Annotated in this window: 43 protein-coding genes and 1 pseudogene (1 of these 44 cut by a window edge); 13 read left to right on the forward strand and 31 right to left on the reverse strand. The window is 57.5% G+C overall.

The features are described from left to right. From soxR to SK53_RS20995, 4 genes and pseudogenes are all read left to right on the forward strand, one after another. Nucleotides 1-388, forward strand: a pseudogene (soxR, locus tag SK53_RS20980) (redox-sensitive transcriptional activator SoxR) (it extends 71 nt beyond the left edge of the window). A gap of 353 nt (nt 389-741) precedes the next feature. Further along, nucleotides 742-1,413 (forward strand): glutathione S-transferase family protein, encoded by a 672-nt coding sequence (locus tag SK53_RS20985; protein WP_023324014.1) that lies wholly within the window; start codon nt 742-744, stop codon nt 1,411-1,413. Between the two features lie 294 nt (nt 1,414-1,707). Then, on the forward strand, nt 1,708-3,057 hold the full coding sequence (gene ghxP / locus SK53_RS20990; protein ID WP_008503390.1) for a guanine/hypoxanthine transporter GhxP: 1,350 nt from the start codon (nt 1,708-1,710) through the stop codon (nt 3,055-3,057). Between the two features lie 150 nt (nt 3,058-3,207). Then, nucleotides 3,208-4,854 (forward strand): Na+/H+ antiporter, encoded by a 1,647-nt coding sequence (locus tag SK53_RS20995; RefSeq protein ID WP_048209959.1) that lies wholly within the window; start codon nt 3,208-3,210, stop codon nt 4,852-4,854. Nucleotides 4,855-4,913: 59 nt separating this feature from the next. On the opposite strand, the gene SK53_RS21000 is transcribed toward SK53_RS20995, so the two are convergent. Continuing rightward, nucleotides 4,914-5,795: a LysR family transcriptional regulator gene (locus tag SK53_RS21000; protein WP_003860268.1), complete on the reverse strand. Its 882-nt coding sequence runs from the start codon at nt 5,793-5,795 to the stop codon at nt 4,914-4,916. Nucleotides 5,796-5,897: 102 nt separating this feature from the next. On the opposite strand from SK53_RS21000, the gene SK53_RS21005 reads away from it, so the two are divergent. Beyond that, entirely contained in the window at nt 5,898-6,308 is a 411-nt protein-coding gene (locus tag SK53_RS21005; RefSeq protein WP_021242769.1) for a CidA/LrgA family protein, read from the forward strand. Then, entirely contained in the window at nt 6,301-6,990 is a 690-nt protein-coding gene (locus SK53_RS21010; protein WP_008503394.1) for an LrgB family protein, read from the forward strand. Before SK53_RS21005 ends, SK53_RS21010 begins: the two co-directional genes overlap by 8 nt. Nucleotides 6,991-7,022: 32 nt before the next feature. Here SK53_RS21010 and actP read toward each other — a convergent pair whose 3' ends face one another. The 3 genes from actP to acs all read right to left on the reverse strand — a co-directional run bounded on the left by actP (nt 7,023) and on the right by acs (nt 11,024). Then, nucleotides 7,023-8,672 (reverse strand): cation/acetate symporter ActP, encoded by a 1,650-nt coding sequence (gene actP, locus SK53_RS21015; RefSeq protein ID WP_008503395.1) that lies wholly within the window; start codon nt 8,670-8,672, stop codon nt 7,023-7,025. After that, the gene (locus SK53_RS21020; protein ID WP_008503396.1) at nt 8,669-8,983 is read right to left on the reverse strand and encodes a DUF485 domain-containing protein; all 315 of its coding nucleotides are present in this window, start codon (nt 8,981-8,983) and stop codon (nt 8,669-8,671) included. Before SK53_RS21020 ends, actP begins: the two co-directional genes overlap by 4 nt. A gap of 82 nt (nt 8,984-9,065) precedes the next feature. Further along, nucleotides 9,066-11,024 carry an acetate--CoA ligase gene (gene acs, locus SK53_RS21025; RefSeq protein WP_048209960.1) on the reverse strand — a complete coding sequence of 653 codons (1,959 nt, stop codon included), beginning with the start codon at nt 11,022-11,024 and terminating at the stop codon, nt 9,066-9,068. 423 nt (nt 11,025-11,447) lie between these two features. On the opposite strand from acs, the gene gltP reads away from it, so the two are divergent. Further along, entirely contained in the window at nt 11,448-12,761 is a 1,314-nt protein-coding gene (gene gltP / locus SK53_RS21030) for a glutamate/aspartate:proton symporter GltP (RefSeq protein ID WP_003860256.1), read from the forward strand. A gap of 83 nt (nt 12,762-12,844) precedes the next feature. Here gltP and SK53_RS21035 read toward each other — a convergent pair whose 3' ends face one another. The 3 genes from SK53_RS21035 to fdhF all read right to left on the reverse strand — a co-directional run bounded on the left by SK53_RS21035 (nt 12,845) and on the right by fdhF (nt 16,262). Continuing rightward, on the reverse strand, nt 12,845-13,519 hold the full coding sequence (locus tag SK53_RS21035; RefSeq protein ID WP_003860254.1) for a tetratricopeptide repeat protein: 675 nt from the start codon (nt 13,517-13,519) through the stop codon (nt 12,845-12,847). A gap of 121 nt (nt 13,520-13,640) precedes the next feature. Beyond that, entirely contained in the window at nt 13,641-13,793 is a 153-nt protein-coding gene (locus tag SK53_RS21040; protein ID WP_003860252.1) for a Hok/Gef family protein, read from the reverse strand. 321 nt (nt 13,794-14,114) lie between these two features. Then, nucleotides 14,115-16,262 (reverse strand): formate dehydrogenase subunit alpha, encoded by a 2,148-nt coding sequence (gene fdhF / locus SK53_RS21045; protein ID WP_080394424.1) that lies wholly within the window; start codon nt 16,260-16,262, stop codon nt 14,115-14,117. A gap of 256 nt (nt 16,263-16,518) precedes the next feature. On the opposite strand from fdhF, the gene SK53_RS21055 reads away from it, so the two are divergent. Beyond that, entirely contained in the window at nt 16,519-17,250 is a 732-nt protein-coding gene (locus SK53_RS21055) for a response regulator (RefSeq protein WP_048209962.1), read from the forward strand. Here SK53_RS21055 and SK53_RS21060 read toward each other — a convergent pair. Genes SK53_RS21060 through SK53_RS21085 form a run of 6 tightly spaced genes read right to left on the reverse strand, consistent with a single transcriptional unit; the run spans nt 17,232 to nt 23,340 of the window. Next, complete coding sequence (locus SK53_RS21060; protein WP_023315232.1) at nt 17,232-18,251, reverse strand: carbohydrate kinase family protein; 1,020 nt, start codon at nt 18,249-18,251, stop codon at nt 17,232-17,234. The genes SK53_RS21055 and SK53_RS21060 overlap by 19 nt on opposite strands. Continuing rightward, nucleotides 18,251-19,111: a ketose 1,6-bisphosphate aldolase gene (locus SK53_RS21065; protein WP_003860242.1), complete on the reverse strand. Its 861-nt coding sequence runs from the start codon at nt 19,109-19,111 to the stop codon at nt 18,251-18,253. Before SK53_RS21065 ends, SK53_RS21060 begins: the two co-directional genes overlap by 1 nt. Before the next feature lie 10 nt (nt 19,112-19,121). Further along, nucleotides 19,122-19,808 carry a D-lyxose/D-mannose isomerase gene (locus tag SK53_RS21070; RefSeq protein ID WP_048209963.1) on the reverse strand — a complete coding sequence of 229 codons (687 nt, stop codon included), beginning with the start codon at nt 19,806-19,808 and terminating at the stop codon, nt 19,122-19,124. Nucleotides 19,809-19,857: 49 nt separating this feature from the next. Continuing rightward, a complete protein-coding gene (locus tag SK53_RS21075) occupies nt 19,858-20,799 on the reverse strand; it encodes an ABC transporter substrate-binding protein (protein ID WP_003860240.1) in 942 nt (313 codons plus the stop codon). A 28-nt stretch (nt 20,800-20,827) separates the two neighbouring features. Next, entirely contained in the window at nt 20,828-21,823 is a 996-nt protein-coding gene (locus tag SK53_RS21080; protein ID WP_003860239.1) for an ABC transporter permease subunit, read from the reverse strand. Between the two features lie 2 nt (nt 21,824-21,825). Further along, nucleotides 21,826-23,340 (reverse strand): sugar ABC transporter ATP-binding protein, encoded by a 1,515-nt coding sequence (locus SK53_RS21085; protein WP_048209964.1) that lies wholly within the window; start codon nt 23,338-23,340, stop codon nt 21,826-21,828. Nucleotides 23,341-23,521: 181 nt separating this feature from the next. Between SK53_RS21085 and SK53_RS21090 the strand changes: the two genes are divergently transcribed. Next, the gene (locus tag SK53_RS21090) at nt 23,522-25,801 is read left to right on the forward strand and encodes a hybrid sensor histidine kinase/response regulator (protein ID WP_032608257.1); all 2,280 of its coding nucleotides are present in this window, start codon (nt 23,522-23,524) and stop codon (nt 25,799-25,801) included. A 69-nt stretch (nt 25,802-25,870) separates the two neighbouring features. Continuing rightward, nucleotides 25,871-26,194 carry a DDRRRQL repeat protein YjdP gene (gene yjdP, locus SK53_RS21095; RefSeq protein WP_003860236.1) on the forward strand — a complete coding sequence of 108 codons (324 nt, stop codon included), beginning with the start codon at nt 25,871-25,873 and terminating at the stop codon, nt 26,192-26,194. Nucleotides 26,195-26,246: 52 nt separating this feature from the next. Here the strand turns inward: yjdP and phnP are convergent, their stop codons facing one another. The 16 genes from phnP to SK53_RS21175 form a co-directional block, all read right to left on the reverse strand. Further along, nucleotides 26,247-27,005 carry a phosphonate metabolism protein PhnP gene (gene phnP / locus SK53_RS21100; RefSeq protein ID WP_003860235.1) on the reverse strand — a complete coding sequence of 253 codons (759 nt, stop codon included), beginning with the start codon at nt 27,003-27,005 and terminating at the stop codon, nt 26,247-26,249. A 9-nt stretch (nt 27,006-27,014) separates the two neighbouring features. Beyond that, the gene (gene phnO, locus SK53_RS21105) at nt 27,015-27,449 is read right to left on the reverse strand and encodes an aminoalkylphosphonate N-acetyltransferase (RefSeq protein WP_003860233.1); all 435 of its coding nucleotides are present in this window, start codon (nt 27,447-27,449) and stop codon (nt 27,015-27,017) included. Continuing rightward, the gene (phnN, locus tag SK53_RS21110) at nt 27,442-27,993 is read right to left on the reverse strand and encodes a ribose 1,5-bisphosphokinase (protein WP_086531977.1); all 552 of its coding nucleotides are present in this window, start codon (nt 27,991-27,993) and stop codon (nt 27,442-27,444) included. The genes phnO and phnN overlap by 8 nt, the downstream gene beginning before the upstream one ends. Next, entirely contained in the window at nt 27,990-29,126 is a 1,137-nt protein-coding gene (phnM, locus tag SK53_RS21115) for an alpha-D-ribose 1-methylphosphonate 5-triphosphate diphosphatase (protein ID WP_003860229.1), read from the reverse strand. The genes phnN and phnM overlap by 4 nt, the downstream gene beginning before the upstream one ends. Next, on the reverse strand, nt 29,123-29,803 hold the full coding sequence (gene phnL, locus SK53_RS21120; RefSeq protein WP_003860227.1) for a phosphonate C-P lyase system protein PhnL: 681 nt from the start codon (nt 29,801-29,803) through the stop codon (nt 29,123-29,125). The genes phnM and phnL overlap by 4 nt, the downstream gene beginning before the upstream one ends. Nucleotides 29,804-29,812: 9 nt before the next feature. Continuing rightward, nucleotides 29,813-30,568 carry a phosphonate C-P lyase system protein PhnK gene (gene phnK, locus SK53_RS21125; RefSeq protein WP_003860225.1) on the reverse strand — a complete coding sequence of 252 codons (756 nt, stop codon included), beginning with the start codon at nt 30,566-30,568 and terminating at the stop codon, nt 29,813-29,815. Continuing rightward, the gene (phnJ, locus tag SK53_RS21130) at nt 30,565-31,410 is read right to left on the reverse strand and encodes an alpha-D-ribose 1-methylphosphonate 5-phosphate C-P-lyase PhnJ (RefSeq protein WP_006810438.1); all 846 of its coding nucleotides are present in this window, start codon (nt 31,408-31,410) and stop codon (nt 30,565-30,567) included. Before phnJ ends, phnK begins: the two co-directional genes overlap by 4 nt. After that, nucleotides 31,403-32,467, reverse strand: coding sequence for a carbon-phosphorus lyase complex subunit (locus SK53_RS21135; protein ID WP_045894777.1), 1,065 nt, complete (start codon nt 32,465-32,467; stop codon nt 31,403-31,405). Before SK53_RS21135 ends, phnJ begins: the two co-directional genes overlap by 8 nt. Further along, nucleotides 32,467-33,051, reverse strand: coding sequence for a phosphonate C-P lyase system protein PhnH (gene phnH, locus SK53_RS21140; protein ID WP_048209965.1), 585 nt, complete (start codon nt 33,049-33,051; stop codon nt 32,467-32,469). Before phnH ends, SK53_RS21135 begins: the two co-directional genes overlap by 1 nt. Next, nucleotides 33,048-33,500, reverse strand: a complete 453-nt coding sequence (gene phnG / locus SK53_RS21145; RefSeq protein ID WP_003860217.1) for a phosphonate C-P lyase system protein PhnG — start codon at nt 33,498-33,500, stop codon at nt 33,048-33,050. The genes phnH and phnG overlap by 4 nt, the downstream gene beginning before the upstream one ends. After that, nucleotides 33,501-34,226 carry a phosphonate metabolism transcriptional regulator PhnF gene (phnF, locus tag SK53_RS21150; RefSeq protein ID WP_003860215.1) on the reverse strand — a complete coding sequence of 242 codons (726 nt, stop codon included), beginning with the start codon at nt 34,224-34,226 and terminating at the stop codon, nt 33,501-33,503. A 20-nt stretch (nt 34,227-34,246) separates the two neighbouring features. Further along, nucleotides 34,247-35,026 (reverse strand): phosphonate ABC transporter, permease protein PhnE, encoded by a 780-nt coding sequence (gene phnE, locus SK53_RS21155; protein ID WP_023302942.1) that lies wholly within the window; start codon nt 35,024-35,026, stop codon nt 34,247-34,249. A gap of 53 nt (nt 35,027-35,079) precedes the next feature. Continuing rightward, a complete protein-coding gene (gene phnD, locus SK53_RS21160; protein ID WP_048209966.1) occupies nt 35,080-36,096 on the reverse strand; it encodes a phosphonate ABC transporter substrate-binding protein in 1,017 nt (338 codons plus the stop codon). A gap of 22 nt (nt 36,097-36,118) precedes the next feature. Beyond that, the gene (phnC, locus tag SK53_RS21165; protein WP_032608263.1) at nt 36,119-36,907 is read right to left on the reverse strand and encodes a phosphonate ABC transporter ATP-binding protein; all 789 of its coding nucleotides are present in this window, start codon (nt 36,905-36,907) and stop codon (nt 36,119-36,121) included. A 173-nt stretch (nt 36,908-37,080) separates the two neighbouring features. Next, a complete protein-coding gene (gene yjdN, locus SK53_RS21170; RefSeq protein ID WP_003860208.1) occupies nt 37,081-37,512 on the reverse strand; it encodes a VOC family metalloprotein YjdN in 432 nt (143 codons plus the stop codon). 80 nt (nt 37,513-37,592) lie between these two features. After that, on the reverse strand, nt 37,593-37,928 hold the full coding sequence (locus SK53_RS21175) for a zinc ribbon domain-containing protein YjdM (RefSeq protein ID WP_003860206.1): 336 nt from the start codon (nt 37,926-37,928) through the stop codon (nt 37,593-37,595). A gap of 591 nt (nt 37,929-38,519) precedes the next feature. On the opposite strand from SK53_RS21175, the gene crfC reads away from it, so the two are divergent. Both crfC and SK53_RS21185 read left to right on the forward strand, forming a co-directional pair. Next, a complete protein-coding gene (crfC, locus tag SK53_RS21180; protein WP_032608264.1) occupies nt 38,520-40,874 on the forward strand; it encodes a clamp-binding protein CrfC in 2,355 nt (784 codons plus the stop codon). After that, entirely contained in the window at nt 40,871-41,749 is an 879-nt protein-coding gene (locus tag SK53_RS21185) for a diguanylate cyclase regulator RdcB family protein (protein WP_048209967.1), read from the forward strand. Before crfC ends, SK53_RS21185 begins: the two co-directional genes overlap by 4 nt. 35 nt (nt 41,750-41,784) lie before the next feature. Here SK53_RS21185 and kdgT read toward each other — a convergent pair whose 3' ends face one another. Beyond that, the gene (gene kdgT / locus SK53_RS21190; RefSeq protein ID WP_003860201.1) at nt 41,785-42,777 is read right to left on the reverse strand and encodes a 2-keto-3-deoxygluconate transporter; all 993 of its coding nucleotides are present in this window, start codon (nt 42,775-42,777) and stop codon (nt 41,785-41,787) included. A 645-nt stretch (nt 42,778-43,422) separates the two neighbouring features. Between kdgT and proP the strand changes: the two genes are divergently transcribed. Then, complete coding sequence (gene proP, locus SK53_RS21195; protein ID WP_003860199.1) at nt 43,423-44,925, forward strand: glycine betaine/L-proline transporter ProP; 1,503 nt, start codon at nt 43,423-43,425, stop codon at nt 44,923-44,925. A 33-nt stretch (nt 44,926-44,958) separates the two neighbouring features. Here the strand turns inward: proP and SK53_RS21200 are convergent, their stop codons facing one another. After that, a complete protein-coding gene (locus SK53_RS21200) occupies nt 44,959-45,912 on the reverse strand; it encodes a nickel/cobalt transporter (RefSeq protein WP_048209968.1) in 954 nt (317 codons plus the stop codon). Nucleotides 45,913-46,224: the final 312 nt, after the last annotated feature.

Genomic DNA, 46,224 nt, shown 5'->3' on the forward strand with positions numbered 1-46,224 from the left:
GGTGTCGGCGCTCCACTTCTATGAAAGCAAAGGGTTAATAAAAAGTATCCGTAACGCCGGAAACCAGCGGCGCTATACGCGCGATGTGCTCCGCTACGTGGCGATTATCAAAATTGCACAACGTATCGGCATTCCTCTGGCCACCATTGGTGACGCGTTCGGCGTATTGCCGGAAGGGCACTCACTGAGCGCGAAAGAGTGAAAGCAGCTGTCGTCCCAGTGGCGAGAAGAACTGGATCGTCGTATTCACACGCTGGTGGCCCTGCGCGATGAACTGGATGGCTGCATTGGTTGCGGGTGTTTATCACGTAGCGATTGCCCGCTGCGTAACCCGGGTGACAGGCTGGGCGAGCAGGGAACAGGGGCACGGTTGCTGGAGGAGGATTGAGAGGTGTTTGCCGGGTGCTTCGCTTACCCGGCCTACGCTCTCGGTTTTGTAGGCCGGGTAAGGCGCAGCCGCCACCCGGCAACAAACATAAAGAACTAAAGCGCCACTAAGGGCGCTTTAGTTTTTTCCGGTCTTTGTCTTTCTCTCTATCCCGCTGGCTCACGGGAGGGTTTCCCCCGACATCAGTACCCCTCGTGTCGAGCTTGTGAAGGAGGTTCCGGTTTGTACTGACACTTTAATTTTATGCCCGGCCGCCGTTTTTGCCACCGGAGACGGTGAGATTTTAGCCGAATTTTTTTCGTGAAGTTGTTCAGTTTTCTATAGTTAAAAAGTATGAATCATCGGAGAACATCATGCTAACGGTCCACCACCTTAATCAGTCTCGTTCACATCGTGTCCTCTGGGCGCTGGAAGAGCTGGATCTGACGTACGACATCGTGCGCTACCAGCGCGAAAAAACCATGCTCGCGCCAGACTCGCTCAAAAAAGTGCATCCGCTGGGAAAATCCCCGGTACTCGAAGATAACGGACTGGTTCTGGCCGAATCAGGTGCAATTCTGGAATATCTTCAGGAAACGTACGATTCGGCGTCACGATTCAAACCGTTAGATCCCGCCCATAAAGTGCAGTATCGCTTCTGGCTGCATTACGCCGAAGGGTCTTTGATGCCGCTACTGTTAATGAAGCTGGTGTTTAACAGCCTCGGCAAACCACCCGTCCCGTTTGGCCTGCGCACGCTGGGTAAGGCGCTGGGGCAGGGGGTGCAAAAAGCGTATCTCAACCGCCAGCTGGAAACGCATGCGCGCTTTATTAACGATCATCTTGCCGAAAACAGCTGGTTTGCCGGCGACACGCTGACCATGGCTGATATCCAGATGAGTTTTCCCCTCTTCGCCCTGCTGGCGAGAGGCGGCATCGACAATCTCGACCACATAGCGGCGTGGAAACAGAGAGTGGAGGCACGTCCGGGCTGGCAGACAACGCTTGCGAAAGGCGGCCCGCTGACGATCCCCGGCGAGGGATGAAATTTAACGAAATTGCGCATGGACGATAACGTTTGCGCATCCTCTGCTTAATTCTTCATCGTCATGAGGCAATTTTAGCGAAAAACGAGAAAGTTCAGTTGAAAAGGGCGGGTATTAGGCTAGATAATCGTTTGCCTTAATTTGACCACCCGTTTGTAAGCGCGGAGCTAAACGTTTGCTTTTTCTGTGACGCCCTTTCGTCGCAAACGCAACACAAGGATTTGACGTTTAGCTGGCAGTGGCGTCTCCACCTCGCTTACGGACTTCCTAAAAAACTCTCAGGGGATGTTTTCTATGTCTACGCCATCTGCGCGTACTGGCGGTTCACTTGACGCCATGTTTAAAATTTCGGCCCGCGGCAGCACCGTGCGCCAGGAAATCGTTGCCGGTTTGACAACGTTTCTGGCGATGGTTTATTCCGTCATCGTTGTGCCGGGTATGCTGGGCAAAGCGGGCTTCCCGCCAGCGGCTGTCTTTGTGGCGACCTGCCTTGTGGCCGGCGTGGGCTCTATCGTGATGGGCCTGTGGGCGAACCTGCCGCTGGCGATTGGTTGCGCCATCTCTCTGACCGCGTTTACCGCGTTCAGCCTGGTACTGGGCCAGCACATCAGCGTACCGGTTGCGCTGGGCGCCGTGTTCCTGATGGGTGTGCTGTTTACCGTTATTTCAGCGACCGGCATCCGTAGCTGGATCTTGCGCAACCTGCCGCAGGGCGTGGCGCACGGTACCGGCATCGGCATCGGCCTTTTCCTGCTGCTGATCGCCGCCAATGGCGTCGGTCTGGTTATCAAGAACCCGCTGGACGGCCTGCCGGTTGCGCTGGGCCACTTCGCCAGCTTCCCGGTGATCATGTCGCTGATCGGCCTGGCGGTGATTATCGGTCTGGAAAAACTGAAAGTCCCGGGCGGCATTCTGCTGACTATTATCGGCGTGTCCATTGTGGGCCTGATTTTCGATCCGAACGTCCACTTCTCCGGTATTTTCGCCATGCCGTCGCTGAGCGATGACAAAGGCAACTCCCTGATTGGCAGCCTCGATATCGTTGGCGCGCTCAACCCGGTGATCCTGCCAAGCGTGCTGGCGCTGGTGATGACCGCCGTGTTTGACGCGACCGGTACCATTCGTGCGGTGGCCGGTCAGGCGAACCTGCTGGATAAAGACGGTCAGATTATTGACGGCGGCAAAGCGCTGACTACGGACTCCCTGAGCAGCGTCTTCTCGGGCCTGGTGGGCGCAGCGCCTGCGGCGGTGTACATCGAGTCCGCAGCGGGTACGGCGGCGGGCGGTAAAACCGGCCTGACGGCGATCACCGTGGGCGTGCTGTTCATGCTGATCCTGTTCCTCTCCCCGCTCTCCTATCTGGTTCCGGCGTACGCGACCGCGCCAGCGCTGATGTACGTTGGCCTGCTGATGCTGAGCAACGTGGCGAAAATCGACTTTGCGGATTTCGTTGACGCGATGTCTGGCCTGATTACCGCGGTCTTCATCGTACTGACCTGTAACATCGTGACCGGCATTATGATCGGCTTCGCGTCGCTGGTGATTGGTCGTCTGGTCTCCGGTGAATGGCGCAAGCTGAACGTTGGCACCGTTGTGATTGCCGTTGCGCTGGTGGCGTTTTACGCGGGCGGCTGGGCAATCTGAGTTGTCCTTTGATGCGAAAACGGGTGGCTCAGGCCGCCCGTTTTTATTTTCAGGACTCATCCTGTTGCCTTTTGCGTTACTCTGGGGAAGATAGAATAAAAGGCACGACGCCTTCCGGAGTACATAAGCAACACAGCAAACAGGGAACGCATGGAAATCTTCTTCACAATACTCATCATGACCCTTGTGGTCTCGCTATCCGGGGTGGTTACACGCGTACTGCCCTTTCAGGTCCCCCTGCCATTAATGCAAATTGCCATCGGCGCGCTGCTGGCGTGGCCGACGTTTGGCCTGCACGTGGAATTTGACCCCGAACTGTTCCTCGTGCTGTTCATCCCGCCACTGCTGTTTGCCGATGGCTGGAAAACGCCCACGCGCGAGTTCCTTGAGCACGGGCGAGAGATCTTCGGCCTGGCGCTTGCGCTGGTGGTGGTCACCGTCGTCGGGATTGGTTTCCTGATCTACTGGACGGTACCGGGTATCCCGTTAATTCCTGCCTTTGCGCTGGCCGCCGTGCTGTCGCCAACCGATGCCGTGGCGCTGTCCGGCATTGTGGGCGAAGGCCGCATTCCGAAGAAAATCATGGGGATTTTACAGGGTGAGGCGCTGATGAATGACGCCTCCGGCCTGGTTGCCCTGAAGTTTGCCGTGGCCGTTGCGATGGGCACGATGGTCTTTACCGTCGGCGGCGCGACGCTGGAGTTCTTTAAGGTAGCCATCGGCGGTATTCTCGCGGGCTTCGTAGTGAGCTGGCTGTACGGACGCTCGCTGCGCTTCCTTAGCCGCTGGGGTGGTGATGAACCGGCGACGCAGATCGTCCTGCTGTTCCTGCTGCCGTTCGCCTCTTACCTGATTGCCGAACATATCGGCGTGTCGGGCATTCTGGCGGCGGTAGCTGCGGGGATGACCATCACCCGCTCCGGCGTGATGCGCCGCGCACCGCTGGCGATGCGCCTGCGTGCAAACAGTACCTGGGCGATGCTCGAGTTTGTCTTTAACGGCATGGTGTTCCTGCTGTTGGGCCTGCAACTGCCGGGCATTATGGAATCCTCGCTGATTGCGGCCGAAGCGGATCCAAACGTTGAAGTCTGGATGCTATTTACCGATATCGTACTCATCTACCTTGCGCTGATGCTGGTACGTTTCGGCTGGCTGTGGACGATGAAGAAATTCAGCGTTCGCTTCCTGACCAAAAAGCCGATGGAGTTTGGCTCGTGGACCACGCGCGAGCTGCTGATTGCCTCTTTCGCGGGCGTTCGCGGGGCGATCACCCTTGCTGGTGTACTCTCCATTCCCCTGCTTCTGCCGACGGGCGACGTCTTCCCGGCGCGCTACGAGCTGGTGTTCCTGGCGGCGGGCGTGATCCTCTTCTCGCTGTTTGTCGGCGTGATTATGCTGCCGATTCTGCTGCAACATATTGACGCGGGTGACTCCTCGCAGCAGCACAAAGAAGAGCGGATTGCCCGTGCGGCGACGGCGGAAGTGGCGATTGTCGCCATCGAGAAAATGGAGGAGCGTCTGGCCGCCGATGCCGAAGAGAACATTGATAACCAGCTGCTGAAGGAAGTCAGTTCACGCGTGATTGGTAATTTGCGTCGCCGTGCTGACGGACGTAACGACGTGGAAAGTTCGTTGCAGGAAGAGAACCTCGAACGCCGTTTCCGCCTGGCGGCGCTGCGCTCCGAGCGTGCCGAGCTGTATCACCTGCGCGCGACGCGGCAGATCAGTAACGAGACGCTGCAAAAGCTGCTGCACGATCTGGACCTGCTGGAAGCGTTGTTGATAGAGAATCAGTAGCGCGCTTTGCCCCCTCACCCTAGCCCTCGCCCTATGGGGAGAGGGGTTGGGGTGAGGGGTCAGGGCACCCAAAACCCCTCACAGCATTGCAACCACGCCTGCGCGCTGTGCGACAGATAGACCCCTTCACGCCAGATCATCCCCAGCTGCCAGTGCAGGTCGCTCTCCAGCGGGATCCAGCGCAGCGTGTTTTTATCCAGCCGCTCGCAGATCGGCTGCGGCAGAATGGCAATCCCCACGCCCGCCTGTACCATCGCCGCCAGAAAATCCCACTGGCCGCTGCGCACCGCAATGCGCGGCTTTACGTTGTGCTGGTTAAACAGCGCCATCAGCTGGCGGCTTAAGGCAAAATCTTCGTTGTAAATCAGCAGAGGGTGTTCGCCGAGCAGCTCGGGTTTTACTGAGTCTATCTTCAGCCAGTCGCCGGAGCGCGGCACCAGCACGCACAGCGGGTGGCTGAACAGCGGCAGCGTCGCCAGGCCGCTTTCCTCCTCTACGGGAAGGGCCGTCATGGCCACGTCCAGTTCACCGTTCATCACCGCCTGCTGCACGGTCAGGCCGCCAAATTCAGAAATTTTTAGCTCAACGCCGGGATAGCGCTGACGAAACAGGCTTATCGGCCCGGCCATCATCATGCCGACCATCGGCGGAATACCGAGCCGCAGCAGCCCTTTTGTCAGGTGGTTGATGTCCCCAAGCTCGGCCTCCAGCTGGCGGAACTCTGCCAGAATGGCCAGCCCGCGCTCGAACACTACGCGACCGGTATCGGTCAGCAGTAGCTTGCGCCCGTCGCGGATCAGCAGCGTACAGTTCAGCTCATCTTCGAGGTTTTTCAGCATCTTGCTGATGGTCGGCTGGGTTACGAATAACTTCTCCGCTGCGCGAGTAAAACTTTGCTGGCGAACCACCTCGACAAAATAGCGCAGCGTTCTTATGTCCATGATTATTCCTCGAAACTATACCTGTGATGATTTTAATTCATTTCAGTCCATACCGTGCGCTCACTATACTGGCGCCTCGTCTCATTTTTGAGGAAAACCCCCATGGCCGTGGCGTTAAGCCGTGTTACGCCTGCCGTTGTGCAACGACTCCAGGTCCCGGTTCAGGTACTGCTCTACGCGGGACTGTTTGTTTTCGCCGAATATCTTGTCGGCTGGCTCCACCTGCCGCTGCCTGCCAACCTGGTGGGGATGCTGCTGATGTTGACGCTCATCCTCTGTCGCGTGATCCCCCTTAACTGGGTGCGTGCCGGGGCGCGCTGGCTGCTGGCGGAGATGCTGCTGTTCTTTGTGCCTGCCGTGGTGGCGGTGGTGAACTATGCGCAGCTGCTGATGGTGGACGGCTGGCGCATCTTCGCGGTGATTGCGCTGAGTACGCTGATGGTGCTGGGAGCGACCGCCTGGGTGGTGGATAAAGTGTATCGCTTTGAAATCAGCAGGCACAAACATGACTAACTTTCAGATCAGCGTCTTGTGCCTGATCGCGACGCTGGCGATCTACTTTGCCAACAAGCGGCTGTATCGCCGGTTTCATGCGCTGCCGCTGATGCCGCTGGTCTTCACGCCGATCCTGCTGGTGCTGATGCTGGTCTTCGGCCATATCTCCTGGCAGAACTACATTGGTGAATCCCACTGGCTGCTGTGGCTGCTCGGCCCGGCGACCATCGCCTTTGCCGTGCCCGTTTATGACAACCTGGCGATTATCAGGCGCCACTGGATGTCGCTCAGCGCAGGCGTGATCACCGCTACGGTGGTCGCGGTCTGTAGCTCCGTCTGGCTGGCGAGACTGTTTACGCTGCCCGATGAAATTCAGCGCAGCCTGGCCGTGCGCTCGGTGACCACGCCGTTTGCGCTCGCGGCGGCGAAACCCCTCGGCGGACAGCCGGACCTGGTGGCGCTGTTTGTGGTGGTGACGGGCGTCTTTGGGATGGCGGTGGGCGATATGCTCTTTCTGCGGCTTTCTATTCGGGAAGGAATGGCCAAAGGCGCGGGGTTTGGCGCGGCGTCGCACGGCGCGGGCACGGCACGCTCCTATGAGCTGGGCCAGCAGGAGGGGGTTGTCGCGAGCCTGGTGATGATGCTGTCAGGCGTGGTGATGGTGCTGATTGCGCCGCTGGTGGCGTGGGTGATGTTTTAAGCTCCCCGGCCAGAATGGCCGGGGAGAAAGGTTTAGTGCGCGCGGCCCTGCTCAACGCCAAGACCGGTTTGTGAACGAATAAACTGGGCGCGGAATTTCTCGCGCTCCAGGTTACCTTCCGGCGAATTGTCGGTAGCCGAGAAGACCCAGATACCGATAAACGCCACGGCAATCGAGAACAGCGCCGGATATTCATACGGGAAGATGGCGCTGGCGTGACCGAGGATCTGCACCCAGATCGTCGGGCCCAGAATCATCAGGATCACCGCCGTCAGCAGCCCCAGCCAGCCGCCAATCATCGCGCCACGGGTGGTCAGCTTCGACCAGTACATGGAGAGCAGGATGATCGGGAAGTTACAGCTTGCCGCGATGGAGAAGGCCAGCCCCACCATAAAGGCGATGTTTTGCTTCTCGAACAGAATGCCCAGCAGGATCGCCACGACGCCCAGCACCAGCACGGTGATTTTAGAAACCTTCAGCTCATCGCGCTCGCTCGCGCCTTTGCGGAAGACGTTGGCGTAGAGGTCATGCGAAACCGCCGACGCCCCGGCCAGCGTTAAACCCGCAACCACCGCAAGAATGGTGGCGAAGGCCACGGCGGAGATAAAGCCGAGGAACAGGTTGCCGCCCACCGCGTCGGCCAGATGCACCGCCGCCATGTTGTTACCGCCAATCAGCGCGCCCGCGGCGTCTTTAAACGCCGGGTTTGCCCCCACCAGCATGATCGCGCCAAAGCCGATGATAAAGGTCAGGATATAGAAGTAGCCCATGAAGCCGGTCGCGTAGAAGACGCTCTTCCGCGCTTCACGCGCGTCGCTCACGGTGAAGAAGCGCATCAGGATATGCGGCAGACCCGCCGTGCCAAACATCAGGCCCAGACCGAGCGACAGGGCCGATATCGGGTCTTTCACCAGCCCGCCCGGGCTCATGATGGCTTCCCCTTTCGGGTGGACCGCCATGGCTTCAGTGAACAGGTTATTGAAGCTGAACCCGACGTGCTTCATCACCATAAAGGCCATAAAGCTGGCGCCAAACAGCAGCAGCACGGCTTTGATGATCTGCACCCAGGTCGTCGCCAGCATGCCGCCGAACAGCACGTACATCACCATCAGTACGCCCACCAGCACCACCGCAATGTGGTAGTTCAGGCCGAACAGCAGTTGGATCAATTTACCCGCGCCCACCATCTGCGCAATCAGATACAGCGCCACCACCACCAGCGAACCGCAGGCGGAGAGGGTGCGAATCGGTCCCTGCTTCAGGCGATAGGAGGCCACGTCGGCGAAGGTATAGCGGCCGAGATTGCGCAGGCGCTCGGCAATCAGGAACAGAATGATCGGCCAGCCGACGAGAAAGCCGAGGGAGTAAATCAGGCCGTCATAGCCGGAGGTGTAGACCAGGGCGGAGATCCCGAGGAACGAGGCGGCGGACATAAAGTCACCCGCAATCGCCAGCCCGTTCTGGAAGCCGGTAATGTTGCCGCCTGCGGTGTAGTAATCGTTACGGGAGCGCACGCGTTTCGACGCCCAGTAAGTGATATACAGCGTCAGCACCACGAAAATCAGGAACATCACAATCGCCTGCCAGTTGGTTGGCTGGCGCTGTACCTCGCCGGTAATCGCATCTGCCGCGTGGGCGGCAAAGGGAAGCGTGGCGGCGAGCGCCGTCAGAATTCTCTTCATGATGCTTTTACCTCTTGCAGTACCGCTTTATTAAGGCGATCGAATTCACCGTTCGCGCGCCAGACGTAAACGCCGGTCAGCACAAATGAAATCACGATGACGCCAATGCCAATGGGAATACCGCGCGTCACGCTGGTGCCCTCGTGCAGCGGGGTGCCCAGCCAGTGCGGCGCAAAGGCGATCAGCAGAATAAAGCCGACATAGATAATCAGCATGATGATGGAAAGGGTGAAGGCAAACCGTTGCCGCTTATCGACGAGCTCCCTGTAGTGCGCACTATTCTCTATCTGCTGACAAATATGGTCATTCATCACAGAGTCTCCAAAGGTAAGGTTGGTTTGTTTTTATCCCCTCTCCCCTATGGGGAGAGGGTGAGGGGAGAGGGAGAAAACACTAGGAAGGCATTGCGATGGCCTGCTTCTCTTCGAGCAGTTTTTCCACCACGCCAGGATCCGCGAGCGTTGAGGTATCACCGAGGTTGCTGGTGTCCCCTGCCGCGATTTTGCGCAAGATACGGCGCATGATTTTGCCGGAGCGGGTTTTCGGCAGCGAGTCGGTCCAGTGCAGCACGTCCGGCGTCGCCAGCGGGCCAATCTCTTTACGCACCCAGTTGCGCACCTCAGCATAGAGCTCTGGCGACGGCTCTTCCCCGTGGTTCAGGGTGACGTAAGCGTAAATTGCCTGGCCCTTGATGTTGTGCGGAATGCCGACAACGGCGGCTTCGGCAATCTTCGGATGCGACACCAGCGCCGATTCAATCTCCGCGGTGCCCAGACGGTGGCCAGAGACGTTCAGCACGTCGTCCACGCGTCCGGTGATCCAGTAATAACCGTCTTCATCCCGGCGCGCGCCGTCGCCGCTGAAGTACATGTTTTTGAAGGTCGAGAAGTAGGTCTGCTCGAACCGCTCGTGGTCGCCGAACAGGGTACGCGCCTGGCCAGGCCAGGAATCGACGATCACCAGATTGCCCTCGGTGGCGCCTTCCTGCGGATTGCCTTCGTTATCCACTAGTGCAGGCTGTACCCCGAAGAACGGACGGGTGGCCGAACCGGCTTTCAGCTGCGTGGCGCCCGGCATCGGGGTGATCATAAAGCCGCCGGTTTCGGTCTGCCACCAGGTGTCCATCACCGGGCACTTCTCGTTGCCGATCTTCTTCCAGTACCACTCCCAGGCTTCCGGGTTGATCGGCTCGCCCACGGAGCCGAGGATGCGCAGGGAAGAGCGGTCCGTGCCTTCGATGGCTTTATCGCCTTCCGCCATTAATGCGCGGATCGCCGTTGGCGCGGTGTAGAGAATGTTGACCTGATGCTTATCAACCACCTGGCACATACGCGCCGGCGTTGGCCAGTTCGGTACGCCTTCAAACATCAGCGTCGTTGCGCCGCAGGCCAGCGGGCCGTACAGCAGGTAGCTGTGGCCGGTGACCCAGCCCACGTCGGCGGTACACCAGTAGATGTCGCCCGGATGGTAGTCGAAAACGTATTTAAAGGTGGTGGCCGCGTAAACCAGATAGCCGCCGGTAGTATGCAGCACGCCTTTCGGCTTGCCGGTGGAGCCGGAGGTATAAAGAATAAACAGCGGATCTTCCGCGTTCATCTCTTCCGGCTGATGCTGGTCGCTCGCTTTTTCAATCAGATCGCTCCACCACAGGTCACGCCCCTCGTGCCAGTCGATTTTGCCGCCCGTGCGTTTGAAGACAATGACGTTACTGATGGATTTCACGTTCGGGTTTTTCAGCGCTTCATCAACGTTTTTCTTCAGCGGAATACCGCGCCCGGCGCGCACGCCCTCGTCAGCGGTGATCACCAGCTTCGAATTTGAGTCGACAATACGCCCGGCAACCGCCTCCGGCGAGAAGCCGCCGAAGATAACGGAGTGGATCGCGCCGATGCGCGCGCAGGCCAGCATCGCCACCGCCGCTTCCGGCACCATTGGCATATAGATCGCCACTACATCGCCTTTTTTAATGCCCTGGGCCAGCAGCACGTTGGCAAAGCGGCACACGTCGCGATGCAGTTCTTTATACGAGATGTGTTTACTCTGAGAGGCATCGTCGCCTTCCCAGATGATAGCCGTTTCGTTGCCGCGTTCGGCAAGATGGCGGTCCAGGCAGTTCGCCGCCAGGTTCAGCGTGCCGTCTTCATACCATTTAATGGAGACGTTGCCCGGCGCGAAAGAGGTGTTCTTTACCTTCTGATAAGGTTTGATCCAGTCGAGGATGTGACCCTGCTCACCCCAGAACGCGTCAGGGCTGGAAACGGACTGCTGGTATTTCTGCTGGTACTGCTCCGGACTTATCAGGCAACGGTCCGCAATGTTTGCGGGAATGTCGTGTTTGTGTATTTGGCTCATGGCTTTTTTTCTCCTTGTAAGATGTTAATAATATGTCGCAAAAACGTTAATAGTAGGGGCTTTACAAGCTTTGTTTAGTATTTGGGCGACAGATCACGCAATGTCTGAAGAGTATGAAAATTGAGCGAATGAAACTTTGAAGGGAAATAATTCATCTGAAGAATTATTCACTTTTTTGAAGTGAAAATATTTTGTATAACAAACGGTTATTTATGCGAATTGCTATAAATTACCGACAATGACACTTTTTGCAGTGAAATGCCTTGTTCTTTAAGGCTTGCGCAGCATGCCGTGCAAATGATACTCATACGGCGCGTTAAAAAATCCCATAAACCAACGCAACACAATTCATACCCTTTCAGTATGTCTCCATATTCATGCAGTTTTGATGGTGCGGAGATTTCATTGAGGAAGTCAGTTTCTATGAAAAATTTGAAAGTCAGCCTGGCCTGGCAGATCCTGCTGGCCCTTGTGCTGGGCATCTTGCTGGGCAGTTACCTCCATTATCATAGCGACAGTCGCGAGTGGCTGATTGCGAACCTTCTCTCCCCTGCGGGCGATATCTTTATTCATCTGATCAAGATGATTGTTGTGCCGATTGTGATCTCGACGCTGGTGGTCGGTATCGCGGGTGTTGGTGATGCGAAACAGTTAGGCCGCATCGGCGTTAAAACCATTCTCTATTTCGAAGTGATCACTACGGTTGCCATCGTACTTGGCATCACCCTGGCGAACGTGTTCCAGCCTGGTGCCGGGATCGATATGTCGCAGCTGGCGACGGTGGATATTTCGAAATACCAAAGCACAACCGCCGATGTGCAGAGCCATTCGCATGGGTTGATGGGGACTATTCTCTCGCTGGTACCGACCAACATTATCGCGTCCATGGCGAAGGGCGAGATGCTGCCGATCATCTTCTTCTCGGTACTCTTTGGCCTGGGGCTTTCTTCCCTGCCCGCGACGCACCGTGAACCGCTGGTGACCGTGTTCCGCTCTATCTCCGAAACCATGTTCAAAGTCACCCACATGGTGATGCGTTATGCGCCAGTCGGGGTATTCGCGCTGATTGCGGTGACCGTAGCGAACTTCGGCTTTGCCTCCCTGTGGCCGCTGGCGAAGCTGGTGATTCTGGTGCACTTCGCGATTCTGTTCTTCGCGCTGGTGGTGCTGGGCATTGTGGCGCGCCTGTGCGGGCTCAGCATCTGGATCCTGATCCGCATCCTGAAGGATGAGCTGATTCTGGCGTACTCCACGGCAAGCTCCGAGAGCGTACTGCCGCGTATCATTGAGAAGATGGAGGCCTACGGTGCGCCGGCGTCCATTACCAGCTTCGTTGTACCGACCGGTTACTCCTTCAATCTGGATGGTTCAACGCTGTATCAGAGTATTGCAGCGATCTTTATCGCGCAGCTGTACGGCATTGACTTGTCGCTGTGGCAGGAAATCGTACTGGTTCTGACGCTGATGGTGACTTCAAAAGGGATCGCAGGCGTGCCGGGCGTCTCCTTCGTGGTGCTGCTGGCGACGCTGGGCAGCGTCGGTATTCCGCTGGAAGGCCTGGCGTTTATTGCCGGTGTGGACCGTATCCTCGACATGGCGCGTACCGCGCTGAACGTGGTGGGTAATGCCCTGGCGGTACTGGTAATCGCTAAGTGGGAACACAAGTTCGACCGTAAAAAAGCGCTGGCGTATGAACGCGAGGTACTGGGTCGTTTTGATAAAACGGCTGACCAGTGATGTAAAAAGCCGGGTGGCGGCTTCGCCTTACCCGGCCTGCATAAGCCGTAGGCCCGGTAAGCGCAGCGCCACCGGGCAACAATTTACTCCCCGCTCAACGCATCAAACTCTTCACACCCGGTATCAAACCCTTCGGTACAGCTCAGGTTTAACCAGTAAAGCGCTTTCTGCTTATTCGGTGTGATAAAGCCTTTTTCACCCTGCCTGAACAGCATTCCTGCCCAGTACTCCGCATAGCCCGTCCGGGACAGAGCCGAACTCCGCTTGAACCACGATGCGGCCTGCACGTCATCCTGAGGAACTTCAACGCCGTTGGCATAGATCAGCCCCAGCAGCTGTTGCGCGTCTACCGCCGAGTCGCTATCGATGTCTTCGGTCGCCGATTGCAGCAGTGCGATGGCCTGCGGGTAGTCGGTTTTGCCCGCCTGCGTGTTCACCAGCACACGCGCCAGCATGATCGCGCCGCGTTTGCTGCCCGCAATGTTTGCCTGTTGGGCCAGGGCTTTAGCCTGCGCATAGTCACCCTGCGAAAAGTGGATTTGCGACAGCAGCGCCATGGCGTCGACATCACCGCCTTTTGCCGCTTTTTCCGCCCACAGCGCCGCCTGCGCGCTGTCGCCGGAACTGAACCAGGTATCGGCGAGATAATACTGCGCGCGCGCATCGCCCGCTTCAGCCTGCTTTTTATACTGGCTGCCTATCTCATCGGCATGGGCAAACGCGGTTAAAAATAACAACATCAGAAAAAGGATTTTCATGGATTCTTATCATCTGGGTACACGCCGCGCAGTATAATCGCGGCGACAGAAGAAAAAAACGGGTGCGTTAAGACCTCAGCATCCCACAAGCCGGGCGGAACACGCGTTCCGCCCGAAGAGGTTAGCCTGCGTTACAGGCTAATTTCGCCGCCACCTCCTGATGTTCACTCTTTATTGAAAACTCGCAGAGCCTGCCGCGAGTAATAAAGGTAAAGATCACTATCGTCAGGCAAACAATAAAGACGATGCCTAACGCAGTTTTTAATGGCGTCATGCCTTTTACTCCTTGTCAAAAAAAGAATAAGAGGCTACTCTCAACTTGTTGGAGTTGAGGGAGTAGCCTCGGGTAAATGAAAATTTCCCGGGGCTTTCTACTTTCTGTCCCTCAACAATGCTCAAGACAGAAAGTCTTAAGCACCCGCCGCACATCTTATCCCTCTGAATTAAAATGCAAAGATGTAATTCTATTCTGCGTAAATTACATTATTTCTGCGAGCCGCTTTCCAGAATAATAATTTCTATTTCTTATGAATTAATCGGAAATAAAAAGGGAGTGAATATATCACTCCCTTTATTCAACGATAAATTAACGGCTTCAACCCATTGCGCTTTCGCGCAGTCGGGCTTTCAGCTTGTTATATTCGTCGATCACATACTGTTCCGCAGCGTGTTGATCCGCAATGGGCTCCACGTTTACGGCGCAGTATTTATACTCCGGCGTTTTGGTTATCGGGCTTAAGTTCTCGGTCACCAGCTCGTTGCAGGCGCCAATCCACCACTGGTAGGTCATATAGACTGCCCCTTTGTTCGGACGGTCGCTGACCTGCGCGCGGGTAATGATGCGGCCTTTACGCGAATTCACCCACACCAGCGCTTCATCTTCAATACCGAGCCGTTCGGCATCGGCGGTGTTGATCTGCGCGTAACCCGGTTCATCCGCCAGCGCCGCCAGCGCGGCGCAGTTGCCGGTCATGGAACGGCAGGAGTAGTGGCCCACTTCACGCACGGTGGAGAGCACCATCGGATACTCGTCGGTGAGCTTATCGATCGGCGCGACCCAGTCGCAGGTGAAGAACTGCGCCAGCCCGTTCGGGGTGTCGAACTTCTCTTTAAAGAGGAATGACGTCCCCTGATCGGATTCTGACTCATCCCGGCACGGCCACTGGATGTAGCCCAGCTCACCCATTTTTTCATAGGTTGCCCCATAAAAGTCCGGGCACAGATGCCGCAACTCGTCCCAGATCTCCTGGGTGTTGTTGTAGTGCATCGGGTAGCCCATGCGGGTGGCGATTTCGCTGATGATCTGCCAGTCCGTTTTCAGATCCCATTTCGGCTCGACGGCCTTGAAGAAGCGCTGGAAACCGCGGTCTGCCGCCGTATAGACACCTTCATGCTCGCCCCAGGAGGTCGACGGCAAAATCACATCCGCCGCTGCCGCGGTTTTGGTCATAAAGATATCCTGAACAATCACCAGCTCCAGATCCTCAAAGCCTTTGCGCACTGCGGACAGTTCGGCGTCGGTCTGGAGCGGATCTTCACCCATGATGTAGGCCGCACGCACTTCACCGTGCGCCGCGCGGTGCGGCAGCTCGCTGATGCGGTATCCGGTGTGTGCCGGCAGACTTTCCACGCCCCAGGCCTTCGCAAACTTCTCGCGGTTTTCCGGGAATTTGACGTACTGGTAGCCCGGATAGGTATCCGGTAGCGCGCCCATATCACACGCACCCTGCACGTTATTCTGACCACGCACCGGGTTCACGCCCACATGCGCTTTACCCAGATTGCCGGTCAGCATGGCGAGGCTGGTGAGCGAGCGCACGGTTTCCACGCCCTGGTAGAACTGGGTCACACCCATGCCCCACAGAATAGCGGCGGTTTTCGCCCCGGCGTACATCCGCGCCGCCTGGCGGATCTCCTGTGCGCTGACGCCGGTTATCGCCTCTACTGACTCCGGCGTATAGCCTTCGACAATCTTGCGATACTCTTCAAACCCTTCCGTACGGCTCGCGACAAACGCCTGGTCGTAGAGATTCTCCTCAATAATGACGTGCCCCATCGCATTCAACAGCGCGATGTTCGAGCCGTTTTTCAGTGCGATATGCATATCCGCAATGCGCGCGGTTTCAATTTTACGCGGATCGCAGACGATGATTTTCGCCCCGTTCTGTTTGGCGCGAATAACGTGATTCGCGACGATAGGGTGAGAATCCGCCGGGTTATAGCCGAAGATGAACACCAGATCGGTGTTATCTATCTCATTGATGGCATTACTCATTGCGCCGTTACCGACCGACTGGTGCAGACCTGCAACCGATGGGCCGTGTCAGACGCGAGCGCAGCAGTCGACGTTATTGGTACCAATAACGGCGCGCGCGAATTTTTGCATCACATAGTTGGTTTCATTCCCGGTTCCGCGTGAGGAGCCGGTGGTCTGAATCGCATCCGGGCCATACTTGGCCTTGATGGCGCTGAGGCGCGTGGCGACGTAATCCAGCGCTTCATTCCAGGAGACGGCTTCCAGCTTGCCGCCGCGCTCGCGGCGGATCATAGGGGTTTTCAGGCGCGGGGTGAGGATTTGGGTATCGTTAATAAAATCCCAGCCGTAATATCCTTTCAGGCACAGCGTGCCCTGATTGGTTTTACCCTGCGCCGCTTCCGCCCGGACGATTTTGCCGTTATCGACCACCAGGTGGATCTTGCAACCTGAGGCACAATAAGGGCAAACCGTGACGACTTTTTTCATCACTTTGCTCCAGTTAAACAGTTCTTACCTGCCCAATATGCAGCTTCTATGCCATGTTTTTATTATGGGTATTTCCTGACTTTACGACCCTTTGCGGGGCAAAACCCTGACGAAAAACAGCCAATCGTCAAAATTGACGTGTCGAAAGGGCAGGGGATGTGACATGGATTGAATTTCCGTCACGTAAAAAACAATTCGGCTGGAGCCGGCGGCAGAATGGTTCAGACTTAACATAATTCCCTGACGGAAGCATGCGATGAAACCGGCGATTCTGGTGGTTGACGATGATGTCGCAGTCTGCGAACTGCTACAGGATGTGCTCAGCGAGCACGTCTTTACCGTACTGACGTGTCACTCTGGGCAGGACGCGGTGAACCGTGTCCAGCAGGACTCCGGCATTGCGCTGGTTCTGCTGGACATGATACTGCCGGATATCAACGGATTACAGGTTTTACTGCAACTGCAAAAGCAGCGACCATCGCTACCGGTGGTAATGCTGACGGGGCTGGGAAGTGAATCAGATGTGGTCGTCGGGCTGGAAATGGGCGCTGATGATTACATCGGAAAACCGTTCAATCCGCGCGTGGTGGTCGCCCGCGTTAAGGCGGTGCTGCGTCGTACCGGCGCGCTGGACGCGGAGCCTGCCGCGCCGCGCGTTGAAGGTATTGCCTTTAACGGCTGGACGCTGGACACCACCCGCTGCGAGCTGAGCGATCCGCAGCGTAATACCGTGCCGTTAACCCAGGGCGAATATGGCCTGCTGCTGGCATTAACGCAAAACGCCCGCCGGGTACTGAGTCGTGAACAGCTGCTGAAGCTGACCCACAGCGAAAGCGCCGAGGTCTTTGACCGCACTATCGACGTGTTGATCATGCGGCTACGGCGAAAAATTGAGGTCAATCCGCACCAGCCTCTGCTGATCAAAACCATTCGCGGTCTGGGCTATGTTTTTGCCACGGACGTTTCCCATCATGAGAAAGCCGCCTGACCGTTCTCCTGAATAAACGTCTGAAGCTCGGCCAGTGTTTTCGCGCCGTCAATTGCATTAGCCGCCAGCAGGCTGGCCCGCGCGCAGGCGTGCGCCAGATAAATACTCTCCGTCAGCGGCAGGGATTCATGGCAGCCGTATAAAAAGCCCGCGCAAAACGCGTCGCCCGCGCCGACGCTGCCGATAATCTCGTCCTGCGTCAGCTTCCACGACGGAACCCATTGCCCTTTTTCACCCGGCGCTTCACCCCATGCCCCTTCCGGACAGTGGATCACCACCCGCTGTCGCACGCCTGCCGCCAGCAGTTGTGTGGCAGCGTCGGCGATATGAGCCATGTTCAGCGCATCATGGCCGTCACGGATCTCAAGCCCGCTAAACTCACCGGCTTCCAGCTCGTTAATCACCAGATAATCAAGATGGCGCAGGGCAGGGAGCACCAGCGGCTGATAGCGCGGATCGCCCTTGCGGGACACCAGATCGAGCGAGGTTTCATACCCCTGATCGCGCATCTGTGCCAGTAACCGCGCGCTGCGGGTGCCAAATTCCTCGTCCGGCATGTCCAGGCTGTCGAGCAGCAGCAGGTAGCCGAGATGGAAGATCTTCAGCGATCCGTCTAAACGATCGAAGGCGGGAAGATCCAGCAGGCGGTTGGCGCCCGGCGAGTGGAAAAAAGTGCGCTGTCCGCTGGGGTCGGTCATCACCTGCGACATCGACGTTGGGGCGAACGTTGTACGCTGCACGCGCTGGCGATTGACGTGATACTGGTCGAGCATCGCCAGAATATAGTCTCCGTCGCTGTCTTCCCCAATCAGCCCCACCGCCTGTAACGGCAGGCCGACGTGCATTTTCGCCAGCGTCAGCAGAACGTTGAGCGGCGCACCGCCGGTTGAGCGCTCACTGTGGGTGATTTCCGCCAGCCAGCCGCGCTCCGGCCACTGTACGATCTGGTGGACGTGATCCACCAGCATGTTGCCTGCGGCGATAATCCCTTTGCGTTCCATTATGCCTGCCCCGCGCTGCCGAAGATGCGCATCTGTTCCGCAACCGTATCGGTAATGGCCTCTTCAATGCCCAGCAGCAGTTCGGCAAACTCATCGTACAGCGGCTGGCGGTTTGCCATGCGCTGCTCAACGGCGGCGAGCGCGGCCTGCGACATGCCGGTATAAAAGTTGATTTTATGAATGCCCAGCTCGATGGCGCGGCGGAAATCAGTATCGCTTATGCCAGAGCCGCCGTGTAAAACCAGCGGCAGGCCCGTCTGCTGTCGAATGGCGTCCAGACGCGGGAAATCAAGCTTCGGCTCGCCCTTGTATTTGCCGTGCGCGTTGCCAATGGCGACCGCCAGCGCGTCGATACCGGTTAAATCGACAAACTCGCGCGCCAGCTGCGGATCGGTGAAGAAGGCTTCATCCGCATGCCCGTAAAGCGCACCCCCTTCATCACCCCCGACCGCGCCCAGCTCCGCCTCTACCGAGACGCCCACCGCATGGCACATCTTCACCACTTCCCGCGTCTGGCGGATATTTTCCTCATAGCTCAGCGTCGAGCCGTCGAACATCACCGAGCTGAACCCTAAGCGCAGGGCGCGCACGACGGCCTCAAAATGCAGCCCGTGGTCGAGGTTAAGCACCACGGGAATATCGTGACGGGCGGCTTCGAACTTCACTGCTTCGACAAGCGACTCCAGAGACACGTACTTAAAATGCACTTCGGCGATGTTGATGATGAACGGCGAGCGTTCCTGTTTCGCGGCGGCAAACAGCGCGCGCAGGAAGTGGGAGTCGAGCACGTTGAACGCGCCCAGGGCGTAGCGGTGTTCCCTGGCGTGGGCCAGACCATCGGCAAGAGAAATCAATGGCATCATTCACTCCTTATATCCGAAACAGGTTGTACTCGTTGCACAGCACCAGCACCGCCGGTTCGTCTTCTTCGATGGTGTTGTAGCGATCGATGGGCTGTAAAAAGTGGTTGTCGTGTTCATCGTCATTGACCGACGACACTTCGCCCACCAGCACGTCGCCAAAGCCGCGTTCACCCCAGAAACTGTGGTACAGGCCGGGCGTCAGGCAGATGCTCTCCCCTGGTGTGAGGCGCAGCTGGCTGCCGGGCGCGTGCGTCTGCCGACAGCCGTCGACGGTAACGGTCACGTCGGTGTTTTCGGTCTCTTCATGCGCGCCCGCATTCCATAACTCAATAATCAGATTCCCGCCGCCGCGGTTAATGATGTCCTCCCGCTTGCGCCAGTGAAAATGCATCGGCGTCACCTGGCCGTCGCGGACGTGCAGGATTTTTTCGGCATAGCACTTTTCATAGGGCACGCCGTTGGGGGAGCCGTTGCGCAGGGTGAACAGCGTTAACCCCTGTGCAGCGAAGTTGTTGCCACCAAATGCCGTCACGTCCCAGCCGAGCCTGAGGTCAAACACCTCCTGCCATGCAGCCTGGTCAAGCTGCTGCCATTTTGTCGGCGGAAAGCTGGCAAAAGGCGGGAGATGCACGTCGTGCATGGAGAAGAACTGCCGAGTATGGCCGAGGATTTCATTGATGTCGGAGCGTTTCATGGTGACTCCTTTAAAACAGTTCCCTCTCCCTGCGGGAGAGGGAAAAGGATCATTTAACCGTCCACCCCTTATACGTGCCGACGTTCTTTTTATCGATCATCGTCACCGGGATCAGCACGGGCTCTTTCGGCGCAGGTTTGCCCTGAAGAATGTCATAGCCGATCTCCACCGCCTTCGCCGCCATCACCTGCGGATCCTGCGCTGGCGTCGCCACAAACAGGGAATTTTCGCGCTTCAGGGCTTCTTCACCGTCCGGGCTGCCATCCACACCAACGATAAAGAACTCGTTGCGCTGCGCCTGCTTCGCGGCCAGATCGGCGCCGATCGCGGTAGGATCGTTAATCGCGAATACGCCGTCGATCTTCGGATTAGCCGCCAGCAGGGAGGTCATGACCTCCAGCCCGCCTTCACGGCTGCCTTTGGCGTTCTGGTTATCCGAGAGCACTTTGATATCCGGGTGGCGCCTGAACTCGGTCTGGCAGCCCTCCACGCGGTTTTGTACCGCAGAAACCGGCGGTCCGTTAATGATCACCACGTTGCCTTTACCTTTCAGGCGGTCGGTAATGTACTTACAGGCCATTTCCCCCGCCTGGGTGTTATCGGAGGTGATGGTCGCATCGGCCCCTTCCGCCGCCACGTCAACCGCCACGACCACGATCCCCGCCTCTTTGGCGCGTTTTACCGCCGGGCCGATCCCTTTGGAATCCGCGGCGTTGAGGATGATCATGTCCACTTTCGCCGCAATAAAGTTATCAATCTGCGACACCTGCTGGCCCAGATCGTACCCGCTGGAGACCAGCGTCACCTTGACGTTGTCCCCCGCCAGCTTGCGCGCTTCCAGCTCGGCACCTTTGGTGATCTGCACGAAGAACGGGTTAGCCAGGTCGCCCACCGTCACGCCGATGGATTTCAGATCTTTTGCCTGCGCAAACGGGGTTGCGGCCAGCAGCGCGCCAGCACAGAGCGCGGTCACTAAGGGCTTCAATCTCATGCTGTATTCCTCACGTAGGGTATTGTTGTTATGCACTTTGATGGTGTCGGGTACGGTATTTGTCGATCAGCACCGCAATGATGATCACCGCCCCTTTGATCACCAGCTGCCAGAAGTAGGAGACGCCCATCAGCGTCATGCCGTTGTTGAGGGTGGCGATGATCAAGGCACCGACCAGCGTGCCGGTGATCGTGCCGATCCCGCCGACGAAGCTGGTGCCGCCGAGGATCACCGCCGCAATTGCATCCAGCTCATACCCCGTGCCGAGGTTGCCATTGGCGCTGTAGAGACGTGAAGCGCTCATGACGCCGCCGAGACCGGAGAGCAGGCCGCTCATGCCGTAGACAAACAGCAGCACCAGCCAGACCTTAATGCCCGTTAAGCGCGCCGCCTGCATATTGCCGCCGACCGCATAGATGTGAACGCCGAGGGTTGTGCGACGCAGAATAAACCAGCACACCACAATCACCGCCAGGGCGATCACAACCAGCCAGGGGATCGGGCCGAGGTAGTTATTGCCGATCCACTCGAAGTTGATGTTGGAGTTAATGACCGTCGTGCCGTCCGCCAGCAGGTAGGCCGCGCCGCGCAGCGCCGTGTAGGTGCCGAGCGTGACGATAAATGGCGGAAGTCCGGCGAAGGCCACCAGCGCGCCGTTGAACAGCCCCAGTACCATACCGAGCATTAGCGCCGCCGGAATGGAGAGCATCGCAAATTCAGGGATAAGCGAGACCACCATCGCCGCCACCGCCGTGGTGCCCAGAATCGAGCCCACGGAGAGGTCAATCCCGCCGGTCAGGATGATGAAGGTCATCCCGGCCGCCAGAACAATGTTGATCGACGCCTGCCGGGTAATATTGAGCAGGTTACTTTCTGTGAAAAAGTTCGGAGCGATAAAGCCAAATACAGCCACAATCAGGATTAAAATCGGCAAAATGCCGATCGTTTGCATCAGATCGCTCATCAGCATTTTTTTGGCAGAGGCGGATTTCGCCACCTGCTGCGGATGGGTTGGAGTTGTCATAATTACACCGCCTGATGATGTGTGTCGTTCACGCCGGTTGCCAGCGTCATGATGTTTTCCTGAGAGATGTCGCGCCCGTGCAGTTCACCCGCAATGCTGCCTTCCCGCATCACGTACACCCGGTCGCTCATTCCTACTACTTCCGGCAGCTCGCTGGAGATCATCAGGATCGCCACCCCTTTGCGCGCCATCTGGTTCATGATGCGGTAGATCTCGCTTTTTGCCCCGACGTCCACGCCGCGCGTGGGTTCGTCCAGAATCAGAATGCACGGGCCTATCGCCACCCAGCGGGAGATCAGCAGTTTTTGCTGGTTGCCGCCGGAGAGCCCGCCTGCGCGCACCTGAGAATGCGGCACGCGGATATTGAGCAGGGCGATGGCGTCATCGGAAATCGACTGCGCTTTTTTGCGGTTCAGCCAGCCGAAGGTGGCGTCGCGCTCCAGCGTCGCCATGGTGATGTTCTCCTGCGCCGCCAGCTCCAGAAATAGCCCCTGCTCCTTGCGGTTCTCGGTGAGAAAACCGATGCCGTTCTCAATGGCCGCGCGCGGGGAGTGGATCACCACCGGTTCGCCGTCCACTTCAATCATGCCGCCGGTGGCTTTGCGCACGCCGAAGATCAGCTGCGCCAGCTCAGAACGCCCGGCGCCGACCAGCCCTGCCAGCCCGACGATTTCACCGGAGCGAACCTGCAAACTGCACGGCTGCACTTTTTTGCCATCCGTGAGGTGATGCACGTTCAGACGCGGGCTGCCGAGCGGAATATCGCGCTCTTTGTTGAACAGGTCGCTTAACGGACGACCCACCATCATGCGCACCAGCTCGGAGGCGTTGAGCTTGTCGCGCGTCAGGCTGCCGACGTATTGCCCGTCGCGTAGCACGCTGACGCGGTCAGAGAGTTCATACACTTCCGCCATGCGGTGGCTGATGTAGATAATCGCCATCCCTTCATCGCGCAGGCGCAAAATCAGTTCGAACAGACGGTGGGTTTCGCGTGAGGAGAGGGCGGCGGTAGGTTCGTCCATCACCAGAATGCGGCTGTTGCGGTGCAGCGCGCGGGCGATCTCCACCTGCTGTTGCTCGGCGATGGTCAGTTTCATGACCAGGTCGGTTGCGCTGAACTGCGCGCCCAGACGGTCAATGACCGCCTGGGCCTGGGCAGCCATCTCTTTGCGCTGGACCAGCCCGCCGCGCGACAGCTCGCTACCGAGAAAAATGTTTTCCGCCACGGTCAGGTTAGGAGCAAGCTGCATCTCCTGATAAATCAGGGTAATGCCTGCGGCCAGCGCATCCTTCGGCCCTTTGATGTGAAACGGCTGACCGTCGATGAGGATGTCGCCGCTGCTGGCGGTATAGGCGCCTGCGAGGATCTTCATCAGCGTGCTCTTTCCGGCGCCGTTTTCCCCCATCAGCGCGTGGATCTCACCGGGGAAAACCGTCAAATCCACGCCCTTGAGCGCGTGGAAATTGCCAAAGGTTTTGGCAATGTGGCGCATCTCTAAAACCGGGGTTCTGCTCATGGCGGATCTCCTGTGAATGTCGATATCTGCACTTCATCACAGGCGCGTAAATGCAAAATGTCAGAAGCTGTTCATATTTGTCATAGTTATGAATAGCTAATCGCCATCACATTTTCCTTTTCCCTCTCCCTGTGGGAGAGGGCCAGGGTGAGGGCACCAAACCGCAGAGGAGCCCAAACCCATGCCATCACGCCCCCCGTTCTTCACCAGCGCCCGCGGTCGCCTGCTGATATTTAACCTGCTGGTGGTGGCGGTAACGCTGATGGTCAGCGGCGTGGCGGTGCTCGGCTTTCGTCATGCCAGCCAGATCCAGGAGCAGGTGCAGCAGCAAACGCTGGATGACATGACCGGCAGCATGAACCTCGCGCGCGACACGGCCAATGTGGCAACGGCGGCGGTGCGGCTGTCGCAGGTGGTCGGTGCGCTGGAGTACAAAGGCGAAGCTGAGCGGCTTAAACAGACGCAGATGGCGCTGCGCCACTCGCTGGAGCAGCTTGCCGATGCGCCGCTGGCGCAGCAGGAGCCGGCGCTGGTGACGCGTATTATTCGCAGGAGCAATGAGTTACAGCAGAGCGTGACGGGAATGCTGGAGCGCGGGCAAAAACGGCATCTGGAGCGTAACGCGCTGCTCAGCGCGCTGTATCAAAGCCAAAGCTACCTGCGTCATTTGCAGGATATCAACCGTCGTTACGCGAGCAATGTGCCAGACCCCCGGCAGCTTGCTGAGATGGACAGGCTGATCGTTGCCGCCATTGATACCCCTTCACCGCGCGCCACGGTGCAGCAGCTGGATGCAGTAACCGCGATGTTACCCGCGAGCGCCCTGCAACCGGTGGTCAACCTGGTGCTCCCGGATTTTAATGATGAGCTGCGCAAGCTCGCGCCACTGTCGAAGCAGCTGGAAGAGAGCGATCTGTCCATCAGCTGGTACATGTTCCACATCAAGGCGCTGGTAGCGATATTAAACCGCGACATCAATCAGTACGTTGAACAGGTGGCACAGGCCTCCCGGCTGCGTACCGCCCAAAGTCACCAGGAGCTGCGCTCCATCAGCGTGTTTATCAGCGTTTTCGCGGTGCTGGCGCTGATCATCACCGGCTGCGCCTGCTGGTATATTTATCGCAATCTGGGCTCCAACCTGACGGCTATCTCAAGGGCAATGTCGCGTCTCGCTCACGGAGAGCAGAATGTGTCGGTGCCCGCACTACAGCGGCGTGATGAGCTGGGGGAACTGGCGCGCGCGTTTAACGTTTTTGCACGCAATACCGCTTCGCTGGAGCACACCACGCGGCTGCTTAAGGAGAAGACCTCGCAGATGGAGGTCGACCGCATCGAACGTCAGGGGCTGGAGGAGGCGCTGCTGCACAGCCAGAAAATGAAGGCGGTCGGGCAACTGACGGGCGGTCTGGCGCATGATTTTAATAACCTGCTGGCGGTGATTATCGGCAGTCTGGAGCTGACCGATTCAGCGTCACCGGACGCGCCGCGCATCACTCGTGCGCTCAAAGCCGCGGAACGCGGGGCCATGCTCACCCAGCGTCTGCTGGCCTTCTCGCGCAAGCAATCCCTGCAACCCCATGCGGTAGAGATGAAGCCGCTGCTGGAGAACCTGAGCGAGCTGATGCGGCACTCCCTTCCCGCCACGCTGACGCTGGATATTGAAGCGCAAACCCCGGCCTGGCCCGCATGGATTGACGTCAGCCAGCTGGAAAACGCCATTATCAACCTGGTGATGAACGCCCGTGATGCAATGGAGGGGCAAAACGGTGTGATTAAAATCCGCACCTGGAACCAGCGTGTGACCCGCAGCGACGGGCGCAGGCAGGATATGGTCGCGCTGGAGGTGATTGACCACGGCTGTGGGATGTCGCAGGAGGTGAAATCTCAGGTCTTTGAACCGTTCTTCACCACCAAACAGACCGGCAGCGGCAGCGGATTAGGGCTGTCGATGGTGTACGGCTTTGTGCGTCAGTCCGGGGGGCGCGTTGAGATCGAAAGCGCGCCGGGGCAGGGAACCACCGTGCGGCTCCAGCTGCCGCGCTCGACGCTGCCCGCGTTCTCCAATGATGCCGCGCTGGCGACCACGGCCCCGACAGAAAGTGAGCTGCTTGTGCTGGTCCTGGAAGATGAGGCGGGCGTGCGGCAGACCCTGTGTGAGCAACTGCACCAGCTTGGCTACCTGACGCTCGAAGCCGAAAACGGCGAGCAGGCGCTGAACATGCTGGACGCATCACCGGATATCGGCATGTTTATCAGCGACCTGATGCTGCCGGGCGGCCTGAGCGGTGCGGAGGTGATCGGCCATGTACGCAGCCACTATCCGCAGTTGCCGGTGCTGCTGATCAGCGGGCAGGATTTGCGCCCGGCGCATAACCCGCAGCTGCCGGACGTTCCGTTACTGCGTAAGCCGTTTACCCGCCAGCAGCTGGCGCAGGCACTGCGGAAGGTGATGGTAATTTGAGATTCCTCCGCTACTCCCGTTAACAGCCAGTCATTACTTTAAGGCCAGTTCACCTGCGAGTCTGGCCTTATGAAACGTTACTCTACCGCTCTGTTATTGGGTCTGCTGACTTTAACCAGCCAACTGGCGCATGCCGATGTGATTGATGATGCTATTGGCAATATTCAGCAGGCGATCAACGATGCCTACAACCCCAGCAGCAGCCGTAATGACGATGACGACGATCGTTACGACCGCAGCCGTCAAATCGACAGCCGACAGTACGACGATCGTCGTCGACAGTTAGAAGATCGACGCCGCCGTTTAGACGAGCGTCAGCGTCAGTTGGACGACGACAGGCGTCGGTTAGAAGAGGACGAGCGCAGGTTGGAAGACGATTACGATCGCGGCTAAGTGCGGCCTGTTGCCCTCACCCCAACCCTCTCCCACGGGAGAGGGAGAAAACCTAATCCAGCACCATCACCATCCCGTCATACCCCGCTTCAATGCCGGACGGCAGCGGGTTATCCATCATCCACACGTCAAACTGATGGCTGATATGCGTCAGGATCACCTGCGGACAGCCAATCACCTCGTTCAGCGCAATCACCGTATTCAAATCACAATGGTTGCGCGGCGTCTCCGGGCGCGGTTCATGGCTACAGTCGATAATCATCGCCTGCGGCTGATTGTTTAGCAGAAACGTCACCGTTTTATCCGGCAGTCCGGCGGTATCAGAAAGCCACGCCACGCGGCTGTGGGCGGACTCCAGCAGATAGCCAAACGTGAGTTTTGAATGGTTGAGCGGCAGCGGCGTGACCCGCAAGCCCTGAAGTTCAAACGTCACAAATGGCTCCACCGTGTGGCTGAAATCCAGGATGCCCGGATGTTTGAACAGATCGTTACAGCCTGCCTCGTCTGGCGGACCGTAGACGGGAATGGTGGCGCCTACGCCCCAGCGCAGAGGGAAAAGCCCCTGAACGTGATCCATATGATAATGGGTAAGCAAAAACTGCTGGAAGCTGCCCGCAGGCCAGTCGTCCATCAGGTGTGGAATACCCGCGTCCAGCAAGGTGACCGCATCGTTGAATTTCACCGCCGCGCTACAGGGGCGACGGCGATAATTTTCCTGTAAACGCGCCCGTCGGCACGCCGCGCAGTCGCAGCCAAACACCGGCACCAGCTGCGCCCCTCCGGTTCCTGTCAGCGTGATCGTCAGACTCATAACGCACCTCTACAGCGGTTTGGTGAAGCGGAAATGGCTTTGCGTATACCCTTCACGAACATAAAAACGGTGCGCGTCCACGCGCTTCACGCTGGTGGAAAGCTCGGTCAGCTCGGCGCCTGCCTGCCGTGCGACGTCCTCTGCCCAGGCCAGCAGCTGGCTGCCCACTTTTAATCCGCGCGCCTGCGGCATCACCACCAGTTCCTGGATCTCGCCGATCCAGCGCGCGTGGTGCAGGTGAAACTGCAGATGCAGGCCGATCATCCCGATGATCTGCCCGTCCAGCTCGGCCAGCTGGTAGCGCATATTGTGATCCCGCAAGTTGGCCAGATACCCGGCGTGAAACGCCTGATGATCGAACTCGGCCTGCTTAAGTTCGCAGATCAGCGCGTAAACGATCGGCGCATCGTCGGCGGTGGCGGGGCGAAGCTGGCAGTCAGGCATGCTGTTTCTCCTTCTGGCGAATAAGCGATAGAAAGGTCTCGACTGACTGTAGCAAACTTCCGTCGTTATTGAGGAGATGGCAACCCGACGGGGTGTAACGCGCCGCCCGTTCCAGCCGCTGGTCGATCTCGCGCGCGTTTTCGCGCCCCCGCTTTTGCAGCCGGCTACGCAGAACGTCCGGGGAAACCTGCAAACAGACCGGGAGCAACGCCGCTTCGTACCGGGCGCGAGCCTGCGGGAGATGCGCCCGCGAGCCGTTGACCAGCACGTCAAAGCCCGCGTGCAGCCAGAGGTCGATCTCGATGCCGACGCCATAGTAGTAACCGTTGGCATGCCAGCTCAGCGCCAGCAGGTTTTGCCCGGCGCGGGTAAAAAACTCCTGCTCGCTCAGGGCGATATGGTTTTCACTCCCGGCGTTTGCCGCGCGGGTAATGTAGCGGTGCGCTACCAGCAGCTGTGAATGTTCCCGCTGCCGTAACGCCGACAGCAGGCTGTCCTTCCCGGAGCCGGACGGGCCCATTAACCAGATGAGTCTTCCCATCAGAACACCCTTTTTCCCTGACGCCAGACGTGGTCGATATGAACGTGCTCGCCCTTGCGGTGCGCCAGCACCAGGTCTGCCCGTTTGCCTTCGGCAATCTCACCGCGATCGTGAAGGTTGAGCGCGCTGGCCGGGTTTTTTGTCACCAGGCGAATCGCCTGTGGCAGCGTGAAGCTGTTGCCCTCGTCGTCCGCCACCCGGAACGCCGCGTCCAGCAGGCTGGCGGGGTAATAGTCAGAGGAGAGGATATCCAGCAGGCCGAGCGAGGCGAGCTTGCTTGCCGCCACGTTGCCGGAGTGCGACCCGCCGCGTACGATGTTCGGCGCGCCCATCAGGACGTTCATGCCATGCTTACGCGATGCTTCTGCCGCCTCGAACGTGGTGGGAAATTCGGCGATCACGCTCCCAAGCTGGTGGGATTCGCGCACGTGATCGTGCGTGGCGTCATCATGGCTGGCCAGGGCAATATTACGGTCCCGGCACATAGCGGCAATGGAGAGGCGATTCGGCTGCGACCACTGGGCCGCCAGCGCCAGCTGCTCTTCTTCGTAGCGCGCCATCTCCGCGTCGCTGAGAGAATATTTGCCCTGATAGTATTCGCGATACTTTTCAATGTTGGCGAACTGGCGCTGTCCCGGCGAGTGATCCATCAGGGAAACCAGCGAGACCGGCTCGCGGCCCACCAGCTTCTCAAACAGCGGCAGGGTGGTGTGGTGCGGCAGCTCGCAGCGCAGGTGCAGGCGGTGCTCGGCGCGGTTGAGGCCGCGCTTTTGCGTCTCCTCCACGGCGTTGATCATCTTCTCCAGGTTCTCCAGGCGATCGCCGCCGTCGCGCACGTCGCCGATCGCCACCGCGTCCAGCACCGTGGTGATGCCGCTGGCGACCATCAGCGCGTCGTGGCTGCTCATCGCTGAATGCGCAGGCCAGTCCACCTTCGGGCGCGGGGTGAAGAATTTATCGAGATTATCGGTATGCAGCTCAATCAGCCCCGGTAGCAGCCAGCCGCCTTCGCCGTCCATCGCGTCCGGTGAGCGGCTCTGGGTTTCGGCAAAGGCGCGGATGACACCGTCCCGCACCTCAACCGAGCCGTTCACGACCTCATTTTCCAGCACCAGCCTGACATTATTGATAATCATACGTTTGTCCCCATCGGGTGCAGTCTGTCCGCCACGCGATGGCGTACGGCGTCGTCGTGGAAGATCCCGACGATCGCCGCGCCGCGCGCTTTGGCCTGTTCGATCAGTTCTATCACCGCTGCGCTGTTTTTACTGTCGAGCGAGGCGGTGGGTTCATCCAGGAGTAAAATCGGGTAATCGACGATAAAGCCACGGGCGATGTTGACGCGCTGCTGCTCGCCGCCGGAAAAGGTCGACGGGGCGAGGTGCCACAGACGCTCCGGTACGTTGAGACGCGTCAGCAGGCTGGCGGCTTTAGCGGCGCAGGTTTCGCGCGGCACGCCGAGATCCAGCAGAGGCTGCATGACCACGTCCAGGGCGGAGATCCGCGGGATCACCCGCAGGAACTGGCTGACCCAGCCGATCGTCGAGCGGCGTACTTCCAGCACTTTGCGCGCGGGAGCCTGGACCAGATCAACCCATTCATTGTTATGGCGGATATGGATATGGCCTTCGTCCGGCAGATAATTGGCGTACAGGGAGCGCAGCAGGGTGGATTTTCCGCTGCCGGAATGGCCATGCAGCACCACGCATTCGCCGTTGCTGACCTCTAATGAGGCATTTTGCAGTACCGGCAGGCGGACACCGTTTTGCTGGTGGAGCACAAAGGTTTTACTGACATTTTCAACGTGGATCATGTTGGCCTCTTAATTCTGTAATACCGAGGACACCAGCAGTTGGGTGTACGGATGATGGGGATCGTCGAGCACGCGGTCGGTCAGCCCACTTTCCACCACCTGACCCTGCTTCATCACCAGCAAGCGGTCCGCCAGCAGGCGTGCAACGCCTAAATCGTGGGTGACAATCACTACCGCCAGGTTCAGCTCCACCACCAGGCCGCGCAGCAGATCCAGCAGGCGCGCCTGCACGGAGACGTCCAGCCCACCGGTCGGTTCATCCATAAACACCAGCTTCGGATGGGTGACGAGATTGCGGGCAATCTGTAAACGCTGCTGCATGCCGCCGGAGAAGGTGGTCGGCAGGTCGTCGATGCGCGAGGCGGGAATTTCAACCTCTTCCAGCCAGTGCTGCGCCGTGGCGCGGATGTTGCCGTAGTGGCGCGCGCCGGTGGCCATCAGCCGTTCGCCGATGTTGCCCCCCGCCGAGACCTGGCGGCGCAGGCCATCCATCGGGTGCTGGTGCACCACGCCCCACTCGGTGCGCAGCAGGCGGCGGCGCTCGGCTTCGCTCATGCCATACAGCGACACGCCCTCATACAAAATGTCGCCATTCTGCGGCGTCAGGCGCGCGGAGATGGACTTCAGCAGGGTGGTTTTACCGGAGCCGGACTCGCCGACAATGCCCAGCACTTCGCCCGGCCACAGCTCAAACGACACGTCGCTAAAGCCTTTGCCCGGTGCATAAAGGTGAGTCAGGTTATTAACCGAAAGCAGCGGTTTCATTGGCTGTTCGCCTCGCTCTGTTGGCGGCAGTAATCGGTGTCGGAGCAGACAAACATCCGTTTGCCCGTGTCGTCCAGCACCACTTCATCCAGATAGCTATGCTTCGAGCCGCAGATGGCGCACGGCTCGTCCCACTCCTGCACCGTAAACGGGTGATCGTCAAAATCCAGGCTCTCCACACGGGTGTACGGCGGTACGGCGTAGATGCGTTTTTCCCGTCCGGCACCAAAAAGTTGCAGGGCGGGCATCATGTCCATCTTCGGGTTATCGAATTTCGGGATCGGCGACGGGTCCATCACGTAGCGGCCGTTCACCTTCACCGGATAGGCGTAGGTGGTGGCGATATGGCCGAAGCGGGCGATGTCCTCATACAGTTTGACCTGCATGATCCCGTACTCTTCCAGGGCGTGCATGGTGCGGGTTTCGGTTTCCCGCGGCTCGATAAAACGCAGTGGCTCCGGGATCGGCACCTGGAAAATCAAAATCTGATCTTCAGTCAGCGGGGTCTCCGGAATGCGGTGACGGGTCTGGATCAGCGTCGCGTCTTCGGTTTTTTCAGTGGTGTTGACGCCCGTTACGCGCTTAAAGAAGTTGCGGATCGACACGGCGTTGGTGGTGTCGTCTGCCCCCTGGTCGATGACCTTCAGCACGTCCGCTTCGCCGATCACGCTGGCGGTGATCTGAATACCGCCGGTGCCCCAGCCGTAGGGCATCGGCATTTCGCGGCCGCCGAACGGCACCTGGTAGCCGGGGATCGCCACAGCCTTAAGGATGGCGCGGCGGATCATGCGTTTAGTTTGCTCGTCCAGATAGGCAAAGTTGTAGCCGCTTAAGTTAGCCATTGGCGCGCTCCCGTTGCAGGCGTTTCAGCAGTTCCAGTTCGGCCTGGAAATCGACGTAGTGCGGCAGCTTGAGGTGCGAGACAAAGCCGGCGGCCTCAACGTTATCCGCGTGGGCCAGCACGAACTCTTCGTCCTGTGCCGGGCCTGCAATATGCTCGCCGTAGTCCGGCGCCTGGAGCGCACGGTCAACCAGCGCCATCGCCATCGCCTTGCGCTCGCTCAGGCCATACACCAGCCCGTAGCCGCGGGTAAAATGCGGATCTTCATTCTCTGGCGCGACAAAACCGTTGACCATTTCGCACTCGGTCATCAGCAGTTCGCCGATGTTCACCGCAAAACCCAGCTCTTCCGGCACAATTTCGACATCGAGATAACCGCTGCGGATCTCTGCCGCGAACGGGTGGTTGCGCCCGTAGCCGCGCTGCGTGGAGTAGGCCAGCGCCAGCAGATACCCTTCATCGCCGCGCATCAGCTGTTGCAGGCGGGACGAGCGCGAACAGGGATAGACCGGCGGCGTGCGAGTGATGTCATCCGGTGTGCTGCCGGTGTCTTCTTCCGCCTTCGCCAGCCCCTGGTTTGCCAGCAGGCTAAAGACGTGCGGGGAGGCGTCTTGTTCAGCGTCAGAGACGCTGAGCTGCGGTGTTTCACCGTTCGCCAGTAGAGTGAAGTCCAGCAGGCGATGGGTGTAGTCGTAGGTCGGACCAAGCAGCTGGCCGCCAGGAATATCTTTGTACACCGCAGAAATACGGCGCTCTAAACGCATTTCCGCCGTTTTCACCGGCTCGCTTACCACCAGCTTCGCAAGCGTAGTGCGGTAAGCGCGCAGCAGGAAAATGGCTTCCACGTTATCGCCGCTGGCCTGTTTCAGCGCCAGCGCCGCCAGCTCGCGGTCTGCGATGCCGCCTTCGGTCATCACGCGGTCGACGGCCAGGTTTAACTGCTGTTCAATCTGGGCGACGCTCAGCTCGGGTAAGGCGTCATCCCCCCGGCGTCTGTGCTCCTGCAAGGCATGGGCGGCGGCGATCGCCTTCTCGCCCCCTTTGACGGCAACGTACATCAGCACACCTCCACGTGAGTGGTTCTCGGGATCGCCAGCAGGCGCTCGCCGCAGGTCAGGATCAGGTCGATACCGAGCGGAAACGGATGCGGGCGCTCGGTCAGCTCATGAATGATGCACTCCGGCAGCTGGGGGGCGACCATCCGCTCGTCGGCGATCCCTGCCCCCGTCAGGCGTAGCATGCGGCCACCGCTCAGGCTGGAGACCTGCAAAATCAGCGTAGCGCTGGTTTCCGGTGCGACGGCGCTGCCTTCGCTCAGGGCATTAAGTTGTTCATGGCTGATTTGCTCGTCGGCCACGGCGAAGACCGCCTGCTGGGGCTGATCGACCAGCTGCGCGTTGGTGTGAAAGCGCAGGTTCTGGCTGGCGATATCGTTCAGCAATGCCCCTGACAGCCATACCGGGGTGTCGTTGTCCGCCAGCGTCAGCAGCACGCTGGTAGAGGCGAGGTTCAGCGGCAGCCAGCCCTGGGAGAGCTGGTGCAGCGAGACAATGACGCCCGGCTCGCTCATGGCTTTCAGCAGTCGACGGAAACTCTGTTGGGCATCCTGGACGGCCAGGGTAAAAGCAGGTTGAAGCGTCATGCGTTGTCTCCGCGAACGAGCGTAAAGAAGTCGACCCGGCTGGTATTTACTTCGGCCTGACGCGCGGCAAGGCGTGCGGCGCGGTCAGCTTCCAGCGGGGCAATAAGGGTTTCCATTAACGTCTGAAAATGCGGCTGTTCCTGTAAAAGCGCGTCGATCGCTGCGCAGCGCTCGGCGTGCGTTTTGTCGCGCCCAAGTACGTAGCCGTAGCCCAGAGTGCCGCTTTTCAGGCGGATCACCGCGCGGGTGAGGGTGGCATCGCCGGCGAAGAAGCGCTCGCCGGTGCCGCCCATGCGTGCCTGGATCTGCACCAGGCCGATCTCCGGCGCGCGGATCGTGTCGTAATCCGGCGTCAGGCCGAGCGCGTTCATGCGGGCAGCCAGCGCAGCAGGCTGGCTGTGGGCCAGCACGCGCATCCAGCGCTGACGAGTGGAGGTGTCGAAGTGCATTCAGTGCTCCATGGTAAATTCAATCATGTCGGCGCGGGTCAGGCTGACGGAGTATTCCGTTGCGTTGACGTCGCCGTCACGGTGGTTGAGAGTGCGCACGCAGAGCAGCGGGGCCATGTTGGGGATCTCCAGCACCTTGCTCTCTTTCGCCTGCGCGCGGCGGGCGCTGATGCGCGTCTGGGTGCGTTTGAGTACGATACCCGTCGCGTCCTGAAGAAAATCATGCAGGGAACCGCTGGCGAAATGTTGCAGAACGGGCCAGAGGGTGAGGTCCGCGAAGTAGTGGTCGATCTGACAGACCGCCACGCCGTTCACCCGGCGCAACGTGCGCAGGTGAACGACGTTGTCGCCCTCCTGAATCCCCAGCGCGTCCGCCACGTGGCGGGAGGCCGGGCGCAGGACAGACAGCAGCTTTTCGCTGGTGGGGTGGCTGCCCTGATCGAGAAGGTTCTGGCTAAAACGCGCCTGGGCATTAAGCGGGTAGTCAAACGGACGCATCAGCACCAGCACGCCGACGCCCTGACGACGCTGGACCCAGCCGCGCTCCACCAGTTGATCGATGGCACGACGCAGGGTGTGACGATTCACTTCGTAGCGGTCGGCAAGCTGCTGCTCGGCAGGCAGGTAGTCTCCGCAGCGATAGTGCGTGCGCAGCTCCACTTCGAGCTTTGCCGCAATCTCTTGCCAGCGGGTGGGGTAACTGGTCGGATGTCTGGATAAGTGCATACCAATCAAAGCCTCGCTTCTCAGATGAAGTGCTTACGCAAACGTTGAGAGAGGAAATCCAGCAGGCTGACGGTGACGATGATTAGCACCATCAGGGCGCAGGTTTGCTGGAACTGGAAACCACGAATCGCTTCCCACAGGGTGACGCCAATGCCGCCTGCGCCCACCATGCCGACTACGGTGGCGGAGCGAACGTTGGACTCGAAGCGGTACAGGGAATAGGAGATGAGCAACGGCATCACCTGCGGCAGGACGCCGTACAGGATCTCTTCGATTTTGTTCGCTCCGGTTGCCCGGATGCCTTCCACCGGGCCGGGCTCGATGGCTTCAACCGCTTCGGAGAGCAGCTTGGAGAGCACGCCGGTGGTGTGGATGAACAGCGCCATCACGCCCGCGAACGGACCCAGGCCGACGGCGACCACGAATAGCATCGCAAAGACCATTTCGTTGATGGCGCGACAGGCGTCCATCAGGCGGCGCATCGGCTGGTAAACCCACCATGGCACGATGTTTTCGGCGCTCATCAGGCCAAACGGAATGGAGAGGATCACGGCGAGGGCGGTGCCCCAGACGGCAATTTGCAGGGTGATCGCCATTTCACCGAGGTAGTCCTGCCACTGGCTGAAGTCCGGTGGGAAAAAGTCGGCGGCGAAGGTCGCCATGTTGCCTGAGTCCCTGAAGAGCAGCAGCGGATCCATCTCCGCGCCCTTCCAGGAGATAACGAGCACCGCCAGCAGAACAGCCCAGCTTATGAGCGAGAACCAGCTGCGTTTTGGCGGCGGGAGGGTGATGGTTTGCATGTTGGCTCCTTTGGGTTTAGTCCCCTCTCCCTTGAGGGAGAGGGAGAAAGGCGTTACTGCACCGCTTTATTCACGCTGGTCATGGCGCCGAGCGCGGCGGTCAGGCGGTCAAGATCGTCCAGCTGCGCCTGAATTTCCGACACTTTGCTGGTTTTCTCTTCGTCCTTCAGGCCTTTGTTGTCCTTCACGCCCTGCATCTGCTTGAACAGCGCCAGCTGGCGAATCGGCACCAGCTGCAAATCGCTGGACGCGCGGAACGGTGCCCAGCCCAGACGTGCCAGAACCGCTTTCTCTTCCGGCGTTTTGCCGTAGTTCATAAAGAAGTCGTAGACCTTGTCCTTGGTATTCTCGGAGAGGTTTTTGCGCCACACGATCGGGTCGCCCGGGATCAGCGGTGATTTCCAGATAACCTTGATTTCCTTCAGCTTTTCCGGCGCGGAGGTCTTCAGCTTGTCGAGGTTTTCAGTGTTGTTGGTAGCAACGTCAACCTGCTTATTCGCCACGGCCAGGGCATTGGTTTCGTGGCTGGCGCTAACCGTGCGCTTAAAGTCGCTGGCGGAGACGTTGTTTTTCGCGAAGACGTAGTAGCCAGGGACGAGGAAGCCGGAGGTAGAGTTCGGGTCGCCGTTACCAAAGGTCAGCTCTTTGCGTTTGGCGAGCATGTCGTTGAGGTTGTTGATCGGGCTGTCTTTGTTAACGATCAGCACGCTCCAGTAGCCCGGAGAGCCGTCTGCCGCAACGGTCTGGGCGAACACCTGGCCGTTCGCGCGATCTACCGCTTCCATAGCAGAGAGGTTGCCATACCAGGCGATGTCGACTTTGTTGAAGCGCATTCCCTGAATGATGCCCGCGTAATCCGGGGCGAAGAACGCGTTCACTTTGATCCCCAGTTTGGTTTCCATATCTTTCAGGAACGGTTCCCACTGGGGTTTCAGGTTCTGCTGTGATTCTGTCGAAATGATGCCAAAGTTCAGTGCTTTTTCCTGCTCCTCGGCGTGGGCCGGGCTTAACAGGGTGCTGATGCTGAACATGCTGGTGAAGGCCAGCGCGGCAACCGTTTTATAGCTCATTTCCATTCCTCGTTATGGGTCGTTATGCAGCCTGCGCGCGCTCTTCGACGCGGTTTACGCTGCGGTAGAGATGGTCAAAACGTTCGTTATCAAACTGGTGGCTTGCGCCATCAAAGAACACATGTCCCTGACGCAGGGCGACGATGCGCTCGCAGTAGCGCAGGGCGTAATCCACCTGATGCAGCGTCACCACCACGGTGATGCCGTCGTTCTGATTGATGTCGCGCAGGGTTTCCATCACGATGCGGGCGGACTCCGGATCCAGCGAGGCGATAGGTTCATCGGCCAGGATAATTTTGGCTTTCTGCATCAGGGCGCGGGCAATGGCGACGCGCTGCTGCTGTCCGCCGGAGAGCGTGGAGACGCGCTGGTGGGCGAAATGCGCCATGCCGACGCGGGTCAGCGCCTGTAAGGCTTCTTGCTTCTGGGATAGGGAGAACCAGCGCAGGCAGGTGCGCCAGAACGGGGTGCTGCCGAGCGCGCCAATCAGCACGTTCTCGAGCACGGTCAGGCGGTTCACCAGGTTGAACTGCTGAAAGATATAGCCCGTCTGAGCGCGGCTTTTGCGAATATCGCTCGCCAGACGCCCCGCATGTTGCACGGTGTTCCCCAGCAGTTCGACGCGGCTTTCCGGCGTTTTGTCACAGGTAATCAGGCCGCTCAAGTGACGAAGAAGGGTGGATTTACCTGAACCAGACGGCCCCAACAGCGCCACCATTTCGCCCTGCTGGACGGTCAGATCAACGGCATGCAGCGCCTTGTTGTGATGGAAGGTTTTGCTCAGTTTCTCGACGCGAATGACAGTTTGCATGTGCCCGGCCTCACGATAAATGTGGCCTCATGCTGGCGCATCAATATGACATTCAGGTTAAGTGTTGGTTGCGGGAGTTTGAAGAGTTGAGGGGAGTTTGATGACAATCACCCTAGGCCCGGCCAGCGCAGCGCGACCGGGCGCTGTTGCCGGATGCGCTGCGCTTATGCGGCCTATGATTTAACGACGTTAATCATCCACGGCACGCCGTATTTATCGGTGACTTTCCCGAATCCGTGCGCCCAGAAAGTCTCCTGCCAGGCCATTTCGACATTGCCGCCATCAGAGAGGTTGTCGAACCAGCGTTTGCCTTCATCCACGTCCTGCGTGTCGAGCACCAGCGTAAATCCGGCGTACTGCGTGCTGCTACCGGGTGGCAGACCATCGCTCATCATGATATCGCTGCCGGCAATGCGGACATTAGAGTGGGCGATGGCGGTATCCGGGAAGTTCATGCCTGACGGACAGCCTTCTTCGCTGTTTTCGTCTTTGGGCATTTCGCCGAAGGTGATTTTGTAGAGGAGTTCTGCGCCGACGGCCTGCTGATAGAAGGCCGTCGCCTCCGCACAGTTGCCGGCGAAAGAGATGTAGGGACTTAACGGCATAATCTTTACCTCACGTAAGAAAAGCCCGTTAAGTGTAGTTCCCGAACGCCCGGTAAGCGAAGCGTCACCGGGCGGGACAATCAGTTCTTTTTCACGAACTCAGATTTCAGTTTCATCGGACCGAAGCCGTCAATTTTGCAGTCAATATTATGATCGCCTTCAACCAGACGGATATTTTTAACTTTAGTGCCGATCTTCAGCATGGAGGAGCTGCCTTTTACCTTAAGATCTTTCACAACGGTAACGCTGTCGCCGTCTGCCAGCAGGTTGCCATTCGCGTCTTTCACGATCAGCGCATCGCTGTCCTGCGCAGGCTCCGCATCGTTCCATTCATGGGCGCATTCCGGGCAAACGAACATGCCATTGTCTTCATAGGTGTATTCAGAATTGCATTTCGGGCAGTGTGGAAGTTGCATGTGGGTATCCTCAAAAGTGTTAACACGCTGGAAAACGCCAGCTAAATGACGGCAGTGTGCCGAAAAAGGCAGCGAGTATAACGCAAATCCCCACTTTTGTCGGTGATATTGTTTTATAAAAATAGCGCATAAATGCGCAAGCGATGACACGAACTGTCAGTGAATTAAGGGAAGCGTATGCCCTGAACGGCAGAGATCGTAATCATGCTAAATGTATCGAATATTTTATTACAGCAAATTGCTACGCTGTGCCATTTCGGATAAGGTGAAGGAACAAGCCGTTATTTATCTACCCTCCTCTGACGACATACATCTTTTGGCGTCAGGGAATACCTCTCTTTTTTGGTGGGTAAATAACGATGATATATCCTGATGTTTCCTGAAAATGCGTTTTGTCTATTCACTTTTGGCTTTCTGGCCAGGGGATGTTTTACACGTATTACGAGGGTGGGTTTTAAATTCTCATTATCTTCAGTTAGTTGTATTAAATGAACATGTTTTCCATACGTGATCATATAAGCCTGAAAAGTATAATTAAAACATCGTGGCTTAATAAAAGTAATAAATTTGCGTTAAGGGAAGGCTTTTATCATGCACACACAGACCATATTTGAATTAAGCCAGGAAGCTGAACGTTTGTTACAGCTCGCTCTGAACAATCTTGATTCATTAAAATCTATGCCGATTGCAAAACTGGATAGCACAACCGCTGCCATGAGCGGCGTTAATAACAACGTTTTGCCATTGCATTTTAGCGCACGAGGTGTCGACGCTCAGCAGGCGATGCTGAATAATGAATTACGCAAAATAACCCGCCTCGAAATGGTACTGGCGATTGTGGGTACCATGAAAGCGGGAAAATCGACCACCATTAATGCGATTGTGGGCACGGAAGTGCTGCCGAACCGCAATCGTCCGATGACGGCGCTTCCCACGCTGATCCGCCATACGCCGGGCCAGAAGGAGCCGGTGCTGCATTTTTTGCACGTTTCGCCCATCGATACCCTGATTACCCAGTTGCAGAAAAAACTGTGCGATAAAGATCGCGGCAAGCTGGCGCGGCGTCTGGAAATCGACAAGGACATGAATACGCTGCTGGAGCGCATAGAAAGAGGTGAGGCGTTTGAAAAACATCACCTGGGCGCGGAGCCCATCTTTCATTGTCTGAAAAGCCTGAACGATCTGGTGCGGCTTTCTCAGGCGCTGGGCGTGGAGTTTCCGTTCTCTGAGTATGCCGCGATTGAACATATTCCGGTGATTGAGGTGGAGTTTGTGCATCTCGCCGGTCTGGATGCGCACCTGGGACAACTGACGCTGCTCGACACGCCGGGGCCGAACGAGGCCGGTCAGCCGCACCTGCAAAAAATGCTCAATGAGCAGTTGGCGCGCGCCTCCGCCGTTCTGGCGGTGATGGACTACACCCAGCTTAAATCCATTTCTGATGCTGAGGTTCGTCAGGCAATTTCGGCTGCCGGGAAATCCGTGCCGCTTTACGCCCTGGTCAACAAATTCGATCAGAAAGATCGTAACAGCGACGATGAAGAGCAAGTGCGGGCGATGATTTCCGGCACGCTGATGAAAGGGAATATTTCTCCGGGGCAAATTTATCCGGTCTCTTCCATGTGGGCCTATCTGGCAAACCGCGCCCGCTATGAGATGAACGTCCATGGGCGCCTTCCCGATCATCAGGATCAGCGTTGGGTACAGGATTTTGCCGAGGCCGCGCTGGGCCGCCGCTGGCGAACGGCCGACCTGGACGATATTGACCATATTCGCCATGCGGCGGATCTGCTGTGGGAGGATTCGCTGTTCGAACAGCCCATCCGCAAACTGATTTACGCGGCTTACGCCAACGCCTCACTGTTCGCTTTACGGTCGGCATCGCATAAGCTGCTGAACTATGCGCAAAATGCCAGAGAATACCTGGACTTTCGCCATCAGGGACTGACGGTCGCTTTTGATGAGCTGGAGCTGAATATTGCGCGCCTGGAAGAAGATATGACGATGCTGCGTCAGCGGCAGAGCGTGGTGAGCGATGAGGTCCAGCATGAAGTTGAAGAGGCGCTCAACGCAACGGATGCTTTTCTGCTTCGCCAGAAAGATGAACTTCACCAGGCGCTGGGCGACATTTTTAGCCGCCCGTCTATTCTTGACTTAGCAGGCCGCGAGCCATCCAGTTTGCGTGAAGACGACGCGGATGCGATCCAGCAGCTGGTGCTTGACGATGAAGGGCAGGCGCAGATTGTCCTGAGCAAGATCCGATCGTCATGCGAGCAGATTATGCTGAATGCGCAGAGCAGAATTGGCCGGGAGCTGGCGTTACGCTTCGATCAGCTGGAGTCTACGCTCGCCCGATCGTTGAATGAGGCGATGCGACCCATCGAGACGCGAATTAAGGAACAGCTCAGTCATGCCGGATTTCGGGCGCGGATTAGCTTCCCGGCGTTTCAGGCAAACCAGCTTAATTTCAATACGCGCGGGTTATTTAATGATGCCATTGTGCAGGACACCCCTCCCGCCAGTCAGCCAGCAGGGGCAGGCAGCGTACGTAATACCGTCTCGCGCTGGCTCAATAATCCCGGCTGGGGCTGGGAGGAGTATGTCGTGACGCGCACACGCTATGTCATCGATATCGCTCAGCTTCATGGCAAATTTACGCAACATACCGATCAGTTTTGCGATCAAATTCGTAAAGCTTTGGCCGCGCAGGTCGATGTCTCTGTTACGGCAGGTATGGCAACGTTCTTTGCAGAGTTTTCGTTGTGCCTGACCGGGTTACAGGAAAGCTTGCGTGATAGCCTTGCCGTTCGGCAGCAGAATGAGCATTCAACCCGGGCGCTTAGCCAGTTGTTGAAGCAAAGTATGACCACTGCGGCGTGGATTCAGGAAGATACCCGCCTGTTACGCGATGATATTCAAACCTTATTCGCGGCAGAGCAACCATGACAACACAGCTACTGGACGGTCCCGGGCGGACGCTGGAGTGTATTCATCCAAAATTTATGGTCGATTTGGTCCAGGGGGCGGATGCTGCACGTCACGCTCTCCTGGGGCCACAGCAACTACAATTTCGTGAGCGTTTGACGCAGGAGATCATTACGCAGACCCGGCTGCGGCCGTGGGCAATGGCGGGAATGCTCAACGAAAATGCAGCACTGCGGCTGGGTCTGGCGGAGAAACTTGCCGGTATGCTCGACCCCGGACACCTTGCGCTGACCCGTATGTCCGACAGGCTGGTAGCCCTGCGCCAGCAGGTGAATCCACGCCTCCCTCAACCTCCCGGATTGTTGCAACAGTACGAGGAGCTCTCCGCACATTTCAACCAGCGTGCCGCCTATAAAGAGAAAGCGCTCGCGCAGCGCGGCCTTACGGTTCAGGCGGGTGAGCACAGCGAGCAAATTTTTACCCGCTGGCGAGCCGGGCAGTATGACGGCTGGTCGCTGGCTGGCCGCTGCTTTATCGTGCTGGAAGAGTTGCGCTGGGGGGCGTTTGGCGATGCCTGTCGTCTGGCGAATAGTGATGTGGCGGCCATGCTGAAAGATAACCTGCGCAGCATGGCCGCAAATTATCTGGCACAGGAGATTAATGCTTCTCCCACCACCCGGCATTTTTACCATCAGTGGCTGACGACGCCCGCTTCTCCCGGTCTGATTGATTATAAAGATATGCTGGGCTGGCTGGGGGACTGGTGTCAGGCGGATAAACATCCGGTGAGCTGGTCAGTGACGCAGAGCTGGCAAACGGTCGCGCTGGGAATGCCAAGACTCTGTTCGGCAAAACGGCTGGTGGATGGCATGGTGGAAGAGATATTTGGTACGTGATTGCCCCCCTCTTTTTAAAGAGGGGGGCGAAAGGGTTAGTGGTGCATTTCTACCGCTTCATGTTCTGTCCGGGACTCAGGCACATGCCCAAAGCGTCTGGCGTACAGTGCCGTGATGATAGGGACCAGAATTGCCGTCACAATCACGCTGGCGGCAACCAGAGCCGTGGCGGAAGCGGCTACGGGTTCAAAGGCCGGGTTAATCTGGGCGATAATCACCGGGTTGGCTACCGCAGCGCCTGCGGCCGAAGAGGCGGCCACACCCGCGGTTCCGTTGCCGCCCCCGATGACGCGGTCTGCAATAATCAGCGGAATACCCGTGATGACGATGACGGCAACACCCAGCACAATACCCAGCAGGCCGGTTTCCAGAATTACGTTCAGGTTGATGGTATTGCCCAACGCGAAGCCGAAGAACGGGATCAGTACCGGGGTGGCTTTGCTGAAGAAATCGCGCAGATCGTGATCGAGGTTACCCAGCGCAAAACCAATCAGGAACGGCAGGATCGCCCCGACAAAATGGTGTAGTTCAAAGGAGGCAAGGCCAGCAGAACCCAGAATCAACATCGTCATCAGTGGACCCGACTCCAGGGACATCAGCACGAACGCGCCCGATTCTTCTTTGGTGCCATATTGATTCATCAGGCTGGCATAGAGACCGCCGTTGGTCATATCCATTGCTGAGACAATGGCCAGAACGGATAATCCGGCGAAGAAGCCAGTCTGAATTCCATTCTCCGGAATGAACATCGCACAGATCATGGCAACAACCCAGGCGACCGCAATTTTAGTAATGACCAACGTCCCTGATTTACGTAATACCGTACCTGTTGCACGCAAGTTAATAGATGCGCCGATGCAAAAGAACCAGACTGCCAGAATCGGTACCGTTCCGGTGATCATACCTTTTGTAAAACCGCCAAAATAAGCACCGGTATTCGGGGCCAGCGTATTTAATATCGCGCCAAGTACCAGCGGGACCAGCATCATCCCGCCCGGGATGCGTTCTATAGTTGCTTTAATCTTCATCATTAACCCTCACATCTCGCCCGCGTGGCTGGCGGAAATCTCAAAAATAGATCAACAAATTCAAATGATTGCCTTTTTGGAGGCCAATCGATTCGTTACTTATGCTGTAAAGTGAAATTAAGGCGTTCAGTATTCCTTCATTTGAAAGCCGCTGAGATATCGTGTTCGGATTTATCATGCGATCTTTGGAATTGTGATTCAATCAAAACGAAACACTGTTTTAGTTATCTCTGTCACATATTGAATGGAAACAGGATTGCCCACGATTAATAATTAAATTTTGTGTAAATTCGCTGTGAAGAAATGTGATTGTATTTTGTTTGGGAATGAATAATAACGGGCGTTAAGATCTGTTTGATAAGGGGGTTGAGAATGACCTTACTTATCGTGAATTGACAAAAGCTGAAGGCATCTTACGAACAGGAAAAATATATGTGAAGTTGATCACATATATAAACGCTGGTAGGGTAAAAAGGTCTTTAACTGCCCAGACAGGCGTCAACAGGTTCGGTTGTATTGAGGTAAAACGTCAATGTAAGTAAACCTGCTACGCTTGAATAAGGAGATTCGCATGGAGCGGATCTCTGGTTCACAGCTTGCAAAATGCGCTGTGAAACGGACGGGGCTGAGTCTACGAGGAAAGCTATGCTTAGAAGGAAAAAAGTAAAACCCATCACGCTGCGCGATGTCACCATTATTGATGACGCGAAACTGCGCAAAGCGATTACAGCGGCCTCGCTCGGTAATGCGATGGAGTGGTTCGATTTTGGTGTTTACGGCTTTGTGGCCTATGCACTTGGTAAAGTGTTCTTCCCCGGTGCCGATCCCAGCTTGCAGATGATTGCCGCGCTGGGTACGTTCTCCGTTCCCTTCCTGATTCGCCCTCTTGGTGGGCTTTTCTTCGGCATGCTGGGTGATAAATATGGTCGCCAGAAAATCCTGGCTATTACCATTGTCATCATGTCGATAAGTACATTCTGTATCGGCCTTATTCCGTCGTATGCGACTATTGGTATATGGGCGCCGATTCTGCTGTTGATCTGTAAGATGGCGCAGGGCTTCTCCGTTGGCGGCGAATATACCGGTGCATCGATTTTTGTCGCCGAATATTCTCCGGACCGTAAACGCGGCTTTATGGGCAGCTGGCTGGACTTTGGTTCGATTGCCGGATTCGTCATGGGCGCGGGGGTTGTCGTTCTGATCTCAACCGTAGTGGGTGAAGAGAACTTCCTTGACTGGGGCTGGCGTATTCCGTTCTTCCTGGCGCTGCCGCTGGGCATCATTGGGCTTTACCTGCGTCACGCCCTGGAAGAGACGCCTGCGTTCCAGCAGCACGTTGAAAAGCTGGAGCAGGGTGACCGTGAAGGGTTACAGGATGGCCCGAAAGTGTCGTTCAAGGAGATTGCGACCAAACACTGGCGCAGCCTGCTGACCTGTATTGGTCTGGTGATTTCCACCAACGTCACCTATTACATGCTGCTGACCTACATGCCGAGCTACCTGTCGCATAACCTGCACTACTCGGAAGACCACGGTGTGCTGATTATTATCGCCATCATGGTAGGTATGCTGTTTGTGCAGCCGATTATGGGTCTGTTGAGCGACCGCTTTGGCCGTAAGCCATTCATTATTCTCGGCAGCGTCGCCTTGTTCGCACTGGCAATTCCGGCCTTTATTCTGATTAACAGCAATGTGCTGGGGCTGATTTTCGCCGGTCTGCTGATGCTGGCAGTGATCCTTAACTGCTTCATCGGGGTGATGGCTTCTACGCTGCCGGCAATGTTCCCGACGCATATTCGCTACAGTGCGCTGGCGGCAGCCTTTAATATCTCCGTTCTGATTGCGGGCCTGACGCCGACACTTGCTGCTTCACTGGTGGAGAGCACGCAAAACCTGATGATGCCTGCTTACTATCTGATGGTCATTGCGGTGGTCGGCCTGATAACCGGTATTACCATGAAGGAGACGGCGAATCGTCCCCTGAAAGGGGCAACGCCTGCGGCGTCTGATATTCAGGAAGCGAAAGAGATCCTGCGTGAGCACTACGATAATGTAGAGCAGAAGATTGAAGATATTGACGCAGAGATCGAGGCGCTCCAGAAAAAACGTTCTCGCCTGGTTGACCAGCATCCGAGAATTAACGAGTGATAAAAAAACCCGCCGCTGGCGGGTTTTCTTTTATTAGCATCCTGCGGCGATGTAGTCGCCGCCAGCGCTGACGGGGATCACCGTCAGGAACAGGACCGTCGCGAACAGTATCAGAACAACCCCTCCGGCAATTTTGACCATCGGCATTATCCAGTCCAGGGACGTGCCGCCACCAAACCAGGCTACTGTGCGTTCACGTGCGTAACGTACTGCCAGCGACAGCCCCATAATCGACAGCGCCGTGCCCAGCGACATTGTCATCACAGCAGCAATCCCCCAGCTAATAATGCCGAGCGCATTCGAGAACATCAGGATCATAATTGCCCCGCTGCACGGGCGTGCGCCTATGGCCAGCACCACGCCCAGACGGGTTTTCCAGCCGCTTTTAGCCAGATCCACCCCTACGCCGTGATGGCCGCAGCCACAATGTTCATTATGCTGGTGAAGCGGCTTGATGGCGCTAATCGCCATTTTGCGCGGACGCAGGCTGCTGAGCGCCTGATAAATGATAAATGCACCGAAGGCGGCAATCACTAGGGCGCTGATTTTCTCGACGTACCAACGGCTGGTGCTGATATCCCCTGACGCGAAGTTCAATCCAACCGCCAGGATAAAGACAAAGGCGATTGCGCTGACGCCCTGCATCAGGCTACCGATAAACGGTACGACGCGCGCCGCGAGCTGGCTCTCTTTATTGGTGGTGAGATACGTGGTGACGATGAATTTGCCGTGTCCCGGTCCAACGGCATGGAGTACACCATAAAGAAACGCACCGGTTAACAACCACAGCCCACCGCTGTACTGATGATTATTAAGTTGCAGCAAATACATCACCAGATAACGGTGCAGGGTGATCTGGGTGGCGAGGCACCACTGAATAAAAGCATTCCAGTGCTCATGCAGTGCAAAACCTGCCATAAGTAACACCAGCACGGCGAGCCCGGCGGTTGGGAGACGCCAGTCACGTTGAAGTCGTTGTGTCGTCATGAGGTTGACCCGCGAGAGAAATATTTGCCGCTAGTATAGTGTTAAAATCGCTGGATCACATCGGGATCGTCAATGGATTGTGGATAAGTCTGTGCGTAAAAAGGTATAAGGCGGGGTTTTGCTGGGGAATACAGCAGTCAGTCATTTTTTTGCAACTTTTCTGTTGCGGTCGCTCGGGAACTCCCTATAATGCGCCTCCATCGACACGGCGGATGTGAATCACTTCACAAACAACCCGGTCGGCTGAAGAGAAAAAATCCTGAAAATCAGGGTTGACTCTGAAAGAGGAAAGCGTAATATACGCCACCTCGC

The organism is Enterobacter sp. MGH119 (assembly GCF_001037675.1).
Lineage (GTDB): Bacteria > Pseudomonadota > Gammaproteobacteria > Enterobacterales > Enterobacteriaceae > Enterobacter > Enterobacter hormaechei_C.

What these genes read in the sequence shown, in the direction of transcription:
- SK53_RS21040 (WP_003860252.1), bottom strand. Translation starts at nt 13,793, where the DNA reads ATGACGCCATTAAAAACTGCGTTAGGCATCGTCTTTATTGTTTGCCTG.
- phnG (WP_003860217.1), bottom strand. Translation starts at nt 33,500, where the DNA reads ATGCACTTCGACACCTCCACTCGTCAGCGCTGGATGCGCGTGCTGGCC.
- phnC (WP_032608263.1), bottom strand. Translation starts at nt 36,907, where the DNA reads ATGCAAACTGTCATTCGCGTCGAGAAACTGAGCAAAACCTTCCATCAC.
- SK53_RS21075 (WP_003860240.1), bottom strand. Translation starts at nt 20,799, where the DNA reads ATGAGATTGAAGCCCTTAGTGACCGCGCTCTGTGCTGGCGCGCTGCTG.
- phnL (WP_003860227.1), bottom strand. Translation starts at nt 29,803, where the DNA reads ATGATCCACGTTGAAAATGTCAGTAAAACCTTTGTGCTCCACCAGCAA.
- SK53_RS21090 (WP_032608257.1), top strand. Translation starts at nt 23,522, where the DNA reads ATGCCATCACGCCCCCCGTTCTTCACCAGCGCCCGCGGTCGCCTGCTG.
- SK53_RS21200 (WP_048209968.1), bottom strand. Translation starts at nt 45,912, where the DNA reads ATGACGACACAACGACTTCAACGTGACTGGCGTCTCCCAACCGCCGGG.
- SK53_RS21020 (WP_008503396.1), bottom strand. Translation starts at nt 8,983, where the DNA reads ATGAATGACCATATTTGTCAGCAGATAGAGAATAGTGCGCACTACAGG.
- phnO (WP_003860233.1), bottom strand. Translation starts at nt 27,449, where the DNA reads ATGCCTGACTGCCAGCTTCGCCCCGCCACCGCCGACGATGCGCCGATC.
- gltP (WP_003860256.1), top strand. Translation starts at nt 11,448, where the DNA reads ATGAAAAATTTGAAAGTCAGCCTGGCCTGGCAGATCCTGCTGGCCCTT.
- SK53_RS20995 (WP_048209959.1), top strand. Translation starts at nt 3,208, where the DNA reads ATGGAAATCTTCTTCACAATACTCATCATGACCCTTGTGGTCTCGCTA.
- SK53_RS21010 (WP_008503394.1), top strand. Translation starts at nt 6,301, where the DNA reads ATGACTAACTTTCAGATCAGCGTCTTGTGCCTGATCGCGACGCTGGCG.
- SK53_RS21070 (WP_048209963.1), bottom strand. Translation starts at nt 19,808, where the DNA reads ATGAAACGCTCCGACATCAATGAAATCCTCGGCCATACTCGGCAGTTC.
- crfC (WP_032608264.1), top strand. Translation starts at nt 38,520, where the DNA reads ATGCACACACAGACCATATTTGAATTAAGCCAGGAAGCTGAACGTTTG.
- kdgT (WP_003860201.1), bottom strand. Translation starts at nt 42,777, where the DNA reads ATGAAGATTAAAGCAACTATAGAACGCATCCCGGGCGGGATGATGCTG.
- yjdP (WP_003860236.1), top strand. Translation starts at nt 25,871, where the DNA reads ATGAAACGTTACTCTACCGCTCTGTTATTGGGTCTGCTGACTTTAACC.
- SK53_RS21080 (WP_003860239.1), bottom strand. Translation starts at nt 21,823, where the DNA reads ATGACAACTCCAACCCATCCGCAGCAGGTGGCGAAATCCGCCTCTGCC.
- ghxP (WP_008503390.1), top strand. Translation starts at nt 1,708, where the DNA reads ATGTCTACGCCATCTGCGCGTACTGGCGGTTCACTTGACGCCATGTTT.
- phnF (WP_003860215.1), bottom strand. Translation starts at nt 34,226, where the DNA reads ATGCACTTATCCAGACATCCGACCAGTTACCCCACCCGCTGGCAAGAG.
- phnD (WP_048209966.1), bottom strand. Translation starts at nt 36,096, where the DNA reads ATGAGCTATAAAACGGTTGCCGCGCTGGCCTTCACCAGCATGTTCAGC.
- SK53_RS21055 (WP_048209962.1), top strand. Translation starts at nt 16,519, where the DNA reads ATGAAACCGGCGATTCTGGTGGTTGACGATGATGTCGCAGTCTGCGAA.
- phnM (WP_003860229.1), bottom strand. Translation starts at nt 29,126, where the DNA reads ATGATTATCAATAATGTCAGGCTGGTGCTGGAAAATGAGGTCGTGAAC.
- proP (WP_003860199.1), top strand. Translation starts at nt 43,423, where the DNA reads ATGCTTAGAAGGAAAAAAGTAAAACCCATCACGCTGCGCGATGTCACC.
- SK53_RS21065 (WP_003860242.1), bottom strand. Translation starts at nt 19,111, where the DNA reads ATGCCATTGATTTCTCTTGCCGATGGTCTGGCCCACGCCAGGGAACAC.
- actP (WP_008503395.1), bottom strand. Translation starts at nt 8,672, where the DNA reads ATGAAGAGAATTCTGACGGCGCTCGCCGCCACGCTTCCCTTTGCCGCC.
- yjdN (WP_003860208.1), bottom strand. Translation starts at nt 37,512, where the DNA reads ATGCCGTTAAGTCCCTACATCTCTTTCGCCGGCAACTGTGCGGAGGCG.
- phnE (WP_023302942.1), bottom strand. Translation starts at nt 35,026, where the DNA reads ATGCAAACCATCACCCTCCCGCCGCCAAAACGCAGCTGGTTCTCGCTC.
- phnH (WP_048209965.1), bottom strand. Translation starts at nt 33,051, where the DNA reads ATGACGCTTCAACCTGCTTTTACCCTGGCCGTCCAGGATGCCCAACAG.
- SK53_RS21175 (WP_003860206.1), bottom strand. Translation starts at nt 37,928, where the DNA reads ATGCAACTTCCACACTGCCCGAAATGCAATTCTGAATACACCTATGAA.
- SK53_RS21085 (WP_048209964.1), bottom strand. Translation starts at nt 23,340, where the DNA reads ATGAGCAGAACCCCGGTTTTAGAGATGCGCCACATTGCCAAAACCTTT.
- SK53_RS21005 (WP_021242769.1), top strand. Translation starts at nt 5,898, where the DNA reads ATGGCCGTGGCGTTAAGCCGTGTTACGCCTGCCGTTGTGCAACGACTC.
- acs (WP_048209960.1), bottom strand. Translation starts at nt 11,024, where the DNA reads ATGAGCCAAATACACAAACACGACATTCCCGCAAACATTGCGGACCGT.
- phnP (WP_003860235.1), bottom strand. Translation starts at nt 27,005, where the DNA reads ATGAGTCTGACGATCACGCTGACAGGAACCGGAGGGGCGCAGCTGGTG.
- SK53_RS20985 (WP_023324014.1), top strand. Translation starts at nt 742, where the DNA reads ATGCTAACGGTCCACCACCTTAATCAGTCTCGTTCACATCGTGTCCTC.
- phnJ (WP_006810438.1), bottom strand. Translation starts at nt 31,410, where the DNA reads ATGGCTAACTTAAGCGGCTACAACTTTGCCTATCTGGACGAGCAAACT.
- phnK (WP_003860225.1), bottom strand. Translation starts at nt 30,568, where the DNA reads ATGAAACCGCTGCTTTCGGTTAATAACCTGACTCACCTTTATGCACCG.
- SK53_RS21060 (WP_023315232.1), bottom strand. Translation starts at nt 18,251, where the DNA reads ATGGAACGCAAAGGGATTATCGCCGCAGGCAACATGCTGGTGGATCAC.
- SK53_RS21185 (WP_048209967.1), top strand. Translation starts at nt 40,871, where the DNA reads ATGACAACACAGCTACTGGACGGTCCCGGGCGGACGCTGGAGTGTATT.
- SK53_RS21000 (WP_003860268.1), bottom strand. Translation starts at nt 5,795, where the DNA reads ATGGACATAAGAACGCTGCGCTATTTTGTCGAGGTGGTTCGCCAGCAA.
- SK53_RS21135 (WP_045894777.1), bottom strand. Translation starts at nt 32,467, where the DNA reads ATGTACGTTGCCGTCAAAGGGGGCGAGAAGGCGATCGCCGCCGCCCAT.
- SK53_RS21035 (WP_003860254.1), bottom strand. Translation starts at nt 13,519, where the DNA reads ATGAAAATCCTTTTTCTGATGTTGTTATTTTTAACCGCGTTTGCCCAT.